The 55,471-nt window shown below is 64.7% G+C and carries 59 protein-coding genes (1 of these 59 cut by a window edge); 25 read left to right on the plus strand and 34 right to left on the minus strand.

The features are described 5' to 3' along the window. Positions 1-150: 150 nt before the first annotated feature. The 5 genes from H8A92_RS14200 to H8A92_RS14215 form a co-directional block, all read right to left on the minus strand. The gene (locus H8A92_RS14200) at positions 151-744 is read right to left on the minus strand and encodes a TetR/AcrR family transcriptional regulator (RefSeq protein ID WP_229196396.1); all 594 of its coding nucleotides are present in this window, start codon (positions 742-744) and stop codon (positions 151-153) included. After that, complete coding sequence (locus H8A92_RS40820) at positions 741-875, minus strand: hypothetical protein (protein ID WP_256375171.1); 135 nt, start codon at positions 873-875, stop codon at positions 741-743. Before H8A92_RS40820 ends, H8A92_RS14200 begins: the two co-directional genes overlap by 4 nt. 639 nt (positions 876-1,514) lie before the next feature. Next, positions 1,515-2,123 (minus strand): hypothetical protein, encoded by a 609-nt coding sequence (locus tag H8A92_RS14205; RefSeq protein ID WP_229196397.1) that lies wholly within the window; start codon positions 2,121-2,123, stop codon positions 1,515-1,517. Further along, positions 2,116-2,805, minus strand: coding sequence for a hypothetical protein (locus H8A92_RS14210; protein WP_229196398.1), 690 nt, complete (start codon positions 2,803-2,805; stop codon positions 2,116-2,118). Before H8A92_RS14210 ends, H8A92_RS14205 begins: the two co-directional genes overlap by 8 nt. Further along, entirely contained in the window at positions 2,802-3,584 is a 783-nt protein-coding gene (locus H8A92_RS14215) for a MotA/TolQ/ExbB proton channel family protein (RefSeq protein WP_229196399.1), read from the minus strand. Before H8A92_RS14215 ends, H8A92_RS14210 begins: the two co-directional genes overlap by 4 nt. Positions 3,585-3,833: 249 nt before the next feature. On the opposite strand from H8A92_RS14215, the gene H8A92_RS14220 reads away from it, so the two are divergent. From H8A92_RS14220 to H8A92_RS14230, 3 genes are all read left to right on the plus strand, one after another. Continuing rightward, complete coding sequence (locus H8A92_RS14220; RefSeq protein WP_229196400.1) at positions 3,834-5,204, plus strand: histidine kinase; 1,371 nt, start codon at positions 3,834-3,836, stop codon at positions 5,202-5,204. A 1-nt stretch (position 5,205) separates the two neighbouring features. Continuing rightward, complete coding sequence (locus tag H8A92_RS14225) at positions 5,206-5,859, plus strand: response regulator (RefSeq protein ID WP_229196401.1); 654 nt, start codon at positions 5,206-5,208, stop codon at positions 5,857-5,859. Between the two features lie 244 nt (positions 5,860-6,103). Further along, on the plus strand, positions 6,104-7,276 hold the full coding sequence (locus tag H8A92_RS14230; RefSeq protein WP_229181508.1) for a M20 aminoacylase family protein: 1,173 nt from the start codon (positions 6,104-6,106) through the stop codon (positions 7,274-7,276). Between the two features lie 62 nt (positions 7,277-7,338). Here the strand turns inward: H8A92_RS14230 and H8A92_RS14235 are convergent, their stop codons facing one another. Together H8A92_RS14235 and H8A92_RS14240 are read right to left on the minus strand one after the other, a co-directional pair. After that, entirely contained in the window at positions 7,339-8,328 is a 990-nt protein-coding gene (locus H8A92_RS14235) for an agmatine deiminase family protein (protein WP_229196402.1), read from the minus strand. A gap of 127 nt (positions 8,329-8,455) precedes the next feature. Further along, positions 8,456-9,019 (minus strand): cytochrome b, encoded by a 564-nt coding sequence (locus H8A92_RS14240; protein ID WP_229196403.1) that lies wholly within the window; start codon positions 9,017-9,019, stop codon positions 8,456-8,458. Positions 9,020-9,200: 181 nt separating this feature from the next. On the opposite strand from H8A92_RS14240, the gene murI reads away from it, so the two are divergent. From murI to H8A92_RS14265, 5 genes are all read left to right on the plus strand, one after another. Further along, complete coding sequence (murI, locus tag H8A92_RS14245) at positions 9,201-9,998, plus strand: glutamate racemase (RefSeq protein WP_229196404.1); 798 nt, start codon at positions 9,201-9,203, stop codon at positions 9,996-9,998. Between the two features lie 59 nt (positions 9,999-10,057). Then, a complete protein-coding gene (locus H8A92_RS14250) occupies positions 10,058-10,840 on the plus strand; it encodes an HpcH/HpaI aldolase family protein (protein WP_229196405.1) in 783 nt (260 codons plus the stop codon). 283 nt (positions 10,841-11,123) lie between these two features. Next, positions 11,124-11,513 (plus strand): cupin domain-containing protein, encoded by a 390-nt coding sequence (locus H8A92_RS14255; protein ID WP_229196406.1) that lies wholly within the window; start codon positions 11,124-11,126, stop codon positions 11,511-11,513. A gap of 320 nt (positions 11,514-11,833) precedes the next feature. Further along, a complete protein-coding gene (gene rpsD, locus H8A92_RS14260) occupies positions 11,834-12,451 on the plus strand; it encodes a 30S ribosomal protein S4 (protein WP_163159048.1) in 618 nt (205 codons plus the stop codon). Between the two features lie 92 nt (positions 12,452-12,543). Further along, complete coding sequence (locus H8A92_RS14265; protein ID WP_163159046.1) at positions 12,544-13,611, plus strand: threonine aldolase family protein; 1,068 nt, start codon at positions 12,544-12,546, stop codon at positions 13,609-13,611. Positions 13,612-13,727: 116 nt separating this feature from the next. On the opposite strand, the gene H8A92_RS14270 is transcribed toward H8A92_RS14265, so the two are convergent. The 4 genes from H8A92_RS14270 to grxD form a co-directional block, all read right to left on the minus strand. After that, positions 13,728-14,990 (minus strand): serine hydrolase domain-containing protein, encoded by a 1,263-nt coding sequence (locus H8A92_RS14270; protein ID WP_229196407.1) that lies wholly within the window; start codon positions 14,988-14,990, stop codon positions 13,728-13,730. Between the two features lie 82 nt (positions 14,991-15,072). Then, a complete protein-coding gene (locus H8A92_RS14275) occupies positions 15,073-16,356 on the minus strand; it encodes a serine hydrolase domain-containing protein (protein WP_229196408.1) in 1,284 nt (427 codons plus the stop codon). A gap of 49 nt (positions 16,357-16,405) precedes the next feature. Beyond that, entirely contained in the window at positions 16,406-16,957 is a 552-nt protein-coding gene (locus H8A92_RS14280; RefSeq protein ID WP_229196450.1) for an O-acetyl-ADP-ribose deacetylase, read from the minus strand. After that, positions 16,954-17,286 carry a Grx4 family monothiol glutaredoxin gene (gene grxD, locus H8A92_RS14285; RefSeq protein ID WP_016843475.1) on the minus strand — a complete coding sequence of 111 codons (333 nt, stop codon included), beginning with the start codon at positions 17,284-17,286 and terminating at the stop codon, positions 16,954-16,956. Before grxD ends, H8A92_RS14280 begins: the two co-directional genes overlap by 4 nt. Before the next feature lie 293 nt (positions 17,287-17,579). Here grxD and egtB point away from each other — a divergent pair, with 293 nt between their 5' ends. Genes egtB through H8A92_RS14300 form a run of 3 tightly spaced genes read left to right on the plus strand, consistent with a single transcriptional unit; the run spans position 17,580 to position 20,275 of the window. Beyond that, the gene (gene egtB / locus H8A92_RS14290) at positions 17,580-18,833 is read left to right on the plus strand and encodes an ergothioneine biosynthesis protein EgtB (protein WP_229196409.1); all 1,254 of its coding nucleotides are present in this window, start codon (positions 17,580-17,582) and stop codon (positions 18,831-18,833) included. 53 nt (positions 18,834-18,886) lie between these two features. Continuing rightward, positions 18,887-19,855 carry an L-histidine N(alpha)-methyltransferase gene (gene egtD / locus H8A92_RS14295; protein ID WP_229196410.1) on the plus strand — a complete coding sequence of 323 codons (969 nt, stop codon included), beginning with the start codon at positions 18,887-18,889 and terminating at the stop codon, positions 19,853-19,855. Between the two features lie 21 nt (positions 19,856-19,876). After that, entirely contained in the window at positions 19,877-20,275 is a 399-nt protein-coding gene (locus tag H8A92_RS14300) for a DUF4345 domain-containing protein (RefSeq protein WP_229196411.1), read from the plus strand. A gap of 11 nt (positions 20,276-20,286) precedes the next feature. On the opposite strand, the gene H8A92_RS14305 is transcribed toward H8A92_RS14300, so the two are convergent. Both H8A92_RS14305 and H8A92_RS14310 read right to left on the minus strand, forming a co-directional pair. Then, the gene (locus tag H8A92_RS14305) at positions 20,287-21,468 is read right to left on the minus strand and encodes a low temperature requirement protein A (RefSeq protein WP_229196412.1); all 1,182 of its coding nucleotides are present in this window, start codon (positions 21,466-21,468) and stop codon (positions 20,287-20,289) included. 30 nt (positions 21,469-21,498) lie between these two features. After that, positions 21,499-21,735, minus strand: a complete 237-nt coding sequence (locus H8A92_RS14310; protein ID WP_021077843.1) for a BolA family protein — start codon at positions 21,733-21,735, stop codon at positions 21,499-21,501. A 184-nt stretch (positions 21,736-21,919) separates the two neighbouring features. Here H8A92_RS14310 and H8A92_RS14315 point away from each other — a divergent pair, with 184 nt between their 5' ends. Continuing rightward, on the plus strand, positions 21,920-22,279 hold the full coding sequence (locus tag H8A92_RS14315) for a DUF427 domain-containing protein (RefSeq protein ID WP_229196413.1): 360 nt from the start codon (positions 21,920-21,922) through the stop codon (positions 22,277-22,279). A 124-nt stretch (positions 22,280-22,403) separates the two neighbouring features. Here H8A92_RS14315 and H8A92_RS14320 read toward each other — a convergent pair whose 3' ends face one another. Continuing rightward, complete coding sequence (locus H8A92_RS14320) at positions 22,404-22,577, minus strand: DUF1328 domain-containing protein (protein ID WP_074128140.1); 174 nt, start codon at positions 22,575-22,577, stop codon at positions 22,404-22,406. A 184-nt stretch (positions 22,578-22,761) separates the two neighbouring features. Between H8A92_RS14320 and H8A92_RS14325 the strand changes: the two genes are divergently transcribed. Together H8A92_RS14325 and H8A92_RS14330 are read left to right on the plus strand one after the other, a co-directional pair. Further along, positions 22,762-23,946, plus strand: coding sequence for an acyltransferase family protein (locus H8A92_RS14325; RefSeq protein WP_229196414.1), 1,185 nt, complete (start codon positions 22,762-22,764; stop codon positions 23,944-23,946). 199 nt (positions 23,947-24,145) lie between these two features. After that, positions 24,146-24,406, plus strand: a complete 261-nt coding sequence (locus H8A92_RS14330; protein WP_163159026.1) for a GlsB/YeaQ/YmgE family stress response membrane protein — start codon at positions 24,146-24,148, stop codon at positions 24,404-24,406. 97 nt (positions 24,407-24,503) lie between these two features. Here H8A92_RS14330 and purL read toward each other — a convergent pair whose 3' ends face one another. Next, the gene (purL, locus tag H8A92_RS14335; RefSeq protein ID WP_229196415.1) at positions 24,504-26,735 is read right to left on the minus strand and encodes a phosphoribosylformylglycinamidine synthase subunit PurL; all 2,232 of its coding nucleotides are present in this window, start codon (positions 26,733-26,735) and stop codon (positions 24,504-24,506) included. A 162-nt stretch (positions 26,736-26,897) separates the two neighbouring features. Between purL and H8A92_RS14340 the strand changes: the two genes are divergently transcribed. The 3 genes from H8A92_RS14340 to H8A92_RS14350 all read left to right on the plus strand — a co-directional run bounded on the left by H8A92_RS14340 (position 26,898) and on the right by H8A92_RS14350 (position 31,029). After that, positions 26,898-27,389 (plus strand): PaaI family thioesterase, encoded by a 492-nt coding sequence (locus H8A92_RS14340; protein WP_229196416.1) that lies wholly within the window; start codon positions 26,898-26,900, stop codon positions 27,387-27,389. A 271-nt stretch (positions 27,390-27,660) separates the two neighbouring features. Continuing rightward, on the plus strand, positions 27,661-29,901 hold the full coding sequence (locus H8A92_RS14345; protein WP_229196417.1) for an alkaline phosphatase family protein: 2,241 nt from the start codon (positions 27,661-27,663) through the stop codon (positions 29,899-29,901). Between the two features lie 150 nt (positions 29,902-30,051). After that, entirely contained in the window at positions 30,052-31,029 is a 978-nt protein-coding gene (locus tag H8A92_RS14350) for a DMT family transporter (RefSeq protein WP_229196418.1), read from the plus strand. 61 nt (positions 31,030-31,090) lie between these two features. On the opposite strand, the gene H8A92_RS14355 is transcribed toward H8A92_RS14350, so the two are convergent. The 7 genes from H8A92_RS14355 to purC form a co-directional block, all read right to left on the minus strand. Beyond that, the gene (locus tag H8A92_RS14355) at positions 31,091-31,468 is read right to left on the minus strand and encodes a hypothetical protein (protein ID WP_229196419.1); all 378 of its coding nucleotides are present in this window, start codon (positions 31,466-31,468) and stop codon (positions 31,091-31,093) included. 124 nt (positions 31,469-31,592) lie between these two features. Then, positions 31,593-32,330, minus strand: coding sequence for a tetratricopeptide repeat protein (locus H8A92_RS14360; RefSeq protein WP_229196420.1), 738 nt, complete (start codon positions 32,328-32,330; stop codon positions 31,593-31,595). Positions 32,331-32,529: 199 nt separating this feature from the next. After that, positions 32,530-33,507, minus strand: coding sequence for a tripartite tricarboxylate transporter substrate-binding protein (locus H8A92_RS14365; RefSeq protein WP_229196421.1), 978 nt, complete (start codon positions 33,505-33,507; stop codon positions 32,530-32,532). Positions 33,508-33,512: 5 nt separating this feature from the next. Next, entirely contained in the window at positions 33,513-34,214 is a 702-nt protein-coding gene (purQ, locus tag H8A92_RS14370) for a phosphoribosylformylglycinamidine synthase subunit PurQ (protein WP_229196422.1), read from the minus strand. A gap of 4 nt (positions 34,215-34,218) precedes the next feature. Continuing rightward, entirely contained in the window at positions 34,219-34,800 is a 582-nt protein-coding gene (locus H8A92_RS14375; RefSeq protein WP_229196423.1) for a hypothetical protein, read from the minus strand. 13 nt (positions 34,801-34,813) lie between these two features. Next, on the minus strand, positions 34,814-35,056 hold the full coding sequence (gene purS / locus H8A92_RS14380) for a phosphoribosylformylglycinamidine synthase subunit PurS (protein ID WP_029083848.1): 243 nt from the start codon (positions 35,054-35,056) through the stop codon (positions 34,814-34,816). 9 nt (positions 35,057-35,065) lie between these two features. After that, positions 35,066-35,833: a phosphoribosylaminoimidazolesuccinocarboxamide synthase gene (purC, locus tag H8A92_RS14385; RefSeq protein WP_016843454.1), complete on the minus strand. Its 768-nt coding sequence runs from the start codon at positions 35,831-35,833 to the stop codon at positions 35,066-35,068. Between the two features lie 348 nt (positions 35,834-36,181). Here purC and H8A92_RS14390 point away from each other — a divergent pair, with 348 nt between their 5' ends. Continuing rightward, positions 36,182-36,505, plus strand: coding sequence for a DUF1476 domain-containing protein (locus tag H8A92_RS14390; RefSeq protein WP_229196424.1), 324 nt, complete (start codon positions 36,182-36,184; stop codon positions 36,503-36,505). Between the two features lie 14 nt (positions 36,506-36,519). On the opposite strand, the gene H8A92_RS14395 is transcribed toward H8A92_RS14390, so the two are convergent. Beyond that, complete coding sequence (locus tag H8A92_RS14395; RefSeq protein ID WP_229196425.1) at positions 36,520-37,479, minus strand: LysR family transcriptional regulator; 960 nt, start codon at positions 37,477-37,479, stop codon at positions 36,520-36,522. Between the two features lie 113 nt (positions 37,480-37,592). On the opposite strand from H8A92_RS14395, the gene H8A92_RS14400 reads away from it, so the two are divergent. The 3 genes from H8A92_RS14400 (at position 37,593) to purB (ending at position 41,309) form a co-directional block, all read left to right on the plus strand. Beyond that, positions 37,593-38,417 carry an isocitrate lyase/PEP mutase family protein gene (locus H8A92_RS14400; RefSeq protein ID WP_229196426.1) on the plus strand — a complete coding sequence of 275 codons (825 nt, stop codon included), beginning with the start codon at positions 37,593-37,595 and terminating at the stop codon, positions 38,415-38,417. 367 nt (positions 38,418-38,784) lie between these two features. Then, positions 38,785-39,675 carry a hypothetical protein gene (locus tag H8A92_RS14405; RefSeq protein WP_229196427.1) on the plus strand — a complete coding sequence of 297 codons (891 nt, stop codon included), beginning with the start codon at positions 38,785-38,787 and terminating at the stop codon, positions 39,673-39,675. Positions 39,676-39,878: 203 nt separating this feature from the next. Further along, positions 39,879-41,309, plus strand: a complete 1,431-nt coding sequence (gene purB / locus H8A92_RS14410) for an adenylosuccinate lyase (RefSeq protein ID WP_229196428.1) — start codon at positions 39,879-39,881, stop codon at positions 41,307-41,309. Positions 41,310-41,355: 46 nt separating this feature from the next. Here purB and cynS read toward each other — a convergent pair whose 3' ends face one another. From cynS to H8A92_RS14445, 7 genes are all read right to left on the minus strand, one after another. Further along, the gene (gene cynS, locus H8A92_RS14415) at positions 41,356-41,844 is read right to left on the minus strand and encodes a cyanase (protein WP_163160216.1); all 489 of its coding nucleotides are present in this window, start codon (positions 41,842-41,844) and stop codon (positions 41,356-41,358) included. A gap of 61 nt (positions 41,845-41,905) precedes the next feature. After that, positions 41,906-42,832 carry an ABC transporter ATP-binding protein gene (locus tag H8A92_RS14420; RefSeq protein ID WP_229196429.1) on the minus strand — a complete coding sequence of 309 codons (927 nt, stop codon included), beginning with the start codon at positions 42,830-42,832 and terminating at the stop codon, positions 41,906-41,908. Positions 42,833-42,834: 2 nt separating this feature from the next. Then, a complete protein-coding gene (gene ntrB, locus H8A92_RS14425) occupies positions 42,835-43,674 on the minus strand; it encodes a nitrate ABC transporter permease (protein WP_229196430.1) in 840 nt (279 codons plus the stop codon). A gap of 157 nt (positions 43,675-43,831) precedes the next feature. Then, a complete protein-coding gene (locus H8A92_RS14430) occupies positions 43,832-45,223 on the minus strand; it encodes a CmpA/NrtA family ABC transporter substrate-binding protein (RefSeq protein WP_229196431.1) in 1,392 nt (463 codons plus the stop codon). Between the two features lie 106 nt (positions 45,224-45,329). Beyond that, on the minus strand, positions 45,330-46,208 hold the full coding sequence (locus tag H8A92_RS14435; protein WP_229196432.1) for a sulfurtransferase: 879 nt from the start codon (positions 46,206-46,208) through the stop codon (positions 45,330-45,332). Positions 46,209-46,331: 123 nt separating this feature from the next. Then, positions 46,332-47,459, minus strand: coding sequence for an acyl-CoA dehydrogenase family protein (locus H8A92_RS14440; RefSeq protein WP_229196433.1), 1,128 nt, complete (start codon positions 47,457-47,459; stop codon positions 46,332-46,334). A 36-nt stretch (positions 47,460-47,495) separates the two neighbouring features. Then, entirely contained in the window at positions 47,496-48,038 is a 543-nt protein-coding gene (locus H8A92_RS14445) for an OsmC family protein (protein ID WP_229181473.1), read from the minus strand. A gap of 255 nt (positions 48,039-48,293) precedes the next feature. Between H8A92_RS14445 and H8A92_RS14450 the strand changes: the two genes are divergently transcribed. Next, the gene (locus H8A92_RS14450) at positions 48,294-48,962 is read left to right on the plus strand and encodes a TetR/AcrR family transcriptional regulator (RefSeq protein WP_229196434.1); all 669 of its coding nucleotides are present in this window, start codon (positions 48,294-48,296) and stop codon (positions 48,960-48,962) included. 74 nt (positions 48,963-49,036) lie between these two features. Here the strand turns inward: H8A92_RS14450 and H8A92_RS14455 are convergent, their stop codons facing one another. Further along, positions 49,037-49,528: a GlcG/HbpS family heme-binding protein gene (locus H8A92_RS14455; RefSeq protein ID WP_229196435.1), complete on the minus strand. Its 492-nt coding sequence runs from the start codon at positions 49,526-49,528 to the stop codon at positions 49,037-49,039. A gap of 268 nt (positions 49,529-49,796) precedes the next feature. Here H8A92_RS14455 and H8A92_RS14460 point away from each other — a divergent pair, with 268 nt between their 5' ends. Continuing rightward, on the plus strand, positions 49,797-51,110 hold the full coding sequence (locus H8A92_RS14460) for a GGDEF domain-containing protein (protein WP_229196436.1): 1,314 nt from the start codon (positions 49,797-49,799) through the stop codon (positions 51,108-51,110). On the opposite strand, the gene H8A92_RS14465 is transcribed toward H8A92_RS14460, so the two are convergent. From H8A92_RS14465 to H8A92_RS14475, 3 genes are all read right to left on the minus strand, one after another. Then, positions 51,053-52,639, minus strand: coding sequence for a tetratricopeptide repeat protein (locus tag H8A92_RS14465; RefSeq protein WP_229196437.1), 1,587 nt, complete (start codon positions 52,637-52,639; stop codon positions 51,053-51,055). The genes H8A92_RS14460 and H8A92_RS14465 overlap by 58 nt on opposite strands. A gap of 111 nt (positions 52,640-52,750) precedes the next feature. After that, positions 52,751-53,479 carry an SDR family oxidoreductase gene (locus H8A92_RS14470; RefSeq protein ID WP_229196438.1) on the minus strand — a complete coding sequence of 243 codons (729 nt, stop codon included), beginning with the start codon at positions 53,477-53,479 and terminating at the stop codon, positions 52,751-52,753. A gap of 93 nt (positions 53,480-53,572) precedes the next feature. Then, entirely contained in the window at positions 53,573-54,463 is an 891-nt protein-coding gene (locus H8A92_RS14475) for a LysR family transcriptional regulator (RefSeq protein WP_229196439.1), read from the minus strand. 86 nt (positions 54,464-54,549) lie between these two features. Between H8A92_RS14475 and H8A92_RS14480 the strand changes: the two genes are divergently transcribed. Beyond that, positions 54,550-55,011, plus strand: coding sequence for a PACE efflux transporter (locus tag H8A92_RS14480; RefSeq protein ID WP_229196440.1), 462 nt, complete (start codon positions 54,550-54,552; stop codon positions 55,009-55,011). A gap of 231 nt (positions 55,012-55,242) precedes the next feature. Then, positions 55,243-55,471, plus strand: partial view of an ABC transporter substrate-binding protein gene (locus tag H8A92_RS14485; RefSeq protein ID WP_229196441.1) — the start only. It continues 998 nt past the right edge of the window; the window shows 229 of its 1,227 coding nt (coding positions 1-229); it begins with the start codon at positions 55,243-55,245; the stop codon falls past the right edge of the window.

Below are 55,471 nucleotides of genomic sequence, written 5' to 3' on the forward strand. Positions count from 1 at the left end.
GGAGCCTGACCGCCGTGCTCACCTGACTGCAGCACTGGCACGACAAATCGCGGCTCAGCGGATGGGTTCCCTCCCCCCTTGCGGGGGAGGGTTAGGGAGAGGGGTGCCGCTTGCTCTGCTGTGAGAGAGTGCGAGCGCCGAGCTAGTACTTTAGTGCTTGCACACCCGCACGCCCCGCAGCAGCAGGGCGATCAGGGCGTCGATCCGGGACGGGCATTCGGGCTTGGCCCATTCCTCGGCATGCGCCGGGTGATGGTAGCGGACGGTCGCATCGAACACGGCACGTGCCGTCGTCTTGACGTCATCGATCTCGAATTCGCCCTGCGCGACGCCGTCTGACAGGATCTTCGCGATCAGATCGACCTGCTTGTCCTTGTAGGCTTCCACCACCTCGCGCGCGCCCTGCGCCAGCGCGAGGTAGGTCGCAAACATCTCCGGATCGTCGCAGACCTTCTTCTGCTTGATGGTGAAGGCGGTGCGCAGCCATTTCTCCAGTCGCTCCGGCGCGGGGCCCGAGCCGGCCGCAAGCTTGCACAGCGGCTCGTTGGCGCGGTCGAGCCAGCGTTTTGCCACTGCGTCGCGCAGCGAAGCCTTGCTGGGGAAGTGACGGTAGACGCTGCCGTGGCTGACATCCAGCGCACGGGCCACGTCCACAACGGTGGCCTTGGTCAACCCGTAGCGTCTCAAGACATCCTCAGTTGCCTCGAGGATCCGCTCGGGTGTCAAAACCACCGCCTCGTTCATGCGTTTACCGTCTGGTTATCGCTGTCCTGCCCGCGGCTGAACTTGGCAGCCTGGGCAGCCAAGTGGCGGGCGACGCGAAGGTTGAGCCACTGTTGAATCTGGGCGGTCAATTGAAAGATTTCTATCGTCATGGAGGTAGTCCTTCGAGGTAATCAAATTGAAGTCCGGTTGTCCCGGCCAAGACGCCGGAACAGCCGCTGGGCGCCCTCCTCCCTTGGGCATGGTGTGCATATACACCATCTCGCTGACAGATTTCAATATCTGTCAGACAAACTTTGCGAGATGACAGCCATGCGGTCCGGCCGGCCCACCGGGCCTCTCGGAGCCAGCTGGTGGAGGCTACAACGTTCCATGGGCGGTCGGGCGATCTCGTAGGGCCGTCCTTGTCTTTGCCCTGGGGCTACCCGGGAGACGCTCGCATGGACCGGCCGATGACCTTCAAGGAGATTGCCAAGATCACCGCCGGCGCGGTGGTTTCACTGGTCATCGTCGGCTGGCTGATGGTCCTCGCGATCGCCTTCATGACAGTGCTCTGAGGCCCGCCTCACCGCCCTCGACTTCGCATGCGTGGCGCCCGGAATCGAAAGGGGCCGCTTCACGCAGCGGCCCCTTTGCCGGGAAAATGGCTTCGGGATAAAATCTAGCCCCGGTTAGGACTTAGATTACACCCACCTGACCGTTGGCGGGATTCCGGATGACTACTGTCCACTCGACTGACCGATTATTGGCGACCCCTATTTTTATGCCATCCGCGTGCTGGTGCCGCCTTCCTACTGCTGCTCGTCCTTGGGCGGCATCCGCGGCGGTGGCAGCGGCGTGAACACCGATCCTTGCGCGCCAGCCGGCGGTGCCACGAACGTCCCCGTGGTGGAATCGCCGCCGGTGGTCTCCACGATCGTCTTCGGCGTGACGTACTCCCTGACGAAGTCCATGAGGGTCCCGTCGCCGCCACCGAAATCCGCCGCCCGACCGCCTTGCGGATGCCCGGCCTTGATCTCGTTGTCGGCGGTGTGGGTCTGCTCGGCCATTGCGTCGCTGTAGGGAATGCGGAAGGCGCGCGGGACGGCGCTTGGCCGGTTGTCCTCGTCGAGCTCCTCGACCCAGAGATAGATCGAGCCCGGGTCACCCTCCAGCGTGTGCGGCTCCACGATGCGCGTCGACAGCAGCTTGAAGTTGGCCGGCAATTTTTCCGCGGACGCCCAGCCGAGCAGGCCGCGCATGCCGCCGAAGCTGACGAAGTAGAACGCGCTGGTCACGACGATGACGACAGCCTTCAGCGACCAATGCAGCCGCGCATAGACCAGCACGATCAGCAATAGCGCAGCGATCACCGCGTAGGCGACCGCAATGGTGAGGATCACTGATTGCAAGCTATTCACGGCGGAGCACCCTCACGCCGGATTTCGGCACGCCGGTGTTCGGATCGAGGTCGGCGCCGTTGCGCCAACTGCTGCGGAAGGTCTCGAGCAGCGATTTCGGCCGCCGGTCGACGTTGATCACCTTGCCCTCGGCATCGAGACGAAACCGCACCGCGGTCTTCTCGTCGCCGGTGTGATCGACGATCAGCTTGTCGTCGAAGATCACCTGCGCCGTCGGATTGAGCTTCTGCACCTTCACATTGGCCTGCACCGGCTCGCCGGTCGTGGCCTGGAAATGCGAGACGTTGACGGTGTATTCGCCGGCGACGATGCCGCGCAGCGTGACGATCTCCTCGCGGATCGGCGATGCGATCTTCTTGCCGTTGACCACGATGAAGTCGTTGGCGCCGCCGCGATCGTCGCGGTCGAGCGTCAGGAAGCCGGCCTCGCGATGCCGGTACCAGGCGATGTTGCCCGCAGGATCCTGCACGAACAGGTCGAGATCATCGGGATGGTTATCCGGCCAGTCCATCGTGATGATGAACTCCGCCTTGGATTCGATCTTGCCTTCCTTGGAGTCCGGCGACACCGAAAGCAGCGCCAGGAAGAACAGGAAGGCGATCACCTGAAGCGCCTTGAACAGCATGACACCAAGGGGATCGAAAGATTCCTCGCGTGGATAGAGCCCGAACTCGTCCATCATGGCGTCGTACCGAGGCGATTTTCCAGGGCCGGGGTGACGTGCGTCTCGGTCAGCACGACGGCATCGGAAAACACCCGCTGGGTCGCGGAATCCAGCATGTAATACTGGATTCGCACCAGGATCGATCCGATCAGCCCGGCCAGTGTGGTGTACATCGCCACCGCCATGCCGTCGCTCATCAGGCCCATCGAGGATTTCATCGCGACCTTGTCGGCGGCATCGAGCGAGGCGATCGGCGCCAGCATGATGATGAAGCCGATGATGGTGCCGAGCAGGCCGAGCTTCATCAGCGTGTCGGAGACGAAGGCGCCGAAGCCGTTGGACCCGCGCAGGCGGTCGGCCAGCGTGCGCAGCAGCAGGGTCTGGTCGATCCGCCCCTTGGCCTGCGCCTCGGCCTTCTGCACCAGGCTCTTGATGTGATCGGTGACGAGGCCTCGTGGCAGGCTGCGCGCATCCGCAGCCAGCGCCTCTGATGCGAGAACTTTGGCGCCGTCAGGCGCGGCGAGGATCGCGCGACAGGAACGCGCCACCTCGCCTTCCCGCGCGATCGCCCGCGTCCGCCAGAAGCAATGGATGCAGGTGACGATGTAGAGAACCGCAATGACGCTCGAGATGTAGGTGCGGTCGGAACTGAGCATGAGACGGATCAGCCCGTAGCGCCACAGCAGGAAGGCGGCGAAGATCGAAAGGCCGGTGAAGATCATCCAGAGCAGCAGGACGCTGCGCTCCGCCGCGTCCGTGCCGGCCGGTGCGGCCGCAGCCTCGACCTTGGCGTCCATGCTGCGTGAGCTCCCTGTGGCGATTGTTCCATGAGGCTCCGCGAGGACCTCACCTGCCGTTAGAGCAGAGCCGGCGGCCGCCGTCCAAAGACATCTGCCCAAGTTTGGTCGGGCAAATTTCCCGACCTGCACAGCTTGGCATGCTTGCGATTGGCGGGGAACAGCGGTGCTGTTAGCATCGCTCCGCTCGTTTGAGCATGAAACCGCGCCACACTTTTTCGGATCATGCTCTCACCGTGGAGTGATCGTATGCGCCTCGTGCTTCAACTGGTCGCCCGCCTGCTCGTCATCGTCGCGCTGTGCCTTGGCGCAGCCACCGTCTGGGCCACGATCGACGCCTATCGCAGTGTCGATCGTGCCACCGAAGCGTCCGCAGAACGGGTGTCGCAGTCGCTCGAAGCGCTTTACTGGCGCGAATTGCTGCTGCGCAGCAACCGGATGCGCGAGCAATTGCTGCCGGCGCCGGACTGGCGCACCATCGAGACCATGGGGCTGATCGCGCCCGGGATTTGCGTGCAGTTCGAACCGGCGGGCGCCTTCGAGAAGCCGCTCTGCGGCCAGAGCAAGGGCATCGGCAAGGCGCCGCCGCGCTGGTTCGCAACCATCGTGCAGACGGTGCTCGGCGATCACGCCACGGTGCAGCGGCCGATCAGTGCCCGTGCCGCGACCGCGGGAACCGTCCGTGCCGTCGCCGATCCGGCCGCTGCGATCGCGCTCGCCTGGCAACACATCCTGGACAACATCCATGTCGCGCTGTTGATGGCGCTCGCGATCGCGCTGCTCGCCTCGCTTGCGATCGCACATACGCTGGCGCCCGCCCATTCGATCGTGTCGGCGCTGCGACGCATGGCCGACGGCGACTACCGGACCCCGCTGCCGCGCGTCCGTTCGATGGAGCTCGCGATGATCGGACGCGCCGTCGGCGATCTCGGCGACCGGCTCGCGCAGGCCGAGGAGGAGCGCACGGTGCTGACGCGGCGCCTGCTCGAAATCCGCAGCGACGAACGCCGGACGCTGGCGCGCGAGCTGCACGACGAGTTCGGCCAGAACCTGACCGCAATCCTCGCCTTCGCCAACACGATCGAGGCCAGCGCCGGGGACAAATACGCCGCCGGCACCGAAATTTCGCAGGACGCGCGGATGATCTCGCAGGCGACGCGCCGCATCATGGCGTGCCTGCGCGATACGCTGAATCGCCTGCGCCATCCGCCGGCCGAGGAGCTCGGGCTGGAGGCAAGCCTGGTCGATCTCGTCGACAGCTGGCGATCGCGTACGACGCAGCCGATGATCCAGCTCGACTTGCATGGCGACTTCGCCGACATCAGCGGCACCGTCGCAGTCACCGCCTATCGCGTGGCACAGGAATGCCTGACCAATGCGCTGCGCCACAGCGCGGCGCGCGAGATCGTGCTGCGGATCGAGCGGCGGACCGGATCCGAGAACGCATTGCTGGTGCGTGTCGAGGACGATGGCGGCGGCGATGCGGCCAAGGTGGCACAGTCGGCGGGCTTCGGCCTCACCGGCGTCAGCGAGCGCGTCGCCGCGCTCGGCGGCTCGCTGTCGATCGCCCCTGCGAGCCGCGGCCTATCCGTCGCGGCCACGATCCCGCTCGCCGCCTGAGATGACGACCGTGACGACCAGAGGCATCTCGATCCTGCTGGTGGACGATCATCCCGTCGTCCGCCAGGGCTATCGGCGCGTGCTCGAGCATCAAGACGATTTTCGCGTCGTCGCCGAGGCCGACAACGCCGCCAACGCCTACCGCGCGTTCAAGTCGCACGAACCCGACGTGGTGGTGATGGACATCTCGATGCCCGGCGCGAGCGGACTGGAGGCGATCCGCAACATCCGCGCGCGCGACGCCGATGCCCGCATCCTCGTCTTCAGCATGCACAGCGAGGCGGCCCAGGTGAAGGCGGCATTCGGCGCCGGCGCCTCTGGCTTCGTCACCAAGGGCAGCGAGCCGGCCGAGCTGATCGCGGCGATCCGCTCGGTGGCGCGCGGCGAGCACGCGATGAGCGACGACGTCGCGCGGGTGCTCGCGCTGGAGAGCCTGGTGCCGACCAGATCGGCGCTCGACCAGCTCGGCGAGCGCGAGATCGAGATCCTCAGGCAATTCGCCGCCGGGAGCACCAAGGAGCAGATCGCCGCCAACCTCAACCTCAGCACCAAGACCGTGCAGAACTACCACTACCTGATCAAGGCCAAGACCGGCATGCGGACCGACGCCCAGCTGGTCCGCCTCGCCGTCGAATGCGGACTGGCGAATTTGTAGCGGCGGCCAGGGTGAGCCCGGTGAAATCGGGTGCAGATCACAAGCTGAGACCTCCTCCGTCATTCCCGGCACGCGCACCGCGCGTGAACCCGGAATCTCGGGCCATAATCTCGATCTTGCAGCGTTCGCAATTGCGAAATTGAGGTTCGAATTGCCCCGGAATGGCGGTCGCTTTCGCGTGACAAGGCGGCGGGTTCCGCTACGCTAAGCTGCTCTACGCAATCACAAGAAACGGACGCTCCCAATGCCAATCGTCAATCGCGTTGCCGCCCTCTCGGATGAAATGGCCGCCTGGCGCCATGACTTCCACGAGAATCCCGAGCTGCTCTACGAGGTCCACCGCACCGCCGGCATTGTTGCCGAGAAGCTGCGCGAGTTCGGCTGCGACGAGGTTGTGACCGGGATCGGGCGCACCGGCGTGGTCGGCGTGATCCGTGGCCGCAAATCCAATTCGGGCAAGACCATCGGACTGCGCGCCGACATGGACGCGCTGCCGATCGTGGAGGCGTCGGGCGTCGACTACGCCTCGAAGATCCCCGGCAAGATGCACGCCTGCGGCCATGACGGCCACACCGCGATGCTGCTGGGCGCCGCGAAATACCTCACCGAGACGCGCAATTTCGACGGCACCGCGGTCGTGATCTTCCAGCCCGCCGAGGAAGGCGGCGCGGGCGGCAAGGCGATGGTCGACGACGGGCTGATGACCCGCTGGGGCATCCAGGAGGTCTACGGCCTGCACAACATGCCCGGCCTGCCCGAAGGTTATTTCGCGACCACGCCCGGCCCGATGCTGGCCTCGTCCGACACCTTGAAGATCGTCGTGCACGGCAAGGGCGGCCACGCCGGCGCCGCCCCGCACGAGGCGATCGACAGCGTGCTGATCGGCGCCCAGATCATCAACGCGCTGCAATCGATCGTGTCGCGCAATCTCGATCCGCTGAAATCGGCCGTGATCTCGATCACCATGTTCGAGGCCGGCAGCGCCTTCAACGTGATCCCGGAGACCGTCACGCTGGGCGGCACGGTGCGCACGCTCGATCCCGGGGTGCGCGATATGGTCGAGCGCCGGATCGGCGAGGTCGCCTCCAGTATCGCCAAGGCCTATGGCGGATCGGCGGAGACCGATTATGGACGCATGTATCCGGTGACGCTGAACCACGCGCGCGAGGCCGGCGTCGCCGCCGAGGTCGCCCGCGATGTGGTCGGCGCCGACCGCGTCAACGACAATCTGGTGCCGGTCATGGGCGCCGAGGACTTTGCGTTCATGCTGGAGGCGCGCCCCGGCGCGTTCGTCTTCCTCGGCATGGGCGATGGCCCGATGTGCCACCACCCCGCCTACAAGTTCAACGACAACATTCTCGGCCACGGCGCTTCCTACTGGGTGCGCCTGGTCGAAAAGCAGATGCCGGCCGGCTAGCGTCACGCGCGCAGCTCATGAGCCCGGCCGCGATCGGTTCGCGGCCGGTGCGGCCTGCGTCATCAACGCGGCTGCTGTTGCGTGGTGCAGTGAACTCCACCGCCGCCGGCGGCGATGCCGTCGATGTTGAGCTGGATGACCTCGCGGTCGGCAAACAGTTCCCGCAGGATATCGCGCGCGTTGCGGTCGGCTGCCGCGTCGCCGAATTCCGGTGCGATCACCGCGCCGTTGCAGACGTAGAAATTGATGTATCCGGCGGCGAAATCCTTGTTGCCGTATTTTGCGCGCCAGGTCGATGGTCCGTGCAATCCCACCACCTCCAGGCGCCGGCCCTTGGCATCAACAGCGCCGCGCAGGATCTCGAGGTGTCGTTTCGTGACCGCATGGTCGAACGACGACGCGTCCTGCTCGAGGCCCGCCACGACGACGCCGGGGCTGGCAAACCGTGCATAGAAGTCGGTATGCCCGTCGGTGATGTCCTTGCCGGCAATGCCGGGCAGCCAGATGATCTTCTCCAGCCCGAGGACGCGAAACAATTCGGCCTCGCATTTGTCCTTGGACACACCCGGGTTGCGATTTGGGTTGAGGACGCAGCTTTCGGTGATGATGGCCGTCCCCTCACCGTCGACTTCGATGCCGCCGCCTTCCAGCACCAGGTCGGCCTTGACGAACGTCGCCTTTGCGGCCCTGGCCACGTGTTCTGCGACCCCGGCATCGAGCGCATGGCGCTGCTTGTTGCCCCAGCCGTTGAAATTGAAGCCGACCGCGCCGAGTTGCCCGGAGGGATCCTTCACGAAGACCGGCCCGCTGTCACGCATCCACACGTCATCGACCGGTCGAATGACGAGGCTGACCGAGGGGCCGCAGAGCCGCGCGGCGATGTCGTGGTCCTCCTCGCGCACCAGCATGTTGACGCGCTCATAGGCCGCGATGGCCTTGGCGATAGTGGCGAGATTTTCCCGGGCCACAGGAAACAGCTTGCCGCCCCAGATCGCTGCGCTGGCGCCGAACGCCATCCAGGTCGCGGCATGCGGCGCGCCCTCGTCCGGCATCCGCCAATTCGCTTGATCGAGTGCAGGATTGCCCACGCACATTCCGGCCGGACGGCCGCCCCTGTTCGCCACAGGGTAGCGCGGTTGCGCCCACGCCGGCGATCATTTTGGAACGCCCGGCCCCCGCCTAGCGAGCGTGGTCGATCTCACCCGCCCCCATCATCCGCGCCGCAACGCGATCGCGCTTGACGAAGTGGTGGTAGGCGACCGCGACGAGGTGCAGCACGATCAGCGCCAACAGCACATAGGCGAAAAAGATGTGGCGCCCCTCATAGGCATCCGCCGCCGCCTTGTCGGGCGAGGTGATCTGGGGCACGCGGAAAAGGCCGAAGAAGCTCGAATAGTCCTGGGCGCGTGAGCCGGAATGGGCCCAGCCCAGCATCGCCACCAGGACGGTGACGGCATAGAGTGCGCCGTGGCTGGCATGGGCGGCGATCCGCTGCCAGGAGGGCATGTCGGCCGGCAGCGCCGGCGTCGGATTGACGCCGCGCCAGAGCAGCCGCAGCACCGTGAACAGCAGCACCAGATAGCCGATATCGGCGTGGATCGAGCGGTAGAAGAACTTGTCCGCCCGCGCCGGGATGTGGTTCATCCACCAGCCATAGGCCAGCATGCCGATGATGGCGATGCCGAGCACCCAATGGAACGCACGGGCCAGCGAGCCCCAGCTCACGATGGTATTGCGGATCATGGTCGATTGGTCCCTGGCGGCCCCGTCTGGATTTTACAGTCTCAGCAATAGTTTGCCGTGATCCTTGCAGGTATCGGCCAAGGCCATATGAAATTCCCGGCCTCACTGCCTTTTGTCGGCCCCAAAGGCCGGGCAGGCAAAAACAACTGAATGGTAACCCTGCTTCGGATAGAATTTTCGCGTGTCCACTCCCCCAACCATCCTGGTGTTCGATTCCGGCCTCGGCGGCCTCACCGTGCTGCGCGAGATCGTCCGCGCCCGGCCCGACGCTCACTATGTTTACGTCGCCGACGACGCCTTCTTCCCCTATGGCCACCACACCGAGGATGAGATCATCGCCCGCGTGGTGCCGCTGGTCGGCGAGCTGATCGAGACCCACGCGCCTGACCTCGTCGTGATTGCCTGCAACACGGCGTCCACGCTGGTGATGTCGCATCTGCGCGACGCTTACCGCCTGCCCTTCGTCGGCACGGTGCCTGCGATCAAGCCGGCCTGCGCCTCGTCGAAGACACGACGCGTCTCGGTGCTCGGCACAAGAGGCACTGTGAAACGGGAATATACCCGCAAGCTGATCTCGGACTTTGCGCAGGGCTGCGAGGTGACGCTGGTCGGTTCCGGCGAACTCGCCTCGCTGGCGGAAGCAGCCCTCAGCGGCCAAACCGTGCCCGACGAGGACATCGCGGCCGAGCTAAAACCCTGCTTCGTCGGCGCCGGCGCCAACGACCCCGCCCGCACCGACACCGTCGTGCTCGCCTGCACGCACTATCCGCTGCTGCTGGAACGGCTGTCGAGGCTCGCGCCCTGGCCGGTCGACTGGATCGATCCGGCCCCCGCAATCGCCCGCCGCGTCGCGGACCTGCTCGGCCCGGCCGGCACCGAGAGCGACGAGGCCGGCGCCGAGATGATCTTCACCTCGAAGCGTCCGCACGCGCTGAGCGAGGCGCTGACGCCATTCTTCGGCGGCCGCGTCCCGGCCTGATCCTTTTCGCTGTCACGCGGTGCTGCTAGTTTTGTCCTTGCTTCGCAGGAGGATCGCATTTGACCGCAGCCCCGCTGACGCCGCTCAACCGCCTGCGACAACAGTGGCGCGACAAGCGCCCGAGCTTCGGCGCAATTGCGACCATTCCAAGCATCCAGACCGTGCAGATCATGGCGCAGTCGCTGGACTGGATCATCGTCGACCTCGAGCACGGCCCGATTGATCTCGGCACCGCGCATGCGATGATCGTGGCCACTTCCGGCACGCCCTGCGTGCCGATGGTGCGGATCGCCGCCAACGAGCCGCACCTCGCCAAGGCGCCGATGGACATCGGCGCGCTCGGCATCAACTTTCCGATGATCTGCAATCGCGCCGACGCCGAGAAGGCGGTGCGCAGCGTGCGCTACCCGCCGCGGGGCGACCGGCTCTGGGGCCCGTTCCACGCGCCGTTCCGCTGGGGCGTCTCGATGAACGACTACATGGCGACCGCCGATGACGACATGATCTGCATGATCACGATCGAGCATGTCGACGCCGTCAACCGCATCGACGAGATCATGGCGACGCCCGGTATCGACCTCGCGGTGATCGGCCCCGGCGATCTCGCCACCTCGATCGACAAGCGCGGCCTGCCTGATGATCCCGAGGTGGTCGAACTGATGCGGCGCGCCGAGCAAGGCATCATGAAGAGCGGCGTGCCGATCGGCGGCGTCGCGCGCACCGCCGAGCAGGCCAACGCGATGATCGACCGCGGCTACCTCGCGCTCGCGCTCGGCTTCGACTGGTCGCTGTTCCAGCGCGGCATCGCTGCCGCCTTCGCCGGGATCAAGCGCCAGGCGTGAAGCGAAGCCAACCACGCGCTTGGCGCAGTCGCCTACCGCCGAAGAATATTCCGGCTCCGTCGTGAAGGAACCGCGGCCCGGCGCAGAATCTGCCTGCGGCGCAGCACCGCAATTGCCTAAACGGCCTGTAAGCTTCGCGTAGGCCGGGCCGCGTCCAGTTTCACGACAGCCTGCGCTGTCAGATGAACGGACTAATCCGAATGTCGAAACTTCACATCACACATCAGCTGCTTTTCGCCGCGATTCCGCGCTGCTACACTTCCCGCCGGTTGGGAGGAAATGCATGTTCAGAAAATTGCTAATTGGGCTCACTGTGATCGCGTTTGCCGGTGCCAGCGCAGCAGTTGCGCAGCAGAGCGGCATCAAGCGAACGCCGCTGCAGAAGGTCGATTTCCCGGCGGGCTACAACACGGTCACGGCGATTGCCGAGGTTCCAGCCGGCGGTGCGTCGGGGCGTCACAGCCATCCCGGTGTTGAAACCGGCTATGTGCTCGACGGCGAGCTCGAGCTCCTGATTAACGGCAAGCCGCCGTTGAAGCTGAAGGCCGGAGATTCCTACCAGATCCCGGAAGGTGCGGTGCATGACGCCAAGACTTCCGGCGACAAGCCGCTCAAGGTGCTCGGAGTCTACATCGTCAAGGCTGGCGAGCCCTTGGCGAAACCGGCGCCGTGAACTGAACCAGATTTGGCCTTTGGCGTCCGGGCGGCCAGAAATCGCCTTTGAGGGCCGAAATAGTCGATTTTGACGCCGATTCGGCCCAAAACGCCCCGCGTTTTGTTTGACAGAACCGGACTTTCTCCTTAAGACCACCCTTGCTCGCGGGCCGGTTTCGGCCCGCGATGCGTTTCGCGACCCGTGGTTCTCCCCGAGCTTTCGAGGCGAACCTGTCGGTGCAGGCCTTTTGGCCGGTACACAGGAGGGCGCGTCTCCTCAAACCCTAGACTGACAAAACGCCGGGCGCTGGGTAGCGACGGCTATACAAAGAGGACGCGATGACAAAGCGCAGTGAGGCGAAGTACAAGATCGATCGCCGCATGGGCCAGAATATCTGGGGCCGCCCGAAGAGCCCTGTGAACCGCCGCGAATACGGCCCCGGCCAGCACGGCCAGCGCCGCAAGGGCAAGCTCTCCGACTTCGGCGTGCAGCTCCGCGCCAAGCAGAAGCTCAAGGGCTACTACGCCAACATTTCCGAGCGCCAGTTCCACGGCATCTATGTCGAAGCCAGCCGCCTGAAGGGCGACACCGGCGAGAACCTGATCGGCCTCCTCGAGCGCCGTCTCGACACTGTGGTCTATCGCGCCAAGTTCGTCTCCACGATGTTCGCCGCGCGCCAGTTCATCAACCACGGCCACATCAAGGTGAACGGCCGCAAGGTCAACATCGGCAGCTACAAGCTGAAGATCGGCGACACCATCGAGGTCAAGGAATCCTCCAAGCAGCTCACGCCGGTGCTGGAAGCAAGCCAGCTTCCCGAGCGCGACGTGCCCGACTTCATCGAGGTCGATCACTCCAAGATGACCGCGAAGTTCGCGCGCACCCCCGGCCTGTCGGATGTGCCGTTCCCGGTGCAGATGGAGCCGCATCTGATCGTCGAATTCTATTCGCGCTGATCACATCACGCATGCGAGTTTGGAAAGGCCCCGGTTTTGCCGGGGCCTTTTTGTTTGGCTAAAGTCGCGGCATATCGACCGAGAGAAACATCATGCACTACACCCCTGCCCCACCCGATCCGAAGGCGCCCGCCGTCCGCATCAACCTGCTGTCGGACACCCAGACCAAGCCGACGCCGGCGATGCGCGAGGCGATGGCCAAGGCGGAGGTTGGTGACGAGCAGGTCGGTGACGATCCCACCACCAACGAACTCTGCGCCCGCGTCGCCGATCTGCTCGGCAAGGAGGCTGCCGTTTTCATGCCGTCGGGCACGATGTGCAACGTCGCGGCGACGCTGGCCTATTGCCGCCCTGGCGACGAGATCCTGGCACATGCGACCGCGCATATCATCGCGCGCGAGGGCGGCGCGCACGCGGCGCTCGGCGGCTTCCAGATCACGCAGCTCCCGGGCGACGACGGCCAGTTCACGCCCGACACGTTCCGCGCGGCGCTGCATCCACGCACCCGCTACCAGCCGCCGCAGGTGCTCGTCAGCGTCGAGCAGACCGCCAATATCGGCGGCGGTACGATCTGGAAGAAGGCCGCACTCGACGAGGTCGCGCGCATCGCCAAGGCCCATGGGCTCGTGACCCACATGGACGGCGCGCGGCTCCTGAACGCCACTGTCGCCTCCGGCATCTCGCCGCGCGACATGACGGCAGGTTGGGATTCAGCCTGGATCGATTTCTCCAAGGGCCTCGGCGCGCCGATCGGCGGCGTGATCGCCGGCACACGCGCGTTCATCGACGACGTCTGGCGCTGGAAGCAGCGGCTCGGCGGCTCGATGCGGCAGTCCGGCGTCTGCGCTGCCGCCTGCATCTACGCACTCGATCACCACGTCGACCGCCTCGCCGACGATCATGCCAATGCGCGGGCGCTGGCGCGCGGGCTGTCGCAGATCAACGGCATCGCGGTGCAGGCGCCCGAGACCAACCTCGTCTTCTTCAAGCCCGACGGCGCCGGTGTATCGGGCGACAAGATGGTCACCGAGCTGCGCAAGCGCGGTGTGACGCTGGCGATGATGGACGGCCGGATCAGGGCCTGCACGCATCTCGATGTCAACGCGGCCCAGATCGAGGAGATGATCGGCCACGTCAGGGACATCGTGCGCGCGGCGTAACTCCCACACTGTCATTGCGAGGAGCGGAAGCGACGAAGCAATCCATGTCTCAGCAAGTGGCGGGATCGATTGCTTCGCTCTCGCTCGCAATGACGAGAAGATGGTCTTGCCCGGATCTACCTTCCCATCGCCTGGTAGATCAGCGTCTTCAGCTCCTGCTGGATCCGGCCGCGCTGTGATGGCGTCTGCACCATGAAGATGCCGAACAGATCGTCCGCGGGATCGATGAAGAAGAACGTGCCGCCGACACCGTCCCAGCGATATTCGCCGAGCGGCCAGGATGTATTTGCCGGCACCGAGGTGCGGACCGCGAAGCCGAGGCCGAAGCCGGAGTTCGGCCCCGGATAATAGTTCTTGTCGCGCACGACGCCGGTGTCCGGACCGATATGGTCCCTTGCCATCAGCGCGATGGTCTCCGGCTTCAGATAGCGCCGGCCCTCATAGAGGCCGCCGTTCAACAGCATCTGCGAGAAGCGCGCGTAGTCGCCGATAGTGCCGACCATTCCGCCGCCGCCGGATTCGCGCCGCAGCGGCCGGCGCGGGTTGCTGACGTCAGAGACCGGACTGATGGTGCGATCCTTCGGCAGCGGCTCGGCGATCAGCGGCCATTTCGTGCGGTCGGCGACATAGAACGCGGTCTCGTTCATGCCGAGCGGATCGAGCAGCCGCTCCTTCTCGACCTGAAACAGGGATTTGCCTGTTATCACCTCGATGATGCGGCCGAGCACATCGGTGGAATGGCCGTAGTCCCATTGCGTGCCGGGTTGCTCGGCGAGCGGCATCGCCGTGAGCCGCGCCACGAATTCGGCATTGTCGGGATCATTGTCGAACAGGCCGGCGTCGGCGTAGGTCTTGTTCACGACACCGCCGCCATAATAACCGTAGGGCAAGCCTGCCGTGTGGCGCATCAGGTCTTCGATGGTCACCGGACGCTTGAGCGGCTCCAGCGTCATCGACGGCTTGCCCTCGTCGCCACGCTTCTCCACACCGACCTTCATGTCGGCAAAGGCCGGGATATATTTCGACACCGGATCGCTGAGGGCAAGCTTGCCCTCCTCCACCAGCATCATCGCGATGACGGTCGTGATCGGCTTCGACATCGAATAGAGACGGAAGATGGTATCCGCGCTCATCGAGAATTCGGTGGCGACGTCACGGACTCCGAAACTTTGGTAGTAGACCGGCTTGCCGTGCTGCTGCAGCAGCAGGATCGCACCGGGTATCTTCCCGGTCGCGACCTCGTTCCCGACATAGGCCGAGACCCTGGCGAGGCCTTCCGCCGAAAAGCGGTGCGCGACCGGCCCCGGCGAGCCGGCCCTTGCAACCGTCGTGATCGACGCGAGCGCGAATGCCGCGACGAACGCGCGGTAGCCACGCATCCGAGCGCATGATCCGCTCCGATTGAATCGGATCATGCTCTTGTTCTTTTGTTTTGACGCGTTTGCTTCACTCGCAAACGCTCTAATTTTGCAACGCTTCATAGACGAGCTGCTTCAACGTCCGCTGGATGCGCTGGCGCTCGCTCGGCGTCTGCTCCAGCAGGACGAAGAAGAAGTCCTGCTTGCGGTCGATGATGTAATAGCAGCCGCTGGCGCCATCCCATTTCAGCTCGCCGAGATCGCCGGGCGGCGGCGGCTTCGCGGTGCCCGGATCGGTGCGCACCGCGATGCCAAGGCCGAAGCCGAAGCCGTCGCCGGGAAAGTAGAAGAAGTCGCGCTCGACGCCGGAGCCCGGACCGACGCGGTCGGTCGTCAGCTCCTTGAACGTCTCCGGCTTCATGATGGTCTTGCCGTCGAGCGTGCCGCCATTGAGCAGCATCTGGGCGAAGCGCGAATAATCCGCCATGGTGGAAACCATGCCGCCGCTGGCGGACTCCCATTTCTTGACCTTGGTCGGATCGTTGACCCGGCCGACCCGGAAGTCGCTGTCGTTCGGCATCGGCTCGGCCATCAGCTTCTGCTTCTCGGGATCGGTGACGAAGAAGCCGGTGTCCTTCATGCCGAGCGGGCGGAGCAGCCTTTCCTGCTCGATCGTCGAGAGCTTCTCGCCGGTGGTCACCTCCATCACGCGCGCCAGGATGTCGGTGGAATGACCGTATTGCCAGAGCGCGCCGGGCTGGTTGTGCAGCGGCAGCTTGGCGATCCGCTCGGCGAATTCGGCGAGGTCGAAATCACCGCCATAGATGTTGGCTTCCTTGTAGGCCTTGCGGACCAGGCTGTCGCCATAGAAACCGTAGGTGATGCCCGACGTATGCGTCATCAGATCGAGGATCGTGATCGGCCGCTTCGGCGGTACCAGCTCGAGCGTCTTGGTGCCGTCCTCGGCCTTCTTCTCGACTCCGACCTTCATGTCGGCGAAGGATGGAATGTATTTCGAGACGGGATCGTCGAGCTTGTACTTGCCTTCTTCCAGCAGCTGCATCGAGGCCACGGCGGTGATCGACTTGGACATCGAAGCCAGGCGGAAGATGGTCTTGTCCGTGATCGGCACCTTGCTGACCACGTCCTGCACGCCGAACGCCTCGTGATAGACAGGCTTGCCGTGCTGCTGGATCAGGACGATGGCACCCGGAATCTTTCCGGTCGCGACCTCATTCTTGAAGAACTCGCTGATCTTGGCGAGCTTGTCGGGATTGAAATGGGCGCCTGCCGGAATCTCATAGGTGCCTTCGGTGTGCGAGAACGCCGGCGCCGCAAGCACCACCGCGGCAGCTGCGGCCGCGCACGTCAAACGAAATGAATGCATTCTATTGATCCCTCCCCGGATATCACGGGGAAGTGTAGCGGCGGTATCATCAGGCACAAGGGCTCCCAAAGGCGTCCAGGACCTCCTGATGGAGTTCGCCGCTCTGGGGTGAGAAGCAGCAGAAGATCACCTGCGTGACGCCGGGCGCGGCCGGCAGGGCATCAACGACAGTTTTGACGGCGATTTTGGCGGCCCGATCCGCCGGAAATCGAAACACACCGGTGGAGATCGCCGGAAACGCGACCGAAGCGAGATTATGACTGCGGCAAAGCTCAATCCCGCGGCGATAACAAGACGCCAAATGGGCGTCCTCCCCACGATCACCGCCATACCAGATCGGTCCAACGGCGTGGATCACATGCTTGGCGGGGAGCCGGTAGCCCTTGGTGATCTTGGCATCGCCGGTTTCGCAGCCGTTGAGCGTCCGACACTCGGCGAGCAGCTCGGGGCCCGCCGCGTCGTGGATCGCGCCGTCGACGCCACCGCCACCAAGCAGCGAAGAATTGGCCGCGTTGACGATGGCGTCAACGCGGAGTGTCGTGATGTCCGTAACGATGACTTCGAGCCGCGCCTTGCCGATCCGGCGCGCGGTCAAGGTCAGGCAGCCACGTCGACCGGGATGCCCTTGTCGGCAAACAGCTGCTGCAATTCACCGGCCTGGAACATCTCGCGGATGATGTCGCAACCGCCGACGAACTCGCCCTTCACATAGAGCTGCGGAATCGTCGGCCAGTTCGAATAGACCTTGATGCCGTTGCGCAGCTCGGCGGATTCGAGAACGTTGAGGCCTTTGTAACCGACACCGATGTGGTCGAGGATCTGCACGACCTGACCGGAAAACCCGCACTGCGGGAATTGCGGCGTGCCCTTCATGAACAGCACGACGTCGTTCGACTTCACTTCGTTGTCGATGAATTGCTCGATGCTCATTTTCGCTTCCTTGCGTAGGCGGCGCTCTCAGGCCTTAACGGGCCGGCCCGCCCTTCTAACCCGTGACTGACTATATATGTAGCTCAAACCATTGTGCACCCAAAGCAAAATGGCGGAAATCTGGCATGCGACGGGGGCCGGACGGCACCGCAAAAAGCGCCGGGATTATCTGACGGCCCCAATATCATCATGGGGGAGGCTTTTTTCCCGTAACGGAGCCCCTATCTAGGACGAACTGTCCGTCAGGAACCAGATTGCCGAAGCAACGTTCTCCCCTGGAATCGGAGACCCATGTGACGAAACCAGCCTCTGCCGCGGCCGCCCTTTCCGCCGCCACCCCGTCACTGTCCTCCGAAACCGGGCCGCTCGCCGAGCGGCTGGTGGCCGCCTATCGCGCGGTCCGCGACGAGACCGAGCGCCGGGCCGCCCCGCTGTCCCCCGAAGACCAGCTGATCCAGTCGATGCCGGATGCGAGCCCCGCCAAGTGGCATCGCGCGCATACGACCTGGTTCTTCGAGCAGTTTCTGCTCGGCGAGCACGTCCAAGGCTACACCCCATTCCACCCGGACTACGCCTATCTGTTCAATTCCTATTACGTCACCGCCGGCCCCCGGCACGCCCGGCACCAGCGCGGCCACCTGACCCGCCCGACGGCCGGCGAGGTGACCGCCTATCGCCGCCATGTCGATGCCGCGGTGGTGAAATTCTTCCAGACCGCCACAACAGAAAAGCTCGCGGCGCTGGTGCCGCTGGTCGAGGTCGGCCTCAACCACGAGCAGCAGCATCAGGAGCTGATGTACACCGACATCCTGCATGCCTTCGCGCAGAACCCGATCCCGCCGGCCTACGATCCGGCCTGGCGCTTCCCGGCGTCGCACGGCGGCGCTGACCAATGGGTGACGCTCAACGAGGGCATCCACACCGTCGGCCACGCCGACGACAGCTTCCATTTCGACAATGAGAAGCCCGCGCATCGCGCGCTGGTCGGTCCGGTCAAGCTCGCCAAGAATCTCGTCACCAATGCCGACTGGCTCGCCTTCATCAAGGACGGCGGCTATTCCACCGCCACGCTGTGGCTGATGGACGGCTTCGGCACCGTGAGCGACGAGGGCTGGCAGGCGCCCGGCCACTGGCGCAAGATCGACGGCGAATGGCAGATCATGACGCTGGGCGGCCTGCAGCCGATCGATCCGCAGGCTCCGGTTTGCCATGTCAGCTACTACGAGGCTGACGCCTTCGCCCGCTGGGCCGGCAAGCACCTGCCGACCGAGATGGAATGGGAGGTCGCAGCGCGCGGCGGCCTGCTCAACGATGCCTACGGCATCGTCTGGCAGTGGACCCGCAGCTCTTATTCTCCCTACCCGGGCTACCGCGCGATCGAAGGCGCGCTCGGCGAATACAACGGCAAGTTCATGGTCAACCAGCTCGTGCTGCGCGGCTCGTCGCTGGCGACGCCATTAGGTCATAGCCGTGTCACCTACCGCAACTTCTTCTATCCGCACCATCGCTGGCAATTCACGGGGTTACGCCTCGCCGACTATGCCTGATTGAGTCCCGTCGACATCAAGTGCGCGCCGGTAAGCGCGTTCAGGAGAGTATCATGAATGTGCATGCCGCCGCGTTGGCCAAAGCGTATCCGTTCGACGAAGCGACCTCGGCGTTTGCCGGCGACGTGATCGGCGATCTCGCCCGTCACCCGAAACGGCTGTCGCCGAAATATTTCTACGACGCCGCCGGCTCGGAGCTGTTCGAGCAGATCACGGTGCTGCCGGAATATTATCCGACCCGCACCGAACTCGGCATCCTGCGCGACCGCGGCGACGAGATCGCAGCGATCATCCCCGAAGGTGCGGCCCTGGTCGAGTTCGGCGCCGGCGCCACCACCAAGGTGCGCCTGCTGCTCGAACATTGCGAATTCGCAGCCTACGTGCCGGTCGATATTTCCGGCGATTTCCTCAAGGCCCAGGCCGACGGCTTGCGGAAGGATTTCCCCGGTCTCGGCATCTATCCGGTCGCGGCCGACTTCACCACACCGTTCGCGCTGCCCGAGGCCGTCGCTACGATGCCGAAGGTCGGCTTCTTCCCCGGCTCGACGCTGGGCAATTTCGAGCCGAGCGAGGCCTTGGCCTTCCTGCGCAGCGCGCGCCAGATCCTCGGCCACGGCGCGCAGATGATCATCGGCGTCGACCTCGAGAAGGATGAGCGCGTGCTGTACGACGCCTATAACGACGCGGCCGGCGTCACCGCGCGCTTCAACCTCAATGTGCTGGTTCGCATCAACCGCGAGCTCGGCGGCAATTTCGACCTGTCGGGCTTCACCCACCGCTCGATCTACAACCGCGACCGCCATCGCATCGAAATGCATCTGATCAGCCGCAAGGCGCAGACCGTGCGCATCCTCGGCAACACCTTCGCCTTCCGCCCCGGCGAAAGCATTCACACCGAGAACAGCTACAAATATTCGCTCCCGCGTTTCACCGCGCTCGCCCGCAGCGCGGGCTGGACGGTGCGCGAAAGCTGGACCGACGCCAACACGATGTTCTCGGTGCATGCGCTCGTGGCGGACTAGCGCCTAACCAGGACGGGCACGATGATGGGACGGCGTGCGCTGCAGATTGCAACGGCGGCGCTGGCCCTGGTGCCCATCCTCACCGGCATCATCACCATGCTCGGCGTCAGCGATCCGCTCTACGCGGGATCTGGCGTGCCGGCGCTGCCGGTGCTCGACAGCAATCTGCGCTTCTTCGGCGGGGTCTGGCTCGGCCTCGGCTTCGCGCTGCTGTGGCTGGTGCCGCGCATCGAAAGCGAGAGCGTGTTGTTTCGCGTGGTGTGGGGCGCCATCTTCCTCGGCGGCATCGGCAGGCTGCTGTCGATGGCGATGGTAGGCACCCCGCCGCTGCCCTTCGTGGGCTTCACCTTGCTTGAAGTGATCGGCGCACCGCTGTTCGTCTATTGGCAGCACCGCGTGGCAACGGACGGACGCAGATAGCGCGGACGCCCCTACTCCTCATCCCCCGTCGAGCGCAGCGAGATCGATTCCCACGCCGCGACCACGATCATGATCGCGGTGGTGACGAGCGAGAGCACCAGCGGCGACATCCCGCTGGCGAAATAGGCCGTTATCGCGAGCGCGACGATGCCGACGCCGTGCGAGAGCTGCAGGAAGTTGCGGATCACGTATTTGAACAGGATGGTCCCGACCAGGAACAGCGCGGGGCCGCCGACCGAGCTTATGATCGTGTTGAGATCAGCATGGCCGCCAGGGTGCTTCAGCACCAGTTCGTCGGCGACCGCGGTGAGGATGATGCCGCCGACGATCGGCATGTGCAGATAGGTGTAGGCGATCCGCGCCACGCGGCCGGATTCCTCGGACTTGGAGATCATCTCCGAGCCGGCCTCGGCGCCCTTGTGAAAATAGATCCACCACATCGCGATGCTGCCGACCAGCGCCGAGATGAAGGCGGCGACATTCTCCGGCGTCCAGGTCAGCTCGGCGAAGGTGGCGCCGTCGACCACGATTGCCTCGCCGAGCGCAATGATGATGAAGCCGGCGCAGCGCTCGGCCATGTGGCCGCCCTCGACCGACCACGCCTCCATCGAGGAAAAACCGAGGCCAGGGGTCCAGAACCGCAGGGCCGGCGCGACATATTCGATGGCGAGCGCCGCAATCCAGAGCCATATGCGCGTCTCGTGCTCGGCGAAGCCGCCGAGAATCCACAGCACGGCCGAGCCGGACAGCCAGGTCAGGATTCGGATCGCGTTGTGGCGCACCGCCGTCCGGCGCCGCGGCGTCGCCAGCAACCAGAACGCCGTGCGGCCGACCTGCATCGCCGCATAGGTCCCGGCGAACCACAGCCCGCGGCCCTCGAAGGCGCTCGGAATCGAGGTCGACAGCAACAGCCCGCCCAGCATCAGGACGAACAGCAGCAGGCGGACCGGCGTCAGGTCGGGATTGAGCCAGTTGGTGACCCAGGTGGTGTAGACCCACACCCACCACACCGCGAGAAACAGCACCGTGACCTGCACCGCGCCGAGCGGGGTAAATTGGTGCAGCAGCGTGTGCGACAGCTGCGTGACTGCGAAGACGAAGACGAGGTCGAAGAACAGCTCGGCATTGGTGACGCGGCTGTGCTGGTTCGGCACGATGACGCGAAACATCGCGCCGCGCGGATTGTCTGCCATCGCCTGAGGCCCCCGCCCGCTGGCCGGGGCCTAGCCTTCCGGCACGCCGGTCTGCAGGGCCAACGCGTGCAGCACGCCGCCCATCTGGCCCTTCAGCGACTGGTAGACGATCTGATGCTGCTGAACCCGGGACTTGCCACGGAATGACTCGGAAACGACAGTGGCCGCATAGTGGTCGCCGTCGCCGGCCAGATCACGGATCGTCACCTCGGCATCAGGAATCGCTGCCTTGATCATCGATTCGATATCACGGGCGTCCATCGGCATCCCAGTCCACCTCCGTCAGGGTCGTTCGAATCATGGCCGGCTTGGCAGCCATGCAGGTAAAACCTAGCGCCTGAGGTCTTCTAGGTCATCCCTGGGCACACTATATTCCCATTCCCAGCGATTTAAACCTGCATCAATCGGTCACAAGACATCACGCCGAAATGACCAGAAGAGGCGCAGAATCATGAAGCTCCCCGGCCCCGACCATCCGATCACGATCACACCCAATGGCAAGCGCGTCCGCGTCACCGCCGACGGCGTCGTCATCGCCGAGACCACCCATGCGCTGACCCTGAAGGAAGCGAGCTATCCGGCCGTGCAATACGTCCCCCGGCAGGACGCCAACATGGAGCTGTTGACCCGCACCGAGCGGACCACGCACTGTCCCTACAAGGGGGACGCGAGCTATTTCAGCATCAAGGCCAACGGCAAGACGCTGGACAATGCGATCTGGACCTATGAGACGCCGTTCCCGGCGATGACCGAGATCGCCGGCCACCTCGCGTTCTACCCGGACAAGGTGAGGATCGAGGAAGTCGCCTAGACCGTCTCGCCTGCCGCTATCGCCGAGCCTCGCCTGGCGCTTCGTTGCGTGCTGACTCGCCCGAAGACCGAAATGCCCGGGTGAGGCCCGGGCATTTCGACGGAAGTGTTCGGCCGGACCGGCGCTAGACCCTGAATATCGTGAGCCCGAGGATCAGCAGCACCAGGAAGATCACGACGAACACGTAGAACAGGAAGCGCGCAATGTCGGCGGAGGCGGCGGAAATGCCGGTGAAGCCGAGCAGGCCCGCGATGATCGAGACGACCAGGAAGATCAACGCCCATTTCAGCAGTGTCATTGCTTGCTCCACAAACCGCGCGCATTTGCGCGTCCGCCGATAACGTCCGCTACCGACCCCGGTTCCAGAACGAAACAGATGCGCTGAGATGACCGACCTCGATACCCCGGAATCGGGACAATTGGGCCTTGCTGAATCGGGTTCCCGATTGCAACATCAGGCTGCAGACCCGGCTGGGGGCACCATGAAATCGATTGCTCACGCGGCTCCGGCCGTCGACGTCCAGGCAGCACCGAAGCTCCACAAGCGCAACCTTGCCCTGGACCGTGCACGCACCTTCCTGACACTGGTCGTGCTGCTGCACCACGCCGTGATCCCCTACACCCATTTCGGGCACACCGACCCGACGTCGTGGATCGGCTTCGACTGCGTGGTGCTCGCCACCGACAGCTTCTTCATGGCGATGTTCTTCTTCCTGTCGGGACTATTCGTCTGGCCCGGACTTGGTCGCAAGCCGTGGCTGATCTTCCTGCGCGACCGGCTGCTCCGGCTCGGCCTGCCGTTCGTGGTCTGCGCCGTCGCCGTGATCCCGATCGCTTATTACGCGATCGCGCTGCGCGCGACGCCGGACCTGACCTTCTCCGAATTCTGGAAGAAGACCATGATGTTCGGGCCCTGGCCGAGCGGCCCGATCTGGTTCGTCTGGGTCTTGATGGCCTTCGACTTGACGGCCAGCGTGCTGTATCGCGTGTCGTCGACGCTGCTCGAACCGATCAACCGGCTGTCGATCAAGGGATTCCAGCGCCCCTCGAAGTTCTGGCTGTTCCTCGTGATCGTCAGTGCCGCCGCCTACCTGCCGATGCTGGTCCATTACGGCCAGAACTACTGGTTCGAGCTTGGACCGTTCTCGGTGCAGGCGAGCCGCGTGCTGCTGTATGCATGCTATTTCTTCATTGGTGCAGGGATCGGCGCGGCCAACCTCGAGGGCGGCGTGCTCAGCGCGCACGGACGGCTGACCGAGCGGCGCTGGTTCTGGACCGGCATCACGCTGATCCCCTACGCGCTGATGTGGACGATGATCTATATCAAGCGCCAGATCATCGGTAACCCCGATCCGTTGCCAGGCTGGTATCTCGCGATCTACGGCAGCTTCTACGTGCTGTTCAGCGCCTCGATCCTGTTCGCGATCCTGGCTTACTTCCTGCAATCGAAGGCATCGGGGCCGACGCTGCTCGACCGCATGCAGAGTGACGCCTACGGCATGTTCCTGGTGCACTATCCGATCGTGCTGTGGCTGCAGTACTGGCTGTTCGACATGGATCTGCCGGCGATCGCAAAGGCTGCGATCGCATTCTTCGCCACCGTGGCGCTGAGTTGGGCCCTGACCGCCGCGCTGCGCAGGCTGCCGGGCGCCAACTACGTGCTGTAGAGGTCACGCTGCGATCTCGTCCCTGGCCGCCACGCTTTCCAGCCGCGGTGCGCTTGCTGCGCGGTGGTCGCGCCGCAAGCGGCAAGGTTGACGGCCCGGTCGCGGCGACAAGTTGCGCACAACCTGCCATTGGTCACATCCCGCCCCCTGATTCTCAGGTATGCTGGCCGGACTGCTTGACCTCAAGGAGCGTCCCGAGATGAACGACCCTCAAGTTGGATGGATCGCCGCAATCATCGTCGGCGGATTGGCCGGCTGGCTCGCCGAGATGTTCATGAAGACCGGAACCGGCATCTTCATGAATATCATCCTCGGCATCGTCGGCGCCGCGCTGGCGAACTGGCTGTTGGGTCTGCTCGGCGTATCGCTCGGCGGAGGATGGATCAGCTATCTCGTCGCCGGCTTCATCGGCGCCTGCGTGATCATCTTTGCCTGGCGCGCGGTCCGCGGCGCGACCTGAAGCGATCGTGCTTGAACAAAAGCAATAGCGCGATGACAGGGTCATCGCGCTATTGAGGTTCTGTTCGCTTGACGTTGCAGCGCCTGATCCTCCCGGATCAGGCGGCAGTGCCGTGCATGTAGTTCGGCAGCCAGTGCTCGAACGCGCGGGACAGGTTTTCGACCGCAACGGGCGCCTCGCCGGCGACCGCAATCGCGTCCCCGCCGGTGGTGCCGATACGTGCGCAGGGCACGCCCGCGCCCTTCATCTTGGCCAGCACGAGACCTGCGTCGGCGGCGGGCACGGTGACGACGTAGCGCGCCTGATCCTCGCCATACCAATAGGCATGCGGCACGATCGAGGACGGCGCCGCCAGCAGCTGCGCGCCGATTCCGCTCGCGATCGCCATCTCGGCGAGCGCGATCAGGAGCCCGCCGTCGGAGAGGTCATGCACGGCGGTCGCGGTGCCGGCGCGGATCATGCCCCGCACCACATCGCCGTTGCGCTTCTCGGTGGCGAGATCGACCGGCGGCGGAGCGCCCTCCTCGCGGCCGCAGACATCGCGCAGGTAAACCGACTGGCCGAGCCAGCCCTGGGTGTCGCCGACCAGCAGGATCGCCTCGCCCGCCGCCTTGAAGGCCAGCGTCGCCGACTTGGTGAAGTCGTCGAGCAGGCCGACGCCGCCGATCGAGGGCGTCGGCAGGATGCCGCGGCCGTTGGTCTCGTTGTAGAGCGAGACGTTGCCGGACACGACCGGGAAGTCCAACGCAACGCAGGCCTCCGCAATACCCTTCAGGCAGCCGACGAACTGGCCCATGATCTCGGGCCGCTCCGGATTGCCGAAATTGAGGTTGTCGGTGATCGCGAGCGGCCGGCCGCCGACGGCGGTGATGTTGCGCCAGGCTTCGGCGACCGCCTGCTTGCCACCCTCGAAAGGATCGGCCTCGCAATAGCGCGGGGTGACGTCGACGGTGAGCGCAAGTCCCTTCGGCCCGTCCTCGACGCGGACCACCGCGGCGTCGCCGCCGGGGCGCTGCATGGTATTGCCCAGGATGACGTGGTCGTACTGCTCCCAGACCCAGCGCTTCGAGCACAGCTCGGGCGTGCCGATCAGCTTGGTCAGTGCGTCGGCGATGCCGAGCGGCGGCTTGACGTCCTGCCCCCGGATGACAGGCAGCGCGTTCGAGGCGACGTGCGGGCGGTCATAGACCGGCGCCTCGTCACCGAGTTCCTTGATCGGCAGGTCGGCCATCACGTCGCCGCCATGCTTGACGACGAAGCGCTTGCTCGGCGTGGTGTAGCCGACGATGGCGAAATCGAGCCCCCATTTGCGGAAGATCGCCTCGGCCTCTTTCTCCTTCTCGGGCTTGAGCACCATGAGCATCCGCTCCTGGCTTTCCGAAAGCATCATCTCGTAGGCGCTCATGCCGGTCTCGCGGGTCGGCACCGCGTCGAGATCGAGGTCGACGCCGAGATCGCCCTTGGCGCCCATCTCGACCGCCGAGCAGGTCAGGCCCGCCGCGCCCATGTCCTGGATCGCGACCACGCAATCGGCGGCCATGATCTCGAGGCAGGCTTCGAGCAGCAGTTTCTCGGCGAAGGGATCGCCGACCTGCACCGTCGGGCGCTTCTCCTCGGAGGCATCGTCGAATTCGGCCGAGGCCATCGAGGCGCCATGGATGCCGTCGCGGCCGGTCTTGGAGCCGAGATAGACGATCGGCATGTTCACGCCGGAGGCCGCCGCGTAGAAGATCTTGTCGGCGTCGGCGAGGCCCACCGCCATCGCGTTGACCAGGATGTTGCCGTCATAGCGGGTGTGAAAGCGCACCTGGCCGCCGACCGTCGGCACCCCGAACGAATTGCCGTACCCGCCGACGCCGGCAACGACGCCGGACACGAGGTGCCGGGTCTTGGGATGCTCCGGCGCGCCAAAACTCAGCGCGTTCAGGCAGGCGATCGGGCGCGCGCCCATGGTGAAGACGTCGCGCAGGATGCCGCCGACGCCGGTGGTCGCGCCCTGGTAGGGCTCGATGTAGCTCGGGTGGTTGTGGCTCTCCATCTTGAACACCACGGCCTGGCCGTCGCCGATATCGATCACGCCGGCATTCTCACCGGGGCCCTGGATCACCCAGGGGGCCTTGGTCGGCAGGCCGCGCAGATGGATCCGCGACGACTTGTACGAGCAATGCTCGTTCCACATCGCCGAGAAGATGCCGAGTTCGGTGAAGGTCGGAACCCGCCCGATCAGCTTGAGGATGCGCTCGTACTCGTCCGGCTTCAGCCCGTGGGCGGCGACCAGTTCGGGGGTGATCTTCGGTTCGTTCTTGGGGTCGTTCTTGGGCGCGTTCATGGGACCCTTAATAGGTAGATCGAACGGGGGCGAAAAGGCCTTTTACGGGGCATTTTCGGCCTGTCCAGAGCTTTGCGGCAGCTGGCCGCGGGGTGCGGGATTTGCACAATGGGGATGGATCGGATTTAAGGACCCGAACCCGACAATTGAAGGTCAAATTTCGTGAACGAGCGCGCCAAGACCGCATTAGAGACCGCATTCAACCGCCGCCCCGACCTGCACGTCGAAACCGAGGGCGAATTCGCCGGCTGGCGGACCTGGACGCGGGACAATTTCGAGAGCCATTCCGGCCCCTTTTACCATCGCATGGACGAGAACGGCCGCATCGCGTGCGCGTTCCGGGTCGCCAAGAAGCACCTCAACGGCGGCGGCAACGTCCACGGCGGCTGCTTCATGACCTTCGCGGATTACTGCCTGTTCGCGCTCGCCGGCTCGGTGCTCCAGGGCCCCGGCGTCACGGTGTCGTTCGCCTCGGAATTCCTCGACGCGGCCCGCGAGGGCGACCTGATCGAATGCACCGGCGAAGTCACCCGCGCCGGCATGTCGCTGATCTTCGTGCGCGGCATGCTGACATCGGCCGGGCGGCCGCTGTTCAGCTTCTCCGGCACCATCAAGCGGGTGAAGCGGAAGGCGCCGACGGAGGCGCCGGCGTAAAGTTCACGGCCGCTTCGCTCGAAAACGCGAGCTCTGTGGACACGCCTCGTCATCCAGTCGTTACATCGACACCGGTTGCATCGAAAGCAGAGCGCTAGTTCGTTGTGTTCAAGCGCCTTCTTGGCGTGACGCAACGCAAACGCGAGTTGTGACGCAACGCCGCGCTGTCGCCGCGTCGTCGCGGGCGCGTCACATGCCCGTCAGCCAAGGCTCCGAAGATTGCTGAACGGTTTCCGTTTGTGCATTCGCGCAGCGATGTTGGGGCATTCTCATGAAATTGAAGACGTTTGTTTCCGTCACGTCGGCGATGACGCTCGTCGCATCACTGGCGTGGACTGCAATTCCGGCGCGCGCCGGTCAGGACGGCGATAGTGGTGATCGCGGTGCTGGCGATTCCCGTGGTCACGATCACGATCAAGATCAGGATCAGGACCATGACGGCGACCATCATGGCCGCAAGCCGCGCGTGGTGATGATCTCGCTCGACGGCGCCAAGCCCGATTTCATCCAGAAATTCATCGAGGAAGGCGTGCTGCCGCGCGACGGCGGCCTCGCCAGGCTCAGCCGCCGCGGCGCGGTGGCGTTGCAGAACGTGACGGCGTCACCCTCGCTCACCGCGGTCTCGCATATTGCGATCGCGACCGGTTCGACGGCGGTTCACAACGACATCCCATCGAACACGTTCCAGCCGATCGTCGGGCCGATCTCCAGCAGCATCAGCGGCTTTGCGGCACCGATCGGCGGCTACAATGAGAGCCCGCTCGGGCCGTCGGCAAGCCCGACGGCGCAGCCTCTGTGGGTGCAGCTGCGCCAGCAGGGCAAGAAGGTCGTCACCGCGACCTGGCCCGGCGGCGACGGCGCCGACATCTCGATCAACAAGACCGTGGTGCAGCCGGCCCAGCCGACCCGCGTGACCGACTTCACGGTGCCGTTCGGCGCCTTCGGCGGCATCGGGGCCCAGGGCTTCACGCTGTCGCGCAGCGACTTCACGGCCGATCCCGGCATCGTCGCGGCGCTGCAGGCTGCAGGCCATTTCTCGTTCAGCCCCGTGCTGGTGACCTCGGCGCCGATCGAGACATTCTCGTGCTCCGCAGCGGCGACCGCGACCTGCACCAGCGCCTCGACGCTCGACGTCAAATATTCGATCCGCGTCGCCGCGATCGACACCACCAATGACCGCAAGGTGAACTACGACACGCTGGTGTTCTTCGACGATATCAGAGGCATCACCGCGGGACCGTTCCACGCGCCCTCGACCGGGCCGGCCTACGTCAAGTTCGGCGGCGAGAACGCCCCGTTCTTCTTCGAAGGCAGCGGCGCCAAGGTCGGTGCCGCCTACTTCGTCTCGGCGCTGTCGCCCGATCTCTCGGTGGTGCGCTTCGCCCGCTACGGCGCCAACTACATCCCGCGCAACACGCCGGTGCTCGCCGATGTCGACGACATCAACAACAACATCGGCTTTTGGCGTCCGCAGGCCGACTTCCGCATTCCGGAGCGCCTGAGCCCGGGCTTCACCAATTTTCCCGACGTCGAGATCGAGACGATGTACGAGGACATGGTGAAGACCTTCGTGCGCTACCAGGCCAATATCGGTGAGCGCGCGATCAAGACCCATCCCGACGCCGACCTCGTGATGGTCTATATCGAGCAGCCCGACGGCTCCGAGCACCAGTTCCTGCTGACCGATCCGCGACAGGGCACCAACCCGACCGATCCGAACTCGATCGGCGCCAACCAGGATCCGGCCAAGGTCAAGCGCTACGCGTCCTACATCCGCTTCGCCTACCAGACCGCCGACCGAGCGGTGAAGCAGATTGCCGATGCGGCGGGCCGCGACAGCAACGTCGTCGTGGTGTCGGATCACGGCTTCGCACCGTTCCACACCTCGGTCAATCTCACCAACATCCTGCGCAACGCCGGCATCGACACCAGCAAGGTCGGGGTCCGCACCTCGGGTCCCGCCGCCGACATCTACGTCAACCTGCAGAACCGCGAGCTCGGCGGCACCGTCGATCTGGCGACCTACCGCAACTTGGTGGCGCAGATCACCGATGCGGTGAAGAACGCGGTCGATCCCAATGCGCGCTTCAACTACTCGCTCAAGGATCAGCGCATCTTCACCGTCGTCGAGACCCGGCCCCTGCAATGCGACGCCGGAACCGGACAATGCACCAGCAAGAACGTCGGCCAGGACTATGGCGACGTGTTCGCACTGATGGCGCCCGGCTACAATTTCGACGGCTTGCAAAATCCGGGCGTCGCGCGCCAGGGCGACGCACCGTTCAACTCGGCAACCACCGCGCTGTCGATGCCCAACTTCTACGGCGCCCACGGTCACGACCCCGAGCTCCCGGTGATGAGCGCGACCTTCATCGCCGCCGGGCCGCAGATCCGCAAGGACGCCGTGGTGCGGCACATGCGCAATATCGACGTGGCGCCGACCGTCATCCGGATGCTGGGCGCGACACCGCACCAGGTCGATGGCGAGGTGCTGAGCGAGGTGCTGCGCTAGGTCCTGCGCGGGGAGCACAGGCAAATTCCGCGTGATGGACGCCGGCCCGGCGCCCATCAGGTTTCGCTTTTGAACCGCTCCCCCTAGCCTTGCAGCGCAAGGCCAAGTTAGATTGCTGCTTCGCGCCAACGCGCGGGGAGCCACATCAAGGTGCCGAAGAGCACAGCGAACACGGGCGGCGTAACGGCTCCCGCGATCACGCCCACTCCGTCCACGTCAGCGCCGGGCGCGCGCGGCTGGCGCGACTATGCGCTGCTGCTCGCGCTCGCCTGCTGCTGGAGTTCGACCTATCCGCTGACCAAGATCGGACTCGGCTCGATCCCGCCGGTCACCTTCATCTCGGCGCGCTCGCTGGTCGCCGCCTTGTTCCTGCTCGTCGTGCTGCGCATCCGCGGCATCCGCATCCCGACCGACATCAAGGCATGGAAGCTGTTCGCCTTCCAGCAGACCATCAACTCGACGATCCCGTTCCTGGTGATCACCTGGGCGCAGCTCTACGTGCCGGCATCCAACACCGTGGTGCTGGCCTCGACGACGCCGATCTTCGCCTTCCTGATCACCTGGGCGATCACGCGGCACGAGCCGGCCTCGATGCTCAAGCTCGCCGGCGCGATCCTCGGTCTCGCCGGCACGATCGCGATCATCGGCCTCGACGCTCTCTCGGGCTTCGGCAAGGAGATCTTCGCCGAGATCGCGATCCTGCTCGCGACCATCTCGTTCGCCTGCGCCACGATCTTCGGGCTCCGGCTGTCGGATTACGATCCGATGGTGGTGGCGGCCGGCTCGCTGCTGTTCGGCGGCACCGTGCTGCTGCCGGTCGCCCTGATCGTCGACCATCCCTGGACACTGCACCCGACGCCGCAGGCGCTGGTCGCCACCGTCGTGATGGGCATCTTCTCCAGCGCGTTCGGGTTGATGCTTTTCTACATGTGCCTGACGCGGCTCGGCACCCTCACCACGAACGCGCAGGGCTATCTGCGCATTCCGATCGGCGTCGCGCTGTCGGTGATCCTGCTCGGCGAATCCGTGCCGTCGAACCTGGCGCTCGGGCTGTTGCTGGTGATGGCCGGCGTCGCCGCGATGACGGTGCCGACCGAAGCGGTCAAGCGCTGGCTGCGAAAAGTCTAGTGGGTCGAATCTGACGGTTATGTCCCGGCAATGGCCCATCCAGAACCCTGTCTTGGCGGACCTATTCGTCGATACTCCAGGTGCTCCGATCATCGATCGGATTTGGCAATCTACCGGCAAGGCAATCTGCGAGTGATTTCGGGGAGAACCGGCGATCCCGACACTCGATTACCCACGAAAGAAAGTCGGCAGGTCCGCCATTGAGATACGGCGGTGGCGACACCGGTATGAAGACAGTCGGAAGGCGCTCTGTCAGCGACAGGTAATTGAGAACATGTCCAAGTTCCTGGATCACGCGCCAAGCAAGCGGATCGGAGATATCGATGACGAATTTGGTCCACCAAGCCCCGTCGTCGCGTCCTGTCCCGATCCGCCCCTTGATGGCCGGAATTCGGATCAACAGTGTCGTTAGCGCGATGAATTCCGGATCTTCGGTCAAGGGGCCGCCATTAGGTTACGCCGCCAAGGCTTGGTGCCCTCACCTGACGGTGGCGATGATCTTATCAGAGTCTGCGATCGAGGCGAAGGGTCTGCGTTGTCGTTGATCTCAGCTTAGATACCGCTCAGGCCGACAATTGCTTCTCGGCGATCGAGAGCCATTCGGCCTGCGCGTCGCGCAGATATTTCGGCGCACGCCGCATCTGGATCAGCAACTCGTTGAACACGATGCGCGCCTCGGCGGTGCGGCCGACCAGCTGCAGCAACAGGCCGTAGCGGACCCGCGCCTCGGCGCCGGGAAAATACTGCGACACCGCCTGATATTCTTCCAGCGCCTCGTCGAGCCGGCCGAGCTCGGCGAGCGAACGGGCATAGAGCAGATGTCCGTCGGCGGATTCAAAATCGGGCCAGCGCTCGCGCAGGCCGTCGAGCGTCGCCAGCGCCTCGGCCGGTTGCTTGCGGGCGAACTGGGCCTGCGCCTTGGCCAGCGCGTAGGTCGGATCGTCGCCCTGCGGCAGTCCGAGCACGTGGTCGTAATGGCTTTCCGCCTCCTCGAAGCGACCGACGTTCTGGCACTCCGCGGCGAGCGCCGCGCGGTTGGCGATCGTGTCCGACGTCGCGAGCCGGTCGGACAGTTCGCGGTAACGCTTCTCCGGATCGAGCCGGTTGGCGACGCGCTTGCGCGCCTGTGCGGCACCCGGTCCACCCCACCATTCCGGAACGAGCTCGACGACGATGTAGGCGAGCGCGCCGATCAGCGGCACCATCAGGATGATGAAGGCCCATGGCTGCAGGCGCCCGGTGCGCGAGGCGTGGTAGATCAGCGTGATGTCGAGCAGCAATACGACCAATGCAACGGGCATGCGAATCCCAGCGAGCCGGACAGACCATCCAAATCGCCTCCGTCATACCTTGCCCGGCACGCTGCGACAATCCCCGGTTGTTCGCCCGGCTGCGCTAGCGTGAAGAGATCATGAAACGGGCGCGACTATTCCTGCATTGGTCGCTGAGGGAACGGACCAGGTTCACGGTCCGTGTCGGAGCTGGCACGCGGCACAAGCACTACTTCTTGTCGTCCGCCAGCAGCGTGCGGTACTTCGCGACGTCGCGGGTCACGAGTTGCTGCAGCGCCCCGGGCGCGAGCTCGTCGGCATCGGGCGCGACCGTCGACAGATCGACGAAGCGCTTCTTCACGGCCTCGCTCGCAACCGCGCTGCGCGCGGCCGCGTTGAGCTTGGCGATGATCTCGGGCGGGGTACCCTTCGGTGCGAACAGGCCGTTCCAACCCTGCGCCTCGAACTCCGGCAGTCCGGCCTCGGCCGAGGTCGGCACCTCTGGCAGCGAGGCGAGCCGCACAGTCGAGCCGACCACGACCGCCTTCACCAATTTGTCGTCGATCGCCTGCGACACCGAGGCTGCCGCATCGCAGACGCCGTCGATCTGGCTGCCGATCGCATCCGTCAGCGCGAGCGCCGCGCCGCGATAGCCGACCAGTTGCACGTCGATCCCGGCCGCATGCACGAAGCTCTTGCAGATCAGGTAATTCGAGGAGCCGACGCCGGCATGGCCGAGATTGACCTTGCCCGGATTCTTCTTCGCGTAGTCGATGAATTCCTTGAGGTCCCTGGCCGGGAAATCCTTGCGCAGCGCGACGATGCCGAAGGTCTTCGCCACGACGGCGATGGGCGCGAAGGAGTCAGGTGTGAACGAAAGTTTCGGATAGATGGTGTAGGTCGCGGCGTTGGTGCCGGCGTTGCCGATCGCAATGGTGTAGCCGTCGGGCTCTGCGCGCGCCGCACGGGTCAGCGCGGTCGAGCCGCCGGCGCCGCCGACATTCTCGATGATGATGCTCTGGCCCAGCGCCGCGCTCATCTGGTCGGCGACGGCGCGGGCAATCACGTCGGAGGTGCCGCCGGCCGTGAACGGCACGATCATCGTGATCGGACGTTTTGGGAAGTCCAGCTTCGCGGAATCCTGGGCGTGAACTGCTGTCGCGAGAACGAGCGCCGCGGCCGCGGCAAGGCACCACCGCCCAAGCATTTCCGTTACGCCGCCTTCTCGAACTGCTGGACCAGCCCCGCGAACAGGCCGCGGCCGTCGGTGCAGCCCATGATCTCTTCGACGTGATTCTCCGGATGCGGCATCATGCCGAGCACGTTGCCGCGCTCGTTGACGATGCCGGCGATCGAATGCGCGGCGCCGTTGAAGTTGGAGGCCTCGTCGACCACGCCATCGGCAGAGCAGTAGCGGTACAGCACCCGCCCGTCGCCTTCGAGCCGCTTCAGCGTCTCTTCATCCGCCTCGTAATTGCCTTCGCCATGCGCCACCGGCACACGGATCACCTGGCCGGCATTGTAGCCCCGGGTGAACGGCGTATCGGAGCGTTCGACGCGCATGTGCACGTCGCGGCAGACGAATTTCAGCCCGGCGTTGCGCATCAGCACGCCCGGCAGCAGTCCCGATTCGCAGAGGATCTGGAAACCGTTGCAGACGCCGAGCACGAGCCCGCCCGAGGCTGCGAAGTCGCGCACCGCGTCCATCACGGGCGCGCGGGCCGCGATCGCGCCGCAGCGCAGATAGTCGCCATAGGAAAAGCCGCCGGGCACCACCACGAGGTCGGTGCCTTTGGGCAGCGCGGTCTCGGCATGCCAGACCATCGAAGTCTCATTCCCGGATGCAAGCTTGAGCGCGCGCGCCATGTCGCGCTCGCGGTTGATGCCGGGGAAGACGAGAACGGCTGATTTCATTGCATCACCTGGTTTTGGGCGCCAGCACGAGCTTAACTGCGGCGACAAATCTTGCGTAATTATCGTTGCTGGCCTTTTCGTCACGCGCCGAGCTGATCAGGCTGGCGGAGCCGCCTTGTCCGCCGAACAGCAAGCCGCTGACCTGATACTCGTTTGCGCCGTTGGGCGTCACGGTCAGGCGCCGCGCCTTGAACATGCGCGGCGCTGTGCCCTTGTCGCCATCGACGCCGAGGAGCGTGATGCGCTGTCCGGGCGTCCGCTGCTCCAGCGCCTTGATGATCTGCTCCTGCCCCTCACGGAACTGGTCGAGAGTCATCTGCTTTCCGCCGGTATAAAACCGGTAGCTCACCTTGGAACCTGCACCGCAGGACGATTGCGCGCAGCGGAACATGTGCACGTCGGAGCCACGGCGCTCGTAGCTCCACCCGCTGACCGTGAACGGCGGCGGCTGCGTCGTAGCCGAGGGTGGCGGCGGCGCCGATTGCGCCGAGACACCGCCGATCCCGGCAACCGTCAGCAGGGCAAGCAACAGCGATCGGACGAAGATACGGTCACTGCCGGCAGAGGCGGGAGCGGCTGTTATCATTTGGCTCGCCCGGCTAGCTCAGGACCTCGACCCGATAATTCTCGATCACGGTGTTCGCCAGCAGCTTGTCGGCGGCGGCTTTGAGCGCCGCCTCCGCCTTGGCCTTGTCGGTCGCGGCGAGCTCGATGTCGAACACCTTGCCCTGGCGAACGCTGGCGACGCCGTCGACGCCGAGCGATTTCAGCGCCCCCTCGATCGCCTTGCCCTGCGGATCGAGGATGCCCGACTTCAACGTAACAGTCACACGTGCCTTCACGATTGCCTCTTAGCTCTTCACCAGCACAGGGCCGCTTCCGGCCGGCCGTTCATTTTCGATCAGGATGCCGAGGCGCTTTGCCACTTCGGTGTAGGCTTCGAGCAAGCCGCCCAGATCCCTGCGGAAACGATCCTTGTCGAGCTTCTCGTTCGACTTGATGTCCCAGAGACGGCAGGAGTCCGGGGAGATCTCGTCGGCGACGATGATCCGCATCATTTCGTTCTCGAACAGCCGCCCGCACTCCATCTTGAAGTCGACGAGGCGGATGCCGATGCCGAGGAAGAGACCGGTGAGGAAGTCGTTGACGCGGATGGCCAGCGCCATGATGTCGTCGATTTCCTGCGGCGTGGCCCAGCCGAAGGCGGTGATGTGCTCTTCCGACACCATCGGGTCGTTGAGCTGGTCGTTCTTGTAATAGAACTCGATGATCGAGCGCGGCAGCTGGGTGCCCTCCTCGATCCCGAGCCGCTGCGACAGCGAGCCGGCGGCGACGTTCCGCACCACCACCTCGAGCGGCACGATCTCGACCTCGCGAATCAGCTGCTCGCGCATGTTCAGGCGGCGGATGAAGTGGGTCGGCACCCCGATGTCGTTGAGGTGCTGAAACAGGTACTCCGAAATCCGGTTGTTGAGGACGCCCTTGCCCTCGATCACCTGGTGTTTCTTGGCATTGAACGCGGTCGCGTCGTCCTTGAAGTGCTGGATCAGGGTTCCCGGCTCGGGGCCTTCATAAAGCACCTTGGCCTTGCCTTCATAAATACGGCGTCGACGGCTCATTGGGATGTACCGTGTTTTGTTGAAATCCATGGATTTGGGTGCTCCGGATGACTTGGGTTACGACCCACGACGGAGCTGCCGCGGAGGCCTGGAACCCGAACAATCCACTGGAAACAGAACAAGAACCATGCCTGTTGGCAACCTATCCGATTGGGCCATCCAGTACAATCGATAGTGCCCGTTTCAGGGCACTTATACCGCCCTATCAAAAAGGGCCGATTCCGCCTGTTTTGCCTGCGGCTTAACGGCTCGTTGTCTTGCCGATTCGTCCCACTTATCTAGGCACGCATCGGGGCTGCCGCAACGCGCGGAAAGCCCGCCATTCAGCAGGGAACTGGAACTTCAGCCATGAACGAATTCGACAAGCGCGAGGAAGGTTTCGAGAAGAAGTTCGCCCTCGACGAGGAGCAGAAGTTCAAGGCTGAGGCGCGCCGGAACAAGCTGCTTGGCCTGTGGGCCGCCGAGAAGCTTGGCATCGCAGGCGACGCCGCCACTGCCTATGCCAAGGACGTGGTCGCCGCCGACTTCGAGGAACCCGGCGACAAGGACGTGCTGCACAAGGTTCTGAGGGACCTCACCGCCAAGGGCCAGGCCGTCACCGAGCGCGACATTCGCGCCAAGATGGACGAGCTGCTGGCCGTGGCCGCGGCACAGGTGAAGGCGGGGACCTGAGTTCCCGCGACGGCCTACAAACTCGACTTTTGCCCGCGCCGGACATCGTTCCGGCGCGACGTATTTGTGCCCCTCGCCTTGGTGAACTCGGCGCGGATGATGTCGAGCAGGCGGCGTGACGCGGCGCTGAGGAAGCCGCCATGCCGCGTCACCGCGACCACTTCGTGACTGGCGGTGAGATTGCCGACGCGGATCGTCGCGAGCGCCGCGGTGCGCAGCTCCTCCGCTGCATTGCTTTGTGACAGCAGCGCGATCCCGAACCCGGCCTCGACCAGCCGCTTCTGCGCCGTCAGGCTGTCGACCGGCGTCCAGGCGACCTCGCCGAGCCCGTGCGTCAGGAACAACGCGAACACGTGCGAGGCGGTGATCTCGCGGCGGCCAGGCACTTCGGGAAAGGCGATCCATCGCTCATCCCTGAGATCGGCAAGCTTGCCGACGCGACGTCCGGCCAGCGGATGGTCCGGCGCGCAGACCACCCCGAGCGGTTCGGCGAACAGCCCTTCGCAATCGAGATCACGCGAGCGGTCGCGGTCGTAGCGCAGCCCGATCGTCGCCTCGCCGCGCCGAATCAGGTCGCTGACCTCGGCGCTGGTCGCAGTGCGCAGCGTCAGCGCGACATCAGGATGCCGGCCGGCAAAGCGCTTCAGCACGTTCGAGAGCCGTTCGCCCGCAAGCGTGCCGGTCACCGCCAGCGCGACGGGGCCGGAATTATCGCGCGAGAGCGCGCGCACCGCATTCTCGGCGTCCTGCGCCGCCGCCACCGCGCGCTCGGCATAGGGCACCATCACCCGCCCGGCATCGCTGAGCCGCGTCTTGCCCGCGATCCGCTCGAACAAGGGCACGCCGAGCTCCTGCTCCAGCAGTGCGATGCGCCTTGAAATCGCCGGCTGCGAGCGATGCAGCGCCTTGGCGGCATTCGAGATGCCGCCGCGCCGATGCACCACCAGGAACGTATTGAGCGCGTCGCTGTCCATCATTCGCCCCATGCAAAAAGCTGATAGCATTGAGAGGAATAACAAATTTGTCTGATGGCCGAAACCGCCCTATCGCTGTCGCCAGTCGCTTTCCTCAACCATCAGGAGTTCACATGCGCACCCAGGCAGACAAGGCAGCACGGTTTCGCGAGCTGCATCAGCGGCCCGGCGCCTTCATCATCCCAAATCCCTGGGACGCCGGCACGGCGAAGCTGCTCGCGGCAATGGGCTTTGAAGCGCTCGCGACGACGAGCCTCGGGCTCGCCAACACGCTCGGCCGCGCGACCGTCAGCCTCGATGCGATCATCGAGAATTGCCGGGTGATATCGGAGGCGACCGACCTCCCCGTCAACGCCGACCTGGAGAATTGCGGCGCCGACGATCCGAAGACCGCGGCGAAGGCGATCGCGCGTGCCGCCGAGGCCGGCGTGGTCGGCGGCTCGATCGAGGACTCCACCGGCAACCGCGAGCATCCGATCTACGATTTCTCGCTCGCGGTCGAGCGGGTGCAGGCTGCCGTCGAGGCCGCGCGCGCCCTGCCCTTCCCGTTCACGCTGACGGCGCGGGCGGAAAACTTCCTCTGGGGGCGCAAGGATCTCGACGACACCATCAAGCGGCTTCAGGCCTTCGAAGCCGCCGGCGCCGACGTGCTGTATTCGCCCGGCCTTTACGACATCGGCACGATCAAGACAGTGGTCTCGGCATTGAAGCGGCCGTTCAACCTCGTGATGGGCTTTGCCGATCCGACCTTGACGGTCGAGCAACTGTCGGCCGCCGGCGTCAAGCGCATCAGCGTCGGTGGCGCGATGGAGCGCCACGCGCTCAACGCCGTCCTGCGCTGCGCCCGCGAGATGAAGGATCAGGGCGCGTTCAGCTTCGTGCGCGACATGGCGCCGGTGAAGGAGGTGCGTGAGATGTTCACGGCCAGCCGGGGATAATTCAACGATCAGCGCCCTTGCGAGCGAAGCGAAGCAATCCATTGTCACCGAACACTGGTCAGATGGATTGCTTCGTCGCTATCGCTCCTCGCAATGACGGGAAGAGACTGCATCGTTTCGGGATCAATCCTCGACGTGGGACCTAACGACCCTCCCTAATTCGCACCCGAAATTCTCAATCCGCGCAAGGAAATTCGAATTCTCCCTTAGGGGCGAGTGAATAGCTTCACACAACCATTGTGTGAATCGGGCGTAGAAGACTACGCTCGCGCGCGCACGTTCATATCCATTCGATTCCGTTCCGCGCACGTCGATCCCCGCACCGATCATCAGAGGCGGCGTTTCGTCGCCATGGAGGATTTTCAGAATGCCGACCTGGCTGTTTTCCTTCCACAAGGGCGTCGGAAATAGTCCGCTGTTCTATTCGAACGTCTTCAACGGTCAGGCTTGGGGCGGCGACGTCCCGGTACCCGGCAACATCTGGATCAGCAACACGCCGGCGGCCGTCGTATTCAACGCCAACCTGTACGTGTTCTACCCGCTCAACCAGTCCCTCTATTACAAGGTCTATGACGGCGAGGTGTGGACGGCAGCAGCCCAGGTGCCCGGGACCGCCGGCGTGAACGCTGGAGTTGCCGCCGCCGTGTATGGCGGCCTGATCTATCTGATCTATTCAAATCCCGGCAGCACGGACCTGATGTACAAGACGTATGACGGCACTGACTTCGCGTCCGAGGTCAACGCCTCCGGCACCAACCACCTCAACTCGGTGGCCTACCAGAATGTGGATACGCCGGCCGCGGTCGTGCTTGGCGACACGCTCTACGTGTTCGGCCGTGGGCCCGGCTCCAGCGAACCGGGCAATTTGAACCGCTTCTGGTACGCGACCTTCGACCGCAGCACCTGGCGAAGCAATCCGGTTGCCGGCACGGAAGGCCTCAGCAACGGCCCGGGCGCCGCCCTGTACAAGAACTTGATCTACCTGTTCTTCAACGACCCCAGCGGTGTCTTCTTTTTCAAGAGGTTCGACGGCAACGAAGGCTGGGGGGCGGACCTCCAGGTCCCCGACACGCCGGGCAATTTCGGCAACGCCGCGCCGGTGGTCTTCAACGATACGCTGTACATCCTGCACCAGGGACCCAACGGCCAGTTCCTGTACAAGACGACGGACGGCGAGGACAACTGGACCAGCGACCTGGCCGTGCCGAACAGCGCGGGCATCAGCTGCGCACCAGCCGCCGTGGCGCTCACGCTCTGAGGCTGCCGCCGGGCGGCGCTGAACTGCCCGATCCCGATGATCATTGCGACGAGCGCCGCCCCGGATCCCCTGAGGCGGCGCTTTCGAGGATCTGGTATGGTGGGGCCAACACCGCAAGTCCGGCCAAGGCGCTATCAGACCTGACGATTCATGACAGCTCGCGACTTGCGGCCGGCCTCGGGCAATGCCAAGAGAGCGGAATCATGTCCCAAGATCACATTTCCAACGTCCTCGCCGAACGTTATGCCTCACCCGCCATGCGCGCCATCTGGAGTGGTGAAGGCAAGGTGCGCCTCGAACGCGACTACTGGATCGCCGTGCTGAAGGGCCAGCGCGATCTCGGCATTCCGGTTCCGGATGGCGTGATCGAGAGCTACGAGCGCGTCAAGGACCAGATCAACCTCAAGTCCATCATGCAGCGGGAGCGCATTACCCGCCACGACGTGAAGGCGCGGATCGAGGAGTTCTGCGAGCTGGCCGGTCACGAGCACCTGCACAAGGGCATGACCAGCCGCGACCTCACCGAGAACGTCGAGCAGCTACAGGTCTACCGCGCCCTGCAGCTGGTCGAGACCAAGAGCATCGCAGCGCTCATTCGGTTTGCGAAGCGCGCGAAGCAATTGCGCGACATCCCGTTTACCGCGCGCACCCACAACGTGGCCGCGCAGGTCACGACGCTCGGCAAGCGCATCGCCATGTCCGGCGAGGAGATGCTGCTGGGGCATCAGAGCCTGGTCAACGTGCTGCAGACCTACCCCGCCCGCGGTCTGAAGGGCGCGGTGGGTACCCGCCTCGACCAGATCACCCTGTTCAATGGCGATGCCGGCAAGGCACGGGACCTCGAGCAGCGCATCCTGGTTCACCTCGGCCTGCCGAAGGCGCTCGATGCCGTCGGCCAGGTCTATCCGCGCAGCCTCGACTTCCGTGCGGTCAGCGTGCTCACCGAGCTCGCCAGCGGGCCCGGCAACTTCGCCAAGACCATCCGCCTGATGGCGGGCCACGAACTCGCCAGCGAAGGTTTTGCCAAGGGCCAGGTCGGCTCCTCGGCGATGCCGCACAAGATGAACAGCCGCTCCTGCGAGCGCATCAACGGCCTGCATGTGATCCTGAAGGGCTATCTCGCGATGGCCGCAGGCCTCGCCGGCGACCAGTGGAACGAAGGCGACGTCTCCTGCTCCGTGGTCCGCCGCGTCATGCTGCCCGACGCCTTCCTCGCCATGGACGGCCTGCTCGAAACCCTCCTCACCGTGCTCGATCAGATGGAGGTGTTCGAAGCCGTCGTCGCGACCGAGCTGAACCGCTATCTGCCCTTCCTGCTGACCACCACGGTGATGATGGAAGCGGTGAAGAAGGGCGCCGGCCGCGAAGGCGCGCACGAGGCGATCAAGGAGCACGCCGTCGCCGCCACCGGCGACCTGCGCACCGGCAAGATCGTGCAGAACGATCTGCTGCAGCGCCTCGCCGCCGACCAGCGTCTAGGCCTCAGTGCAGCCGAGCTGCAGGCCGTGCTCGACCAGGGCCGCGCCAACTCCGGCGACGCCGCCGCCCAGGTCGACTACTTCGCCGAGCAGGTCGACGCCCTGGCGAAGGCCAAACCGGAAGCAGCGAGCTACGCGCCGGGCACGATTCTGTAGCCTTGGCGAAACAGCAAGGAGCGCGCGGCGTGTAGCGCTCGCGCCCTCATTCCTCCTTGAAGCCGTATTCCGGCACGTTGCCGCTGGCGCCGTAATATTTGTAAGGCAGGAACTTGCCGCTCATGGTGATCTTGACGCGGTCGCCCTTCGGGTTGGCGACGCGCTCCATTGCCATGTCGAAGTCGATCGCCGACATGATGCCGTCGCCGAACTCCTCCTCGATCAGCGCCTTCCAGGCCGGGCCGTTGACCATCACCATCTCGTAGAAGCGGTAGATCAGGGGATCGGTCGGCGGCATCGGCGTGCCGGTGCCGCGCATCGGCACCTCGTTGAGCATCGCGATCTCGGCTTTCGACAACCCGAACAGCTCGCCGGCATTCGCCGCCTGCGGCTTCGTCAGCTTCATCTGGCCGAGGATGGCGCCGACGATGAGGACCTCGGAATAGCCGCCGATCTTCTCGCAGATGTGTTTCCAGCTCCAGCCCTTCTCGCGCTTGATGTCGAGCAGCTTTTCGGTGAGGTCTTCGCGTTTCATGTCGGGTTCTCCCTTGTTCGTCGTGCCCGGACTTGTTCCGGGCATCCACGTCTTGGTTGACTCAGTGAGACGTGGATGGCCGGGACAAGCCCGGCCATGACGTCTGGTGGTGTAGCTCGGTCCCGGATGCGATCATCAGGTCCGGCAGGCCGGGCCGCACCGTCGGCACGTGGCGCGGATCGTGATCGGTCACCTCGGCGGCAAAGCTCTTGCTGCGGCTGACCAGGAAATCGACAATATGGTTGCGCAGCGCATAATAATAGGGATGGCGGTGCAGATCGATGCGGCCGCGCTCCTTCGGTAGCGGATTCTCGACGATCTCGGCCAGCACCGCGCCGGGACCATTGGTCATCAGGAAGATCTTGTCGGCGAGGAAGATCGCCTCGTCGACGTCATGGGTGATCATGAAAGTGGTCTGCCCGGTCTCCAGGCAGATGCGCCGCACCTCGTCCTGCAGCGTGCCGCGGGTCAGCGCGTCGAGTGCCGAGAACGGCTCGTCCATCAGCATGATCTTGGGTGTGATCGACAGCGCCCGCGCGATGCCGACGCGCTGTTTCATGCCGCCGGACAGCTCCGACGGATGCTTGTGCTCGGAGCCGGTCAGCCCGACCAGATCGATGAACCTCTGCGCGTGGGCCTTGACCCGCGCGCGGTCCCATTTGCGCCATTTCGAGCTGACCGCGTAGGCGACGTTGCCGAGCACGGTGCGCCACGGCAGCAGCGCGTGGCTCTGGAAGATCACGGCGCGGTCGAGGCTGGTGCCCTCGATGCCCTGCCCGTCGACGATGACGGTTCCCTCGCTCGGCTCGTCGAGGCCGGCGAGGATATTCAGCACCGTGGTCTTGCCGCAGCCGGAATGGCCGATCACGCAGCCGAACTCGCCGCGCGCCATCGACAGCCAGAAATCCTCGAACACCGTCGTGGTGCCGCCGCCGGCGCCGGGATAGCGCCGCGCGATGCCCTCGATGGAGATGAACTTGTCGGTCATCGCTACTCCGGAAACGTCACCATGCGCGTGAAGCGCGCCAGCACCTGATCGAGCAGCATGCCGACGAGGCCGATCAACAGGATCGCGATGATCACATTGGTGATCGACAGATTATTCCACTCGTTCCAGACGAAGTAACCGATGCCGGTGCCGCCGACGAGCATTTCGGCCGCGACGATTACGAGCCAGGCGATCCCGATCGAGATCCGCATGCCGGTCAGAATCGTCGGCGCCGCCGCCGGCAGGATCACGGTGAAGGCGCGCCTGACGGTGCCGACCTCGAGCGTGCGCGCGACATTGATCCACTCCTTGCGCACGCCGGCGACCCCGAACGCGGTGTTGAGCAGCATCGGCCACACCGAGCAGATGAAGATGACGAAGATCGCCGAGATCGAGGAGTCCTTGATGGTGTAGAGCGCCAGCGGCATCCAGGCCAGCGGCGAGATCGGTTTCAGCACCTGGATGAAGGGATCGAGCGCCTTGCTGATCAGGGGCGACATGCCGATCATGAAGCCGAGCGGAATCGCGACGATGACCGCGATCAGGTAGCCGAGCCCGACCCGCCCGATCGAATAGGCGAGCTGGATGCCGAGGCCCTTGTCGTTCGGTCCGTTGTCGTAGAACGGCCGCTTCAGATGCTCCCACAGCTTGGCGCCGACATCGAGCGGCCCCGGCATCGCCGACTTGCCCTGCGTCGCCGTCAGCCCCATCAGCCTGGCGTATTCCGGACTCATGTTCGCGGTCGCGCCGCCGCCGCGCGTCGCGAGATGCCAGATGCCGAGGAAGACGCCGAGCAGCGCGAGCGAGACGATGGCGGCGCGGAAGCGGAGGGAAAGGGTCACGTGGCGAGCTCCCTCAACACGTCGTCCCTGCGAAAGCAGGGACCCATACGCCGCGCTCTCGCGGTGAGGCACGCGGGGAGACGCCGTGCACAAACACCGAAAGTCGTGGTTATGGGTCCCGGCCTTCGCCGGGACGACGCGGATAGACTTCCTGTCCTCACGACGACTTCCTGATCTTGAAGCTCGCCAGATAATCGTCGGGCTTGGCCGGATCGAAACTTTTGCCCATCACCGAGAACGATTTGTACGCGGTCGGCGGTGGTGTCAGCCCCATCTCGGCCATCACCTTCTTGGTGTCGGTAGCAAGATAGACCTGCTCGGCGACCGCCTTGTAGTCGACGTCGCCCTTGATCTGGCCCCAGCGCTTCATCTGCGTCAGCATCCACACCGCGAAGGACTGCCAGGGGAACGGATCGAAGTCGACGCGCTTCGGATCTGTCTTCACGCCGCCGAGCCCGTCAGCATAGGTGCCGGTCAGCACCTGTTCCAGCACCGTCACCGGCGCGTTGATGTAGTTGGCCGGCGCGATCGCCTCCGCGATCTGCTTGCGGTTCTCTGCCTTTGCCGCATAGCCGGTGGCATCGACGATCGCGCGGGTCAGCGCCGCGAAGGAATTCGGCGCCGTGGTGATGAACTCGCGGCTCGCGGCAAAGCTGCAGCAGGGATGGCCGTCCCAGATCTCCTTGGAGAGAATGTGCAGGAAGCCGACACCGTCATAGATCGCGCGCTGGCAGATGTTGTCGGGCGCGAGGAAGCCATCGATGTTGTCGGCGCGCAGATTGGCGACCATCTCCGGCGGCGGCACCGAGCGGAGCTGCACATCGGTATCCGGATCGAGCCCGTGCTCGGCGAGGTAGTAGCGCAGCAAATAATTGTGCATGGAATAGTCGAACGGAATGGCGAACTTCATGCCCTTCCAGTCCTTCGGATCGCGCCTGTCCTTGTGCTTCATCGCCAGCGTGATGCCCTGCCCGTTGATATTCTCGATCGCGGGCACCGTGAACGGGATCGCGTTTGCGCCGAGCCCGAGCGAGATCGCGATCGGCATCGGCGCCAGCATGTGGGCGGCGTCGTATTCCTTGTTGATGGTCTTGTCGCGAATGACGGCCCAACCGGCGGTCTTCACCACCTCGACGTTGAGCCCCTGCTTGGCATAGAAGCCGAGCGGCGCCGCCATGATGATCGGGGTCGCGCAGGTGATCGGAATGAAACCGATCTTGAGGTCCTTCTTCTCCGGTGGACCGGCATCGGCGAACGCCTCCGTCGCCGTCTTCAACGGGAAGAATTGCGACAGCGCGGCGAGCGCGGTCGCGGCACCGACCGATTTCAGAAATGCGCGGCGCGCGACATCCTGTGGAAACACCGCCTGCATCACCGCCGAGGCGACGATGCCCTGGTAACGCTTCTCTTCACTGACATCGGCGACCGGCTCGGCGCGCAGTGTGCGCGCGACTTCATCGTGCTCGGCGGTCGAGCGATGCCGCCCACAGGCGCAGCCTGATCGTGAAAGATCACGGTCGGCGTCGAAGGGATCGTCTGACGTGGACATGCTGCGCCCCATTGTCGCACCGAAACGCCGAGAGCTCCGCGATCCGGTTCATTGATCGGCGTCCGGCCGCGTTTTGCGCCGCCGGACGCTGGGAAACATGCAGGTTCTATGCCGCTTTGCCCGTGACGACGGCAGCGGTCGGCAAGCCCTCGTCGATCGGCAGCGACGCGTCGCGCGACCACTCGTTCCAGGAGCCGAAATACATCCGCACGTCCTTTACGCCGGCGTTCTTCAACGCCAGGAAGGTGTTCGACGCGCGCGCCCCCTTGAAGCAGTAGAGATAGACCGGCGTGGTCTGCGAGATGCCGACGGTCGCGCATTCGGCAAGGATCTCATCCTTCGACTTGAAGCGCGGGCCCTCGCCGGTCGGCTTCATCATCCGGTACCATTCGAGCCAAACCGCGCCGGGAATGCGGCCCTTGCGCGGGCAGAAATCCCTACCATACGGAGAAGAGCTCTCACCGATCCACTCGTCGACGTCGCGCACGTCGAGGATCGCGACGCCGGGCTTGCCGACCGCCGCCAGCATCGCCTTGGCATCGATCATGATGTCGCCGGCCTCCGGCACGATCGCAAAGCCGGCCTTGATCGGCACGGCAACGTCCGTGGTGACCGGCAGGTCTGCCGCCTTCCAGGCATCGAAGCCGCCATGCAGCACCTTGATCTTGGGATAGCCGAGCATGGTCAGCAAATAGTAGCCGCGGCAGGACTGGCCGAAGCCGGAGTTCATCGACTGCTCGTAGATCACGGCGGTCTCCTTGCCGGAGAGACCGGCGGCGCCGAATGCATCGGCGAACTTGGTCTTCAGCTCGTGGATGCCTTCCGGCGTCGAGGTCGCAAGGAACGTGAAGATGTCATGCACGTTGACGGCACCGGGCAGATGGCCCGCCGCATAGGCATCCGGATTCCGCGTGTCGATGATGACACACGGCTCTTTCTTGACGAGCTCCGCAAGTTCGCCGGCGGTGATCAGAACGTCCGTCATGGCTCTCTCCTGTTTGTGGTTGCAGTTGTGGTGGTCCCGAACTGGTTTGAGCATGATCTCCGCGCAAACGCGTTCCGCGTTTGTCGCGAGGGAAAACCGGTTCCCACTTTTCCGGATCATGCTTCAGCCGTCCGCCAGCATCTTGCGCAGCTGCTTGGTGGCGGGCGTGACGATGGCGACGAAATAGGCTTCGCGCAGCCTCCGCTGGGCGCGATGGCTCATCAGGTAGCCGCGCGCGCCGCAATGGAGCATCGCGGCATGCGCGAACGCGACGCTGGCATCGCCGATCCGCAGACGCAGCGCGACGACACGGCGCCAGTAGCTGTCATCGGCATTGTAGGGATCGCCTGCCAGCGTCATCGCCTCCTTCTCGAGTTCGGCATAGAGCTCGCGGAATTGCAGCGGCTGCTGCGGCAGATAGCGGTTGACGTGACCGAGCGGGGCATGGACCTCGTCCATGATATTGATGCAGTCCTTCATCAGGCCGAGGCCCATGCCAGCCTGCAGCAGGATGAAGCCCGCACGAATTTTCTTCACGAACGGCGCGGCCGGCTCGGCCAGGATCAGTTCATCGGGCACGAACACGTCGCGGAACTGGACGCCGTAGGTGCCGGTGCCGTCCATCGCCAGGAACGGCTTGCATGGCGTCAGCGTGATCGCGGGATCGGAGCAATCGGCGAGGAACATCACGGTGCTGCTAGGTTCGCCCCTGGTGCCCTCGTCCTCGCGCTCGAAGATCGTGCCGAAGTAGTGGTCAGGGCCGAGATTCGACACCCAGGGCAGCGCGCCGCGCACGACGTAGCCGCCATCGACCTTCCGGCCCTTCAGCTTCAGCCGCTCGATGCCGAAGAAGCTCTTCATCGGGTTGGAGAGCCCGGTGCCGCCGAGCGCGCGCCCGCTGGAGAAGCAATTGCCGAAGCGCGCGGCGAGCTTCATGTTGGTGGAATTGGCGACGTACCATACCAGCGTGTTCTGGCACCACGCCATGAAGGCGGTGGCGCCGCAGACCTCGCCGAGCGCGGCCATCGACTGGATCGCCCAGCGCAGATCGGCGGGCCCCTCCTGCGGCACGTGGCTGCTCCACGCGCCGATCTTGCCGAGCCGACGCAGGAATTCGCCGGGATAGACCGAGCCGGCATCGATCGCGGACGCGAGCGGTGCCAGCTCCTGACGGGCGAGGCGCGCGACCTCGTCCGTGATGGTCGGTGCGGGATCTTGAGCTGCGACCCGCGATAAAGCCAGTGAACCCATGGTTGGTCTCCGCACCTGGAATTGCCGATTGGCGCCTTACGCGCTGACCTCGAGATTGACGGGGCGGGTGAAGGTGTTGGCGACCGGCGACCACTTCTTCACATGCGCCACCAGCGCGTCGATCTCGCCCCGCGAGACGCCCTCGCATTCCATGTCGACCTTGACGCGGACGTCGGTGAAGCCGACCGGCTTCTCGCTCACGTCGCCGGTGCCCCACACCGCTGTTATGTTGAGGTCACCTTCGAGCTCCAGCTCGAGCTTGTTGACGATCCAGCCGCGATGCACGGCGTTGGCGTGCAGGCCGACCGCGAGGCAGGAGCCGAGCGCGGCGAGCGAGGCTTCGGAGGGATTGGGCGCGGTGTCATCGCCGAGCAGGCCCGGCGGTTCGTCGACGATATAGGGCGCGAGGTTGCGGATGTAGTTGGCGTGGCGGAACTTGCCCTCGGCCACCGTCCTGCACTTCAAGGTCTTGATCACTTTCGGATTGGCCTTGCCGTTGGCAATGAGCTGCTCGAGCCCGCCTTTGTCGATCGGCGCGAGGCAGCCGGTCAGAGCGGTTTTTTGAGCGACAGCGGTCATCAGTTTTCTCCCTGGGAGCGATGGAAATGGTCAGGATACCGAACGGTCTGTTTCCTGCACGAAGCGTGCCAATCCTCCCGCAAATCAAAAGGTGAAATCGCGCAGGCGCTTAAGCGAGGCTGCCTGCGGATTGATCAGCGCCGGTCTGCTCAATCGCCCGGCAAATGCCGCGCGGCGGCGATTATTTTCAGCGCATGGATGCGGGCTTGAAGATGCAGCTTGATGATTTTGCCGCGCTCCGATTTACTGCCGCGCATGGTGGCCAAATCGCTTTCGAAGAAAAAACCTGCCGCGGCGTTCGCCGCCGGCGACGACGAATCGGCGCGCGGGCGCCTGCTCAATGCGGCGACGCATCTGTTCTGCAAGAACGGCATCAACGCCACCGGCATCGATGCGATCATCGACGAGGCCGGAACCGCCAAGACCACGCTCTACAAATTGTTCGGCTCGAAGACCAATCTGGTGCATGCGGTGCTGGAGAGCGAAGGCAAGCAGTGGCGCGAATGGTTCATCGGCGCGATCGAGGCCGGCGGCGGCGATCCGCAGACCAAGCTTTCGCGGATCTTCCCTGCCCTGAAGACATGGTTCGCCGAGGAACGCTTTTACGGCTGTCCCTTCATCAACGCGGTCGCCGAGCACGACAAGGATGCCAAGCAATTCCGCAACATCGCACTGAAGCACAAGAAGGTGGTGCTGGCGCATATCGAGAAGCTCGCCGCCGAGATGGGCGCGGCCGAGCCCACCGTGCTCGCGCATCAGCTGGCGCTGTTGATCGACGGCGCCATCGTCGCCGCCATGGTGTCGTGTGATCCGACCGTTGCCGATACCGCAGGCCTTGCCGCGGGCAATCTGTTCGCGCCGCCCAAGATCAAGAAGGCGAAGCCCGCCGGCCGCGCGGCGGAGCAACAGCTTCTCGCCGTGTAATGCCGAGGACGCCGCAAACCGGCGGCGCCCCCTGCTCTCACCACATGTTTTCCACTGAGGCCGCGGTGGCCGCGCTATTTCAGCGCGTCCGCCACCTTGGCAAGGCCGGCATTGGCGCAGACCTCATCCTTCTCGCCGCCGGGCGCGCCGGAGACGCCGACACCTCCGATCACCTCGGTGCCCGCCTTGATCGGCACGCCGCCGCCGACGCCGACGACATTGGGGATCTGCTTCAGGAAGGCGTTGGCCGGATCTTCCATCTGCTTCATCGTGGCAAGCGAGGTCTGGCTGCGGGTGCGCGCGGTGTAGGCCTTCATCCGCGCGAATTCCATCGTGTGCGGACCGGTGCCGTCGCCACGCACCGAGGCCGCGACATTGCCGCCCTTGTCGACGATCACGACCGACACCTTGTAACCATCCCTGGTGCACTGATCGAGCGCCGCCTGCATGATCGCGAGCGACATCGCCATCGAGACGTTCTTCTCGATCAGCGGCGCCTGCGCAAGCGCGGGCGCGGCGGCGAGCATGGTTGCGGATGCGATGAAAGCCAGACTGACACGACGCATGAGGAAGCCTCCCTGAAGAATGTTGTTGTGCGACCTTCTTGAACCCTTCCAAGCGCCGATTAATCCCGCCGTGGCGCGAAAATTACCCCCGGCCGAACCGATCGTCGCGACCGGCGACCGCGGCGCAGCCTCCGGCGGCAGTATTTCTGCTGCGCGATCGCCCGCCGGGTTTACCTGCCGTCAATCACGCCGCGCGATCCGCCCCGGCATTAAACGCCTGTTAGGTCCGGCCGGGTCAGTTGCCACGTGAAAGTACAGGGCAAGAACAATGCAGTCCGAAAAAGGACGATACAGCCAGCCGCGCTGGGGCGTGACGCGCTGGCTCGCCGACGCCGGACCGGGCGTGCCGGACGACATCCGCGCGGCGCTGATCGGGGATCTCTACGGCTCGCTGCCGGTGTTCGCGGCCGGCGCGGTCAATACGGTCGCAGTCGCGGCCGTGATTGCGATCCGCGAGCCGACCGCGCCGTTCATCACCTGGGTCGTCCTCGAACTCGTCATCTGCCTCTCGCGACTGACGGTGCTCGTGGTTGCGCATCGCGCGGCGCGCGAGCAGCGGCCGACCCCGACCGATCTGCACCTCGTGCTTGCGGTCGCCTGGAGCGCCAGCGTCGGCTTCGGCATTCTGATCAGTCTCGCAAGCGGCGACTGGGTGGTTGCGCTGCTGGCTTCGTTGTCGGCGGCCGCAATGGTCGGCGGCATCTGCTTCCGCAATTTCAGCGCGCCACGCCTCGCCGGAACCATGATCCTGCTCAGCCTTGGCCCGATCGTACCGGGAGCGGCCCTTGCCGGCGAACCGCTGCTCGTGATCGTCGTCATGCAGGTACCGCTGTATCTCACGGCGATGACGGTCGCGGCCTTCCGCCTCAACAAAATGCTGATTGCCACCATGCGCGCCGAGCGCGAGAACGGCCATCTTGCCCATCACGACACCCTGACCGGCCTGCGCAATCGCGCCGGCTTCGTCGCTGCGCTGAACGCGAAGCTGGCGGCCACTCGTGGAAACGGCGGACCGTTTGCGCTGCTGTTCTTCGACCTCGACAATTTCAAGCCGGTCAACGACACCTATGGGCATGCGGCCGGCGACCAGGTGCTGATGCTGGCGGCCGAGCGGCTGCGGCGCGCTTTGCCGGAGACCGCCGTGATCGCGCGGCTCGGCGGCGATGAATTCGTGGTGCTGGCGAACGGCGTCACCGCCGAGCAGGCGCTCGCGGTCGGCCATCGCATCATCCAGGCCGTCACGATGCCTTACCGGCTCGCCGACGGCATCTTCGCAAAGGTCGGCGTCAGCGTCGGTGTCGCGGTGTCGCCCGAACATGGCACCGAGGCCGAGGAACTGCTGGCGGTTGCCGATGCCGCGCTCTATGAAGCCAAGTCCGAAGGCAAGGCCCAGTGCCGCATGGCCTCCGTCGCCACCAATGTGGCGGCGCTGCGCCGGCTGACGAAGAAGGACCCGACGCCGGCGCTCGATCGCGGCGCCGCCTCAGGCGAGCGGCAGCGCCGCCCAGCGATCGGCAAACGCCGTCAGTGTCTTGTGTCGAGCTTGCGCAGCTCGGCATTGATCGGCGCCCATTCGACGTAGGTCTTCGGGCATCCGTCCGCGGCGAGGCGCAGCAGCCGAACGGCCTCGTCCGTCGCCCCCTTCGCCAGTGCCAACTCACCGCCATAGAAGTGGGCTTCGCAGAGCTGCCCTCTTGTCTTGACCGGATCGGCATCGTCGGCAGCCTTCACGACAGCCTCCAACGTTGCGGTGCCGAGGAACAACCGCACGATCGGCGCCGGCCATTGCGACATGTCAAGCCGCTTCGAGGCCTCGTCAAGCTCGCTCGGTTGGCCGGTCTTCAGACGCACGAGGTCGAGCCAGAGCTGCGTGTAGGAGTTTTTCCGGTCGAGCTCGCTTGCGCGGACCAGATCGTCGCGTGCCTCCGACAAGAGGCCGCCCTGGAAGTGAGCGACTGCGGCGACACGGTAGAGACCAGGTGCATTCGGAGCCAGCCGGATCCCCCGCTTGATATCGGATAGCGCGCGTTCGAGGTCGTCACGAGCGAGAAAGACGGCGGCACGCCCTTCATAAGGTCCGGGAGCTTTCGGACTAAGCCGGATCGCCTGATCAAAATCTGCCGAGGCCAGCTCCAAATCGCCCTTGGCGATGCGCGCGTGGCCACGACAGAGGAGCCCAGCCGCCGCCCCGCGTTGCCCGCCGATCGCGATCGCCCGATCGCAGTCGGCAATGGCACGGTCCACTTCGTCCTTGACTTCGTAGGCCCGCCCGCGACCGACATACGCGTCGACATTGTCCGGATGAAGTGCAATGACTTGGCTGTAGTCGGCGATCGCGCCATCGACATCCCTCCTCGTCATGTAGACGGCAGCGCGCGCCAGGTATGGTCTGGGATCCTTTGAATTGAACTGAATAGCCTGGTTGAGGTCGGCCAACCCGAGCGCAAAGTCGCCGTTGGAGATGTGCACGCAGCCACGGCAGAGGAGGCCCGCGCCGGAGCCGCGTTCCGGGCTGATCTCAATCGCGCGATTGCAGTCGGCAATGGCGCGCGCCGGTTCGCCCTTCAGGTCGTAGGCCTGCCCGCGGCCGAGATATGCGGCGACATTGTCCGGATGGATGAGAAGCACATGCCCATAGTCGGCGATCGCGCGGTCGGCGTCTCTCTTCATGATATAGGCGGCGGCCCGTCCCAGATATGCGTAGGCATCATTTGGATTGAGTTCTACGGCTCTGCCGAAGTCGGCAAGCGCCATATCGACATCGCCCTTCCGCTGATACGCCCATGCCCTGCGCACGAAGGCGATCTGATTGTTCGGATCGTGCTCGATGACGTGAGCGTAGTCTGCGATTGCCCGGTCCACCTCGCCCTTTTCAAGCAAGAACATGGCCCGCCGAAAATAGGCAAAGGTCGCACCCTGCAGATTGCCCGGTGTCGCCTCGATCACGGCCGTGCAACCCGCGATGCGATCATCCGGGCTGATATTTGCAGTCCCGTTGCACTTGGCCGCCAGCGAAAGCTGGGCACGGACCGCTGGAATCGGCGACAGCAATACGGCAAGTGCGATCATCATCGCCTTGGCGGCGAATCCAGGTTTAACCGGCTCTGTCACTTTGTCCCCCACGCCCACCGGGAAACTAGTAGCAAAGCCCCTGCCCGCAGCACAACCTTTCGTTGCCTGCGCCACAACGGCGGGCCGGCGACGGTATTGGCGCGATGTTGCCTACAGATCGAAATTCGTCGGCAGCATCACGACATCGCGGATGGTCATGCCGCGCGGCCGGGTCAGCATGAAGATCACGACTTCGGCGACTTCACTCGCTTCCAGCAGGCTTCCTGCCGCCTTCGCCTCCGCAAGCTTCTCGGGCGGCCAATCCGCCAGCAGCGCGCTGATCACGGGCCCGGGCGAAACCGAACCGACGCGGATGCCGTACTTGAAGACCTGGCGCCGAACCGTCTGCACGAAGCAGTTGATCGCCCATTTCGACGAGGCATAGACCGGCTCCCACGGCGTCGGGAAATGTGCGGCGAGCGAGCTGGTGACGATGATGTCGCCGGTCGCCCGCGCGATCATGTGCGGCAGCACGTCGTGGACGTTCTTCATCACGACGTTGACGTTGAGGTTCAGCATCCGGTCGATCGCGCTTGTCTCGGCATCGACGAGGTCGCCGCCGACATAGATGCCGGCATTGGCGTGCAGGATATCGAGCTGGCCGGCCTTCTCGAGCACCTGCGGCAGCAGCGTCGCGCAGGCCTGCGGGTCGAGCAGGTCGAGCACCAGCGGGATCACCGCATTGCCGTGCTTGTCGGCGAGTGCCTCGAGCGCGGCCGCATCGCGATCGACCATCACCACGCGCGCGCCTGCCGCGAGCATCGCCTCGCTGCTCGCAAGTCCGATGCCTGACGCCGCCCCGGTCACGGCCGCGACCTTGCCTTCCAATTGCTTCGCCATCGTCTCCACCTCGTCAGGTCAGTGCGGCAGGCATGGCAACACATCGCGGCCGCGATGTCAGCTCACCATGCCATGAGCGACGCGCCTGTCCCGTCACATGCGAAGCATCGGCGGTCGCGTGGCGAAACGACGACGCAGCCACTTTGCCGCCGGTCCCACCGGCCGCTGCTTGTGCCAGACCACTTCGAGCGCGACGGGATGCGCGCCCTCGTCGAACTCCAGTTCGGGAATGGCCAGGTCCTCGGCGACCTGCGAACTCGCCATGATGTGGGCCGGGATCAGCGCCCAGCCGACGCCCTGCTTGAGGATCTGCAGGATCACCCAATGGCTCTCGACCCACCACACCTCGGCTGCGACCCGAAGCCTGTGCCGCTCGGTGCCTTCGTTGCGCACCGTGACCATGATCTGGCGATGCCGCTTCAGCTCCTCCCAATCGACCCGCCCATGCGCCAGAGGGTGGTTCTTGCCGCATACGAGCTGCAACGGCACCCAGCCGATGGTCTTGAAGCCGAGCTCGGGCGGCAGCTGCTCCTGCCGCCACATCACGCCGACATCGGCCTTGCCGTCGAGCACGAGACGACTGACATCCTCCATGATCGGAAACAGCAGCTCCAGCTCGACATGGGGAAATCGCTCCGCGAATTCCGCAAACAGCTCGCCCACCGCGCTCTCCGGATACAGCTCGTCGATCGCCACCACCAGGCGCTTCTCGACATGCGCCTCGAAACTGCTGGCGACACCGATCAGGTGCTCGCGGCGGTCGAGGATCAGCTTTGCTTCCGGCAACAGCCGCGCGCCCGCTTCGGTCAGCACCGGGTTGCGACCGGCCCGGTCGAACAGCGTAACGCCGAGGTCGGTTTCCAGGTTGGCGACATGCGTGCTGACCGCCGACTGCGCCTTCTTCAGAAGCCGTGCCGCACCGGAAAACGAGCCCTGCTCGGCCGCCGCCACGAAGGATTCGAGCTGGTCCATGGAAACGGTCATCTATCTCTTTTCCAGATATTACATAACTTTGTAATCCCACAATATCAGATAGAAATCCGGTCACAACGACAAGAAAGGGTTTCAAAATGTCTATGCGTTCCTTCTCCGACCGGGTCAGGCACGCAGTCCTGTTCGAACTGATCGGTATCGCCATCTTCACGCCGGCGGCCGCCTGGCTATTCAATCAGCCGGTCGCGCACATGGGCGTCATCGGCGTCGTCTCGGCGACGGTGGCGACGATCTGGAACTTGCTGTTCAACCTCGGCTTCGACCATGCGCTGGTCCGCTTCACCGGCCGTGTCGCCAAGACCATGCCGGTCCGCGTCGCACACGCGATGCTGTTCGAGGCCGGCCTGATCGTGCTGCTGATCCCGTTCGTCGCCTGGTATCTCGGCGTCTCGCTGTGGGCCGCGCTGATGATGGATATCTCCATCGTGGCGTTCTATCTGGTCTACGCGTTCGTGTTCAACATCGCCTACGACCGCGTCTTCCCGGTGCGCGAGCTCGGCCCGCACGGTCGCGCGGCGAGCCGGGCCCTGCCGGCCTGATCGGCCTCTGCATTCGGCGGGGTGGATCACTCGATCCGCCGCGCTCCGCACCCTGACACCGCGCCAATATTCCTGAAGGTAGCGCCTGCACACAAGTTCCGCCGTGCCGCACACTTAAACTGGTTTGATCCGGATCAAGCATCATGGAATGCTTGACGCCGAGATGCCCGTCAGAGGCTGCCAAACGGCCAACAATGCCAAAACGGCCAACAAGAAGAAGCGGAGGACGCAATGACAAGCAACCGTTCACCCCGGCCGACCCGCCGTGATCTCATCAAGGGTACTGCTGCCACGTCAGCCGCGCTGCTGCTCGGCAGGCCCGCGATCGCCAAAGGCAAGACCGAGATCGTCATCGGCAACATCGACGCCTATTCGGGACCGGCTGCGGTCTATTCGTCGATCGGCCGCACGCCCGGCGGCTATTTCAAGATGATCAACGAGCAAGGCGGCATCAACGGCC

The organism is Bradyrhizobium acaciae, from assembly GCF_020889785.1.
In the GTDB taxonomy this organism is placed as follows: domain Bacteria; phylum Pseudomonadota; class Alphaproteobacteria; order Rhizobiales; family Xanthobacteraceae; genus Bradyrhizobium; species Bradyrhizobium acaciae.

Bases quoted from the DNA above. Each gene is read 5' to 3' on its own strand.
- H8A92_RS14445 (WP_229181473.1), bottom strand. From the start codon at position 48,038: ATGACCGCTGTCGCTCAAAAAACCGCTCTGACCGGCTGCCTCGCGCCG.
- H8A92_RS14455 (WP_229196435.1), bottom strand. From the start codon at position 49,528: ATGCGTCGTGTCAGTCTGGCTTTCATCGCATCCGCAACCATGCTCGCC.
- egtD (WP_229196410.1), top strand. From the start codon at position 18,887: ATGAATGTGCATGCCGCCGCGTTGGCCAAAGCGTATCCGTTCGACGAA.
- H8A92_RS14390 (WP_229196424.1), top strand. From the start codon at position 36,182: ATGAACGAATTCGACAAGCGCGAGGAAGGTTTCGAGAAGAAGTTCGCC.
- H8A92_RS14300 (WP_229196411.1), top strand. From the start codon at position 19,877: ATGATGGGACGGCGTGCGCTGCAGATTGCAACGGCGGCGCTGGCCCTG.
- H8A92_RS14215 (WP_229196399.1), bottom strand. From the start codon at position 3,584: ATGGACGCCAAGGTCGAGGCTGCGGCCGCACCGGCCGGCACGGACGCG.
- H8A92_RS40820 (WP_256375171.1), bottom strand. From the start codon at position 875: ATGACGATAGAAATCTTTCAATTGACCGCCCAGATTCAACAGTGGCTC.
- H8A92_RS14235 (WP_229196402.1), bottom strand. From the start codon at position 8,328: ATGCCGGACGAGGGCGCGCCGCATGCCGCGACCTGGATGGCGTTCGGC.
- H8A92_RS14460 (WP_229196436.1), top strand. From the start codon at position 49,797: ATGCAGTCCGAAAAAGGACGATACAGCCAGCCGCGCTGGGGCGTGACG.
- H8A92_RS14220 (WP_229196400.1), top strand. From the start codon at position 3,834: ATGCGCCTCGTGCTTCAACTGGTCGCCCGCCTGCTCGTCATCGTCGCG.
- H8A92_RS14440 (WP_229196433.1), bottom strand. From the start codon at position 47,459: ATGGGTTCACTGGCTTTATCGCGGGTCGCAGCTCAAGATCCCGCACCG.
- H8A92_RS14305 (WP_229196412.1), bottom strand. From the start codon at position 21,468: ATGGCAGACAATCCGCGCGGCGCGATGTTTCGCGTCATCGTGCCGAAC.
- H8A92_RS14310 (WP_021077843.1), bottom strand. From the start codon at position 21,735: ATGCCGATGGACGCCCGTGATATCGAATCGATGATCAAGGCAGCGATT.
- cynS (WP_163160216.1), bottom strand. From the start codon at position 41,844: ATGAAACGCGAAGACCTCACCGAAAAGCTGCTCGACATCAAGCGCGAG.
- H8A92_RS14430 (WP_229196431.1), bottom strand. From the start codon at position 45,223: ATGTCCACGTCAGACGATCCCTTCGACGCCGACCGTGATCTTTCACGA.
- H8A92_RS14360 (WP_229196420.1), bottom strand. From the start codon at position 32,330: ATGCCCGTTGCATTGGTCGTATTGCTGCTCGACATCACGCTGATCTAC.
- H8A92_RS14270 (WP_229196407.1), bottom strand. From the start codon at position 14,990: ATGCGTGGCTACCGCGCGTTCGTCGCGGCATTCGCGCTCGCGTCGATC.
- H8A92_RS14200 (WP_229196396.1), bottom strand. From the start codon at position 744: ATGAACGAGGCGGTGGTTTTGACACCCGAGCGGATCCTCGAGGCAACT.
- purL (WP_229196415.1), bottom strand. From the start codon at position 26,735: ATGAACGCGCCCAAGAACGACCCCAAGAACGAACCGAAGATCACCCCC.
- H8A92_RS14405 (WP_229196427.1), top strand. From the start codon at position 38,785: ATGCCGACCTGGCTGTTTTCCTTCCACAAGGGCGTCGGAAATAGTCCG.
- H8A92_RS14475 (WP_229196439.1), bottom strand. From the start codon at position 54,463: ATGACCGTTTCCATGGACCAGCTCGAATCCTTCGTGGCGGCGGCCGAG.
- H8A92_RS14225 (WP_229196401.1), top strand. From the start codon at position 5,206: ATGACGACCGTGACGACCAGAGGCATCTCGATCCTGCTGGTGGACGAT.
- H8A92_RS14230 (WP_229181508.1), top strand. From the start codon at position 6,104: ATGCCAATCGTCAATCGCGTTGCCGCCCTCTCGGATGAAATGGCCGCC.
- H8A92_RS14315 (WP_229196413.1), top strand. From the start codon at position 21,920: ATGAAGCTCCCCGGCCCCGACCATCCGATCACGATCACACCCAATGGC.
- H8A92_RS14435 (WP_229196432.1), bottom strand. From the start codon at position 46,208: ATGACGGACGTTCTGATCACCGCCGGCGAACTTGCGGAGCTCGTCAAG.
- H8A92_RS14265 (WP_163159046.1), top strand. From the start codon at position 12,544: ATGCACTACACCCCTGCCCCACCCGATCCGAAGGCGCCCGCCGTCCGC.
- H8A92_RS14240 (WP_229196403.1), bottom strand. From the start codon at position 9,019: ATGATCCGCAATACCATCGTGAGCTGGGGCTCGCTGGCCCGTGCGTTC.
- H8A92_RS14480 (WP_229196440.1), top strand. From the start codon at position 54,550: ATGTCTATGCGTTCCTTCTCCGACCGGGTCAGGCACGCAGTCCTGTTC.
- H8A92_RS14255 (WP_229196406.1), top strand. From the start codon at position 11,124: ATGTTCAGAAAATTGCTAATTGGGCTCACTGTGATCGCGTTTGCCGGT.
- H8A92_RS14375 (WP_229196423.1), bottom strand. From the start codon at position 34,800: ATGATAACAGCCGCTCCCGCCTCTGCCGGCAGTGACCGTATCTTCGTC.
- H8A92_RS14275 (WP_229196408.1), bottom strand. From the start codon at position 16,356: ATGCATTCATTTCGTTTGACGTGCGCGGCCGCAGCTGCCGCGGTGGTG.
- H8A92_RS14450 (WP_229196434.1), top strand. From the start codon at position 48,294: ATGGTGGCCAAATCGCTTTCGAAGAAAAAACCTGCCGCGGCGTTCGCC.
- purC (WP_016843454.1), bottom strand. From the start codon at position 35,833: ATGAGCCGTCGACGCCGTATTTATGAAGGCAAGGCCAAGGTGCTTTAT.
- H8A92_RS14365 (WP_229196421.1), bottom strand. From the start codon at position 33,507: ATGCTTGGGCGGTGGTGCCTTGCCGCGGCCGCGGCGCTCGTTCTCGCG.
- H8A92_RS14210 (WP_229196398.1), bottom strand. From the start codon at position 2,805: ATGATGGACGAGTTCGGGCTCTATCCACGCGAGGAATCTTTCGATCCC.
- H8A92_RS14470 (WP_229196438.1), bottom strand. From the start codon at position 53,479: ATGGCGAAGCAATTGGAAGGCAAGGTCGCGGCCGTGACCGGGGCGGCG.
- grxD (WP_016843475.1), bottom strand. From the start codon at position 17,286: ATGAGCATCGAGCAATTCATCGACAACGAAGTGAAGTCGAACGACGTC.
- H8A92_RS14320 (WP_074128140.1), bottom strand. From the start codon at position 22,577: ATGACACTGCTGAAATGGGCGTTGATCTTCCTGGTCGTCTCGATCATC.
- purQ (WP_229196422.1), bottom strand. From the start codon at position 34,214: ATGAAATCAGCCGTTCTCGTCTTCCCCGGCATCAACCGCGAGCGCGAC.
- H8A92_RS14400 (WP_229196426.1), top strand. From the start codon at position 37,593: ATGCGCACCCAGGCAGACAAGGCAGCACGGTTTCGCGAGCTGCATCAG.
- H8A92_RS14325 (WP_229196414.1), top strand. From the start codon at position 22,762: ATGAAATCGATTGCTCACGCGGCTCCGGCCGTCGACGTCCAGGCAGCA.
- H8A92_RS14420 (WP_229196429.1), bottom strand. From the start codon at position 42,832: ATGACCGACAAGTTCATCTCCATCGAGGGCATCGCGCGGCGCTATCCC.
- H8A92_RS14345 (WP_229196417.1), top strand. From the start codon at position 27,661: ATGAAATTGAAGACGTTTGTTTCCGTCACGTCGGCGATGACGCTCGTC.
- purB (WP_229196428.1), top strand. From the start codon at position 39,879: ATGTCCCAAGATCACATTTCCAACGTCCTCGCCGAACGTTATGCCTCA.
- H8A92_RS14330 (WP_163159026.1), top strand. From the start codon at position 24,146: ATGAACGACCCTCAAGTTGGATGGATCGCCGCAATCATCGTCGGCGGA.
- rpsD (WP_163159048.1), top strand. From the start codon at position 11,834: ATGACAAAGCGCAGTGAGGCGAAGTACAAGATCGATCGCCGCATGGGC.
- H8A92_RS14395 (WP_229196425.1), bottom strand. From the start codon at position 37,479: ATGGACAGCGACGCGCTCAATACGTTCCTGGTGGTGCATCGGCGCGGC.